The sequence below is a fragment of the Burkholderia sp. BCC1985 genome, assembly GCF_905339915.1.
Classification (GTDB): domain Bacteria; phylum Pseudomonadota; class Gammaproteobacteria; order Burkholderiales; family Burkholderiaceae; genus Burkholderia.
On the sequence record NZ_CAJPGY010000043.1, the window covers coordinates 1 to 57,421 of the forward strand.

The following is a 57,421-nucleotide window of genomic DNA, read 5'->3' on the forward strand; positions in this document are numbered from 1 at the left end:
GGAAAGCAGGAAAGCAGGAAAGCAGGAAAGCAGGAAAGCAGGACAGCAGGACAGCAGGACAGCAGGACAGCAAATGGCGCTTGACGCGCGCCTGCGATGCGGATGCAGCGGCGTCAGGCGTCCGTCACCCACGCGCCGAACCATTCGCTCGGGCGCGCGATTTCGTCCTGCGCGGCGACGAGTTCGAGCTCGTAGCGGCGTGCGTCGTAGGTTGCCTTCACGACCGCGTGCACCGCCGCGAGCGTGTGCTCGAACGCGGCGCGCACCGAGTCGCCGCGCAACCGGCGCGCGACGAAAATGGCGCTGGTGAGGTCGCCGACGCCGACCGGATGGCGCGGAAACGCATACAGCGGGCGCTGGCCGATCCACGCTTCGGTCTCGGTGACGGCGAGCATGTTGAAGCGGTCGGCCGGGCTGCTGCGGTCGTGCAGGTGCTTGACGAGGATGATTTTCGGGCCGCGGCGGATCAGCGCGCGGCACGCGTCGACGGCTTCGGCGACGGTCTCGATGCGCCGCCCGGCGAGCTTCTGCAGCTCGGTGTGGTTCGGCGACATGCCGTCCGCGAGCGCCGGCATCTCCGCGACGATGAATTCCTCGACGCCGGGTTCGGGGCGGATGCCGCCCGTCTGGCCCATCGCCGGATCGCAGAAGTACCACGCGTTCGGGTTCATCGCCTTCACCGAGCGCACGATCTCGACCGTCGCGCGCGCCTGCGCCGGCGAGCCGACGAAGCCGGACAGTACCGCGTCGCAGCGCTTGAGCGCGCCGATCGCGGCGACGCCGTCGACCAGCTGCTCCATCTTCGCGGCGTCGATCGCGCTGCCGGCCCAGTGGCCGTACTGCATGTGATTCGACAGCTGGACGGTGTTGAGCGGCCAGACGTTGACGCCGAGGCGCTGCATCGGGAACACGGCCGCGCTGTTGCCGGCGTGTCCGTAGATGACGTGCGACTGAATGCTGAGGACGTTTTTCATGAGCGTTCGCCTGCAGGCGTTTCAGGGTCTCGTCACACGATACCCGAGTTCGTCGCGTGCGCGGAAGTCGCTCGGCCGACGAGTGTTGCGCGCCGTCGTCAGCCCGACCGCGTAGAATCGCGGGGCGTGAAGCCGCCCGGCTGACCGCGTGCATTTCCCATTACCGTGAGCGCCATGCCTTCGAATTGCAAGATGTTCTCCCTCGCGCGCGCGGCCGTGCTCGGCGCGAGCGTCGCCGCCGCATGCGCGACGTCGGTCGCGGCCAACGTCCCGGCACCGGCCGGCAACGACGGGCCCGCGTACGGCCCTCGCCTGGAAGGCTTCGCCTATCCGGAGCCGGTGCATCGCTACGCGTTCGTGTCGCAGCGCGACACCCTCGAGATGATGTACATGGACGTGCAGCCGGCGCACCCGAACGGCCGCACCGTCGTGCTGCTGCACGGGAAGAACTTCTGCGCGGCGACCTGGGAAGACACGATCGGCGTGCTGAGCCGCGCCGGCTATCGCGTGATCGCGCCGGACCAGATCGGCTTCTGCAAGTCGTCGAAGCCCGAGCGCTACCAGTACAGCTTCCAGCAGCTCGCGCGCAACACGCATGCGCTGCTCGAGTCGGTCGGCGTGAAATCGGCGACGATCGTCGGCCATTCGACGGGCGGGATGCTCGCGATGCGTTACGCGCTGATGTACCCGAAGGCGACCGAGCAGCTCGTGCTGGTGAACCCGATCGGCCTCGAGGACTGGAAGGCGCTCGGCGTGCCGCCGCTGTCGGTCGACTACTGGTACGCACGCGAGCAGAAGACGACGGCGGACGGCATCCGCCGTTACGAGCAGGCGACCTACTACGCGGGCAAGTGGGCGCCGTCCTACGAGCGCTGGGTGCAGATGCTCGCCGGCATGTATCGCGGCTCGGGCCGCGACGCGGTCGCGTGGAACTCGGCGCTGATCTACGACATGATCCTCACGCAGCCGGTGGTCTACGAACTCGGCGCGATACGCGTGCCGACGCTGCTGCTGATCGGCGACAAGGACACGACCGCGATCGGCAAGGACGTGGCGCCGCCGGACGTGCACGCGAAGCTCGGCCGTTACCCGGAACTCGCGAAACGCACGCAGGCGGCGATTCCCGGCGCGCAGCTCGTCGAATTCCCGGCGCTCGGGCACGCGCCGCAGATCCAGGATCCGGACGCGTTCCACAAGGCGCTGCTCGACGGGATGGGGGCGGTGCACCCGCAGTGACGCGCAGGCGGGCGCACCCGCCTGGGTGGGCCGCCCGCCGGGTCAGCGGGTTTCGTTCGCGAGTTCGTCGCGGATCTGCGCGGCCAGCTCGAACGAGCGCACGCGCGCGGCGTGATCGTAGATCTGCGCGGTGATGATCACCTCGTCCGCGCCGGTTTGCGCGATCCGGTCGCGCAGCTTGTCGCGCACCGTGTCGCGCGAGCCGACGGCCGCGAACGACAGCGCATGCGCGACGTTCGCGAGTTCGAATTCGCTCGCCTCGAGCGCGTCGACGGGCGGCGGCAGCTTGCCGGGCGTGCCGCGGCGCAGGTTGATGAACTGCTGCTGCAGCGACGTGAAGAGGCGCCGCGCCTCGTCGTCGGTATCGGCCGCGAACACGTTGACGCCGACCATCGCATGCGGCTTCGGCCACGCGGCCGACGGCCGGTACTGCGCGCGATAGACTTCGAGCGCGCGCATCAGGTAGTCCGGCGCGAAGTGCGACGCGAACGCGAACGGCAGCCCGAGCATCGCGGCGAGTTGCGCGCTGAAGAGGCTCGAACCGAGCAGCCACACGGGCACGTCCAGCCCCGCGCCGGGCACCGCGCGCACGCGCTGGCCGGGCACCGGTTCCGCGAAGTAGCGCTGCAGTTCGGCGACGTCGTCCGGAAACGAGTCGGCGCTGCCGATCAGGTCGCGGCGCAGCGCGCGCGACGTGGTCTGGTCGGTGCCGGGCGCGCGGCCGAGCCCGAGGTCGATGCGCCCCGGATACAGCGACGCGAGCGTGCCGAACTGCTCGGCGATCACGAGCGGCGCATGGTTCGGCAGCATGATCCCGCCCGAGCCGACGCGGATCGTCTTCGTCGCACCCGCCACGTGGCCGATCACGACGGCCGTGGCCGCGCTCGCGATGCCGGGCATGTTGTGATGTTCGGCGAGCCAGTAGCGGCGATAACCGAGGCGCTCCGCGTGCTGCGCGAGATCGACGGTGTTGCGGAACGCCTGCGCGGCGTCGGCGCCGGCGGGAATGGGGGCGAGATCGAGTACGGAAAACGGAATCATCGGGTGGCCTTCGGAAGGGAGGGGCGCGGTGATGCGCATGCGCAACAGATGGCGATGATTTTGCCAAAGGGTTCCGGAACGCGCTGGCGACGCGCGGATACCCATGCGCCTTTCAGGGGCGCAAGGTGGCGCGGACAACTGTTGCAAAAATCAATCTAATCGCCGAATAATTACCGATCTTTACGGCGATTGGGCATGTCTTCGCATCGACATACAAATTTCCACGAAACGTTTGATTTTCAAGACTGCAATCCGCCTGCAAAGTGCTTACGCTAACGTGAACGAGGTGGCACCGGAATGGTTCCCCGGCCGCACAGCTTTGCCGAAATCGCAGTAGTCCGTTTCGCGTGGTGCCAAGCGCGGGGTGGCGCGGGCTGCTAAAATCCGGCGCCTGTCCATGTTGTGCCGACGGTAGCCATTAGAATCTTCCCGCATCCCGTCCGGGCATCGCGCGAGGATGTGCCACGCGATGCCGGGCATGGCCGCTTTCGGGGAAATGGGCCGTGCCTCCCCATTTACACAGACGCTGCTGGAACAAGGAGTCGGGTCGTGCCCGCGTTCGTTGCTGTCGGAATACCCAATCACGTTCAACCCGGTTCGATCGGTCGGCAGGGCGCCCGCGTCGCCGGAGGGCGTCGCGCATGACGCCGACCGTCACGCTGCTCGACTGGCTCCTGACCGTGTTCACGCTGGCTGCGGCCGGCTATGCGTTCGTCGCGGCGTTCGCGCCGCGCCCGCGCACGCCGCGCACCGCCGCGCGCGACGGTTTCGAGCCCGTCAGCGTGCTCAAGCCGCTGTGCGGCGCCGAGCCGCACCTGTACGAGAACCTCGCGACGTTCTGCGAACAGCGCCACCCGCGCCATGAAGTGCTGTTCGGGGTCGCGTCGGCATCCGATCCGGCGGTCGCCGTGGTCGAGCGGCTGCGCGCCGATTATCCGGAATGCGACATCACGCTCGTGATCGACGCGCGCGTGCACGGCAAGAACCTGAAGGTCAGCAACCTGATCAATCTCGCCGAACGCGCGAAGTACGGCCGCATCGTGATCGCGGACAGCGACATCGCGGTGAAGCCGGACTATCTGGAGCGCGTGACGGCGCCGCTCGCCGACGCGTCGGTCGGGGTCGTCACGTGCCTGTATCATGCGCGCAGCGTCGGCGGGTTCTGGACGCGGATCGGCGCGCAGTTCGTCGATGCCTGGTTCGCGCCGTCGGTACGGATTACGCACCTCGGCCGCTCGAGCCGCTTCGGCTTCGGCGCGACGCTGGCGCTCACGCGCGACACGCTCGACCGGATCGGCGGTTTTCTCGCGTTGAAGGACGAGCTGGCCGACGACTTCTGGCTGGCCGAGCTGCCGCGCCGCCTCGGGCGGCGCACTGTGCTGTCCGAGGTCGAGGTCGCGACCGACGTGATCGAGCCGTCGTTCGGGCCGCTCTGGCACCGCGAGACGCGCTGGCTGCGCACGATCCGTTCGCTGAACCCGGCCGGCTTCGCGTTCCTGTTCATCACGTTTACCGCGCCGTGGCTCGCGATCGGCGCGGCGCTCGCGCTGCGTCTCGACGGCACCGTCGCCGGCACGCTGGCGGGTGGCGCGGCCGTCGTGGGCGCGTTCGGGCGGCTGGTGCTGCACGCGCGCGGCGAGGACGGCTGGCGCGCGTTCTGGCGCGACCTGCCGCTCGTCGCGGTGCGCGACACGCTGCTCGCGCTCGAATGGCTCGCGGCCGTGTTCGGCACGCACGTCGTGTGGCGCGGCGCGCGGATGACGGTCGTCGGCGGCGAACGCGCGACGGTGATCGTGGAGGGCGGGGACGGCCGCTGACGTACGTTCCCCGAAGGGAACCGGCGATGCGCCCGGTCCCGATCGAATCCGGCCCGAGGGCCGAGACGCGCCGCGCGGCCACGCCGCGCGACGCGACATGACAGAGAGGCGGGCGCCGGCAGGGCGGCCCGCGGTTGATTGACTGAATCGTTGAAACGAATCGAACTATGCAGGCTACCGGAGCATTCATGAAAACGCTGTTCTTGCAGGCCCCTTCGTATGACGGCTTCGACGGCGGAGCCGGCTCGCGCTATCAGGCGAAGCGCGAAATCCGTTCCTTCTGGTACCCGACGTGGCTCGCGCAGCCGGCCGCGCTCGTGCCGGGCAGCCGCGTCGTCGACGCGCCGGCCGACGGCCTGTCGGTCGAGGAAACGCTGAAGATCGCCAACGACTACGATCTCGTGATCATCCACACGAGCACGCCGTCGTTCCCGACCGACGCGATGTTCGCGCAGGATCTGAAGAAGATGAAGCCGTCGATGCTGGTCGGCATGGTGGGCGCGAAGGTGATGGTCGATCCGCACAACTCGCTCACGGCGAGCGACGCGATCGACTTCGTGTGCCGCGAGGAATTCGACTACACCTGCAAGGAAATCGCCGAAGGCAAGCCGTTCCCCGAGATCAAGGGCTTGAGCTGGCGCGCGAAGGACGGCTCGATCGAGCACAACGAAGCGCGTCCGATCCTCGAGAACATGGACGAACTGCCGTTCGTCGCGCCCGTCTACAAGCGCGACCTGAAGATCGACAACTACTTCATCGGCTACCTGAACTACCCGTACGTGTCGATCTACACGGGCCGCGGCTGCAAGTCGCGCTGCACGTTCTGCCTGTGGCCGCAGACGGTCAGCGGCCATCGCTACCGCACGCGCTCGGTCGAGAACGTGCTCGCGGAAGCGAAGTGGATCCGCGACAACATGCCGGAAGTGAAGGAACTGATGTTCGACGACGACACCTTCACCGACGACCTGCCGCGCGCCGAAGCGATCGCCATCGGTCTGGGCAAGCTCGGCATGACGTGGTCGTGCAACGCGAAGGCGAACGTGCCGTACAAGTCGCTGAAGATCATGAAGGAAAACGGCCTGCGCCTGCTGCTGGTCGGCTTCGAATCCGGCGACGACCAGATCCTCGTGAACATCAAGAAGGGCGTGCGCACCGATTTCGCGCGCCGCTTCAGCGCGGACTGCAAGAAGCTCGGCATCAAGATCCACGGCACCTTCATCCTCGGCCTGCCGGGCGAGACGCAGGACACCATCAAGAAGACGATCGAGTACGCGAAGGAAATCAATCCGCACACGATCCAGGTGTCGCTCGCCGCGCCGTATCCGGGCACGACGCTTTACAAGCAGGCCGTCGAGAACGGCTGGATGGAAGAGAACAAGACCATCAACCTGGTCAGCAAGGAAGGCGTGCAGCTCGCGGCGATCGGCTATCCGCACCTGTCGCGCGACGAGATCTATCACCATCTCGAGCAGTTCTATCGCCAGTTCTACTTCCGTCCGTCGAAGATCTGGGAGATCGTCCGCGAGATGCTGACGAGCTGGGACATGATGAAGCGTCGCTTGCGCGAAGGCGTCGAGTTCTTCCGCTTCCTGCGCGCGCACGAGGCCTGATTCGTGGCGACGCAGCGGGCGGCGCGGGCGCTGATCTTCACCGCGGACGACTTCGGGCTGCATCCGCGCGTCAACGCGGCGGTCGAGCGCGCGCATCGCGACGGCGTGCTGAACGCCGCGAGCCTGATGGTCGGTGCGCCCGCGGCGCAGGATGCGATCGAACGCGCGCGGCGCCTGCCGTCGCTCGCGGTCGGCCTGCATCTCGTCCTCGCGGACGGGCCGGCCACGCTGCCCGCGCATGACATTCCCGCGCTCGTCGGCCGCGACGGGCGCTTCGGCGATGCGATGGCGAAGGACGGCTGCCGCTTCTTCTTCCTGCCGCACGTGCGTGCGCAGCTGCGCCGCGAGATCCGTGCGCAGTTCGACGCGTTCGCGGCGAGCGGCCTGCCGCTCGACCACGTGAACGCGCACAAGCATTTCCACCTGCATCCGACCGTGCTGTCGATGATCATCGAGATCGGCCGCGACTACGGGCTGCGTGCGGTGCGGCTGCCGTACGAAACGCGCGCGCCCGCGCTGCTCAAGCCGTGGATCGCGCTGGTGCGCGCCCGGCTCGATCGTGCGGGGCTCGCGCACAACGACTACGTGGTCGGGATCGAGCATACGGGCGCGATGGACGAGGCCGTGCTGCTCGACGCGCTCGCGGCATTGCCGCCCGGGGTCGGCGAGATCTACTGTCATCCGGCGGAAGCCGGCGACGGCCCGATCACGCCGACGATGGCCGCTTACCGGCCGGTCGACGAACTGGATGCGCTGCTGTCGCCGCGCGTCGCGGCCGCGCTGAAGGCCGCGGGCGTCGCGACCGGCGGTTTTGCCGACGTGTTCGGCCAGCCGGCGGCGCGGCGCGGCACGCGCGCGTCGCGCGAAGCGGGGGCGCAGCCGTCATGACCAAGTGGATCAAATGGCTCGGCTGGCCGATCGGCATCGGGATCCTGCTCGCGCTCGGGCTGCACGAAGGCATCGGCGACGTGACGCGGATGCTCGAGCGCGCCGGCTTCGCGCTGCTGTGGCTCGTGCCGTTCCATGCGCTGCCGCTGCTGCTCGACGCGTATGCGTGGCACCAGTTGCTCGACCGGCGCGCGTCGCTGTCGTTCCTGTGGTGGGTCGCGACCGTGCGTGAAGCGGTGAACCGGCTGCTGCCGGTGGTCGGGATCGGCGGCGAGCTGGTCGGGATCCGGATGGCGCGCTGGCAGGTGCCCGACGCGAGCCGCGTGACCGCGTCGGTGATCGTCGAGGTGCTGGTGACGATCGTCGTCCAGTATGCGTTCGCCGCGCTCGGCCTCGTGCTGCTGCTCGCGACGACGCACGACATGGGCGGCGGCACGATCGGCCTCGCGCTGCTGCTGACCCTGCCGCTGCCGGTGCTCGGCGTCGTGCTGATGCGGCGCGGCGGGATCTTCCATGCGATCGAGCGGTTCGCGGGGCGCCTGCTCGGCGATTCGCACCGGTTGCTGCAGGGCGTCGACGGCCGCCGCCTCGATGGCGACATCGACGCGCTGATGTCGCGCACGCCGCTGCTGTTCAGTGCGTTCTTCTGGCAGCTGTCCGGCTACGTGCTCGGCGCGCTCGAAATCTACTGGGCGCTCGCGCTGCTCGGTCATCCGGTCTCGATCGGCGGCGCGATCGCGATCGAGGCGATGACGCAGGCCGTGCGCCATGCGGCGTTCATGGTGCCGGGCGGTCTCGGCGTGCAGGAGGCGACCGTCGTGCTGCTCGCGCAGATGTTCGGCGTCGATCGCGAGACGGCGCTGTCGCTCGCGCTGGTCAAGCGCGGCCGCGAGGTGCTGTTCGGCTGTCTCGCGCTCGGGTCGTGGCAACTGGCCGAGCTGGTGCGCACGCGCCGCCGGATCAAGGCGGTGCCGGCCGGGCCGCGCGCCCCGCAAGCGGGCCGCGAGGCCCAGGTGCAAACCGAAACGACGCATTGATCACGAGACGGGCCGCGCGGTCCGTCTCGCGCTTTTGGCGTTGCGCGGGTATCCTTGCCGCGTGTTTTCTCGACGCGCATTTCTTCCGATGATCTTCCGTTTCCGGCTGCTTCCCGTCACGATGCTGGCCGCCGCGCTGGCGCTGACCGGCTGCGACGACAAGCAAGGCAATCTCGACGTGCAACGTATCAGGGACTTCTTCAACGCGATCAAGCCGGCGCCGCTGCTGCTCAAGGGGCTGAAGGCCGGCGTCTCGACCGAAGCCGACGTGCGCGCCACGATGGGCAAGCCCGAGACCGAGCGCGCGTTCACCGACGGCTCGAAGCGCCTCGAATACCCGCGTGGCCCGATGGGCAACCAGACCTGGTTCGTCGACCTCGACCCGGGCGGGTATTACACGGGCGCGACGCAGGTGCTGACCGCCGAGAACTTCGCGAAGGTGCGCCCGGGGATGACCGAGGACGAGGTGCGGCGCCTGCTCGGCAAGCCGGGCGACGTCGCGCAGTACCCGCTGAAGCCCGAGACCGTATGGAGCTGGCGCTGGCTCGAGGACGGCGTCAACACCGACGCGTTCTTCAACGTCCATTTCGGCCCGGACGGGCTTGTCTATACGACTTCGCGCTCCGACATCCTGAAAGGGCGCTGAACCCGCGTCCGGCGCTATATCGAAAAAGCGACCGGAAAATTGCAAAAAGTCCGCTTCCCTGCGTGTCATCCGACTGTCAGGAAGCGGCTTTTTTCCTTTTGAAACAGCGCGGTAGGCCGTGCCTGCAAATGGTGGGACGAATTGCTGCGATGCAGCAATCGCACGCACGGTGATTTGAGGCAAACAATTTCGCTTGCGACTATCCGCGTCAGCCCGGCGCCGGACAGTGATGCGCGCCGGTGTTCACATCAACACTGGAGACGCGCGTGTTCCTTTACGGCTTTGGTCCTGTCCTCTGGGCCGGCACCGTGCAGACCATCGAGCTGTCGGTGCTGTCGCTCGCCGCTGCGGTGGCGCTGGGGCTGATCGGCGCGGTGGCGAAGCTGTCGCACAACCGGGTGCTGCGAGCGGTCGCGACCGGTTATACGACGCTGATCCGCTCGGTGCCCGATCTCGTCCTGATGCTGCTGTTGTTCTACAGCATCCAGATCTGGCTGAACCAGTTCACCGACCTCGTCGGCTGGGACCAGATCGACATCGACCCGTTCGTCGCCGGCGTGCTGACGCTCGGCTTCATCTACGGCGCGTACTTCACCGAGACGTTCCGCGGTGCGTTCCTGTCGGTGCCGCGCGGCCAGCTCGAGGCCGGCTCGGCGTACGGGATGAGCGGGCTGCGCGTGTTCGTGCGGATCATGTTTCCGCAGATGATGCGCTTCGCGCTGCCTGGCATCGGCAACAACTGGCAGGTGCTCGTGAAGGCGACCGCGCTGGTGTCGATCATCGGCCTCGCCGACGTCGTGAAGGCGGCGCAGGACGCGGGCAAGAGCACGTTCAACATGTTCTTCTTCATCCTCGTTGCGGCGCTGATCTACCTCGCGATCACGACCGTTTCCAACCTCGTGCTGATCCAGCTCGAGAAACGTTATTCCACGGGCGTGCGCCACGCAGAACTATGATCGAGATCCTCCAGGAATTCGGCCAGGCGTTCCTTTACTGGGACGGCCAGCGCCTCTCCGGCCTTGCGGTGACGCTGTGGCTGCTCGTCGCGTCGATTTCGCTCGGCTTCGTGTGCGCGGTGCCGCTCGCGGTCGCACGCGTGTCGAAGAAGAAGTGGCTGTCGATGCCGGTGCGGTTCTACACGTACGTGTTCCGCGGCACGCCGCTCTACGTGCAGCTGCTGTTGCTGTACACGGGCATGTACAGCCTCGAGTTCGTGCGCTCGCACTCGCTGCTCGACGCGTTCTTCCGCAGCGGCTTCAACTGCGCGATCCTCGCGTTCGCGCTGAACACCTGCGCGTACACGACCGAGATCTTCGCGGGTGCGATTCGTGCGATTCCGCACGGCGAGGTCGAGGCGGCGCGTGCGTACGGGATGTCGCCGTTCACGATGTATCGCCGGGTGATCCTGCCGTCGGCGCTGCGCCGTGCGCTGCCGCTGTACAGCAACGAGGTGATCCTGATGCTGCACGCGACCACCGTTGCATTCACGGCGACCGTGCCCGACATCCTGAAGGTCGCGCGTGACGCCAATTCCGCGACCTACATGGCGTTCCAGTCGTTCGGGATCGCCGCACTGATCTATCTTGCGGTATCGTTCGCACTCGTCGCGGCATTTCGCCGGGCGGAGCGCCACTGGCTCGCGTATCTCGCGGCCGGCCGTCATTGATTTCATTCGAGGAGAGCCAGATGGCCGAGATCACTCAAACGAGCGCGTCCGCTTCCACCAAGCTTGCCGCGGTCGACATTCACAAGCGCTATGGCGACAACGAGGTGCTCAAGGGCGTGTCGCTGAACGCGAAGGCCGGCGACGTCATCAGCATCATCGGCGCCAGCGGTTCGGGCAAGAGCACGTTCTTGCGCTGCATCAATTTTCTCGAGCGGCCGAATGCGGGGCAGATCGTCGTCGACGGCGAGGCCGTGCGCACGAAGACCGACCGCGCCGGTGCGCTCGAGGTGGCCGATCACAAGCAGTTGCAGCGCATCCGCACCAAGCTCGCGATGGTGTTCCAGCACTTCAATCTGTGGGCGCACATGAACGTGCTCGAGAACGTGATGGAAGCGCCGGTGCACGTGCTCGGCATTGCGAAGAAGGAAGCCGAGGAGCGTGCGCGCGAGTACCTGGAGAAGGTGGGTTTGCCGCCGCGCGTCGAGAAGCAGTATCCGTCGCATTTGTCGGGTGGCCAGCAGCAGCGTGTCGCGATCGCGCGGGCGCTGGCGATGCATCCGGACGTGATGCTGTTCGACGAGCCGACGTCGGCGCTCGATCCGGAGCTCGTCGGTGAGGTGCTGAAGGTGATGCAGAAGCTGGCCGAGGAGGGCCGCACGATGATCGTCGTCACGCACGAGATGGGTTTCGCGCGCAACGTGTCGAATCACGTGATGTTCCTGCATCAGGGGCGGACCGAGGAAGAGGGTGATCCGAAGGAGGTGCTGGTGCGTCCGCAGAGCGAGCGTCTGAAGCAGTTCCTGTCGGGTAGCCTCAAGTAACGCGAAGGGCGTTTCATACGTGGTACCGGTGTCTCGTCCCGCAGGCGCCACCCGCACGACGCAGGTGGCGATCGTTGCATTGCCGCCCGTGTCGATGTCGGGTGTGGGTCCGATCGTCGATGCGTTGCATCTCGCGAACGAGATCGACGGGCGCTTGCTGTATCGCTGGCAGGTGTGTTCGTGGGACGGGCGGCCGGTGCCGCTCGCCGGCGGCGCGCAGTGGCATGCCGATGCGGCGTTCAACGATGCGATCGCGTGCGACTGGCTGATCGTCGTGTCGGAGCGGTTTCAGCAGTTTGCCGACTATCGGTTGTTTCTCGCGAGTCTCGCGCGGGTCGGGCAGCGCACGCCGGTCGTCACGGGGATTCACCACGGCGTGTGGTGGCTTGCGATGGCCGGGCAGCTTTCCGGATATCGCGTGAGCGTGAACTGGGAGACGTATCAGCAGTTCGCCGAACAGTTCGAGCGCTCGATCGTCACGCAGCAGATCTTCGAGATCGATCGCGATCGGGCGACCTGTGCGGGCGGGCAGGCGACCGTCGATTTCATGCTGGCCATGATCGGCCGGGAACACGGGGCGGATCTGGGTGAGCGCATTGCCGATGCGCTCGGGGCGGGGACCTTGCGCAGCGGCGAGGAGCGGCAGCGGATTCCTTTTGTGACCGCGCCCGGTGAGCGGCATCCTCGGCTGAACGATGCGTTGCTTTTGATGGAAGCCAATGTCGAGGATCCTTTGACGACCGATGAGATCGCCGGGCTCGTCGGCGTGTCGCGGCGGCAGCTGGAGCGGCTCTTTCGGCAGTATCTCGGGGCGATGCCCTCCAAGTATTACCTCAATCTCCGGTTGCTCAAGGCCCGCACGCAGTTGCAGCGGACCAGCAAGTCGGTCGTTCAGGTGAGCCTCGCCTGTGGGTTTTCTTCTGCTGCGCACTTTTCCAATGCGTACCGCGAAAGGTTTGGGGTCACGCCTCGGGAGGATCGGAGAGCCTGGCTCGAGAAGCAGACCGGCGGTGGGGGGGAGCCTCGCGGGGGCGCGCTTGTTGAGCGGGGTGGCAAGGATTGATTCTGTTTTTTGTGGTGCGCTTGCATTTGTCGTGAAGCACCTGTGATCGTGTCGGTCTATTAGCGTCGCCCCTGCGCGGGGCGGCGGTTACTTTTCTTTGTCTTGCCAAAGAAAAGTAACCAAAAGAAAGGCGCTCGGATAACGCATGACTTCCCGGTGCCATGGCCACCGGAGTGGCCCTCGCCTAAGTGTCCGCGCCAGTCGGGAACCCGGAGTGGTTCGAGCAATGGTTCTGACATCACTCCCTACGCAACAGAGCGGTATACCGCCCGCTAGCTCCATCCTCGCTATGCTCGGCTGCAAGGTTCTTCGGCCGCATTCATGCGCCCGCGCCACACATGGACACCCACTGATCAGTTCCCCAAATCAGTGAGGAGCCGCTGTACCACAACGACGATTTCAATTTATTGAATTCATGCGCCACCCGCCGCAATTGTGGAAGCCAATCAACCGACAGCTTTCAAAGCGGGGCGTGTGGACCTGTCGACCGAGCGAAGCGAGGGCGGAGCTAGCGGGCGGTATACCACTTCGCGGGGTGGTGAGTGGTGTCAGAACCATTGCTCGAACCACTCCGGGTTCCGGACTGGCGCGGACACTTAGGCGAGGGCCACTTGGTGGACTACGGCACCGGGAAGTCATGCGTTATCCGGGCGCCTTTCTTTTGGTTACTTTTCTTTGGCAAGACAAAGAAAAGTAACCGCCGCCCCGCGCAGGGGCGACGCTAATAGACCGACACGATCGCAGGTGCTTCACGTCAAACGCAAGCGCACCGCCAAAAAAACCGCGAAACAGCAACCAAGCACAAAACGCCACCCCCCGCCGGGGAGAGGCAAAATAAAGCGCCCTATCCGCTTCCGATAGAACCCGTCGCAATTCCGCAAGACGCTTGCGTCACCCTTACCTAAACTTGATCCTGTTGAACCCTCTTACGAAACCGAAAGGAACGACCATGACGACCTCGACCGTGACCCGCCAGACATTCGACGAAGTGATGGTGCCGGTATTCTCCCCCGCGCCGTTCGTGCCGGACCGTGCAGAGGGCTCGCGCGTGTGGGACACGGCCGGCCGCGAATACGTGGATTTCGCCTGCGGCATCGCCGTCACGTCGCTCGGCCACGGCCACCCGGAACTGCTGAAGGTCCTGGACGAACAAGGCCGCAAGCTCTGGCACATCGGCAACGGCTACACGAACGAGCCGGTGCTGCGCCTCGCGAAGCGCCTCGAAGCGCTGACCTTCGCCGACCGTGCATTCTTCGCGAACTCGGGCGCGGAAGCGAACGAAGCCGCCCTCAAACTCGCACGCCGCGTCGCATTCGACCGCCACGGCGCCGACAAATACGAAATCGTGTCGTTCGTCCAGTCGTTCCACGGCCGCACGTTCTTCACGGTCAGCGTCGGCGGCCAGCCGAAATACTCGGAAGGCTTCGGTCCGGTGCCGGAAGGCATCAAGCACCTGCCGTTCAACGACATCGAAGCGGCCAAGGCCGCGATCGGCCCGCAAACCTGCGCGGTGATCGTCGAGCCGGTGCAGGGCGAAGGCGGCGTGATCCCGGCCGATCCGGCCTTCCTGAAGGCACTGCGCGAAGCGTGCGACGCCAACGACGCAGTGCTGATCTTCGACGAAGTGCAGACGGGCGTCGGCCGCACGGGCCAGTTCTACGCATACATGGACACGGGCGTCACGCCGGACATCCTCACGACCGCGAAGGCACTCGGCAACGGTTTCCCGATCGGCGCGATGCTGACGACGAACGAACTGGCCGCCCACTTCAAGGTCGGCGTGCACGGCACGACGTACGGCGGCAACCCGCTCGCGTCGGCGATCGCGGACAAGGTCGTCGAGCTGATCGGCGACCCGGCGCTGCTCGAAGGCGTGCGCGAACGCAGCGTGCGCCTGAAGGGCGCGCTGGAACGCATCAACGCACGCTTCGGCATCTTCAAGGACATCCGCGGCAAGGGCCTGCTGGTCGGCGCGGAACTCACCGCCGCATTCGACGGCCGCGCGAAGGACTTCGTCACCGCCGCCGCCGAGAACGGCCTGATCATGCTGATCGCGGGCCCGAACGTGCTGCGCTTCGTGCCGTCGCTCGTGATCCCGTTCGACCTGCTCGACGAAGGCGTGAAGCGCTTCGAGAAGGCAGTCGAGCAGGTGCTCGCGGCCCAGGAAGCCACCGCGCGCTGATCGGCGCGCCCATCGCAGACAGGAACGACGATGCTATTTGTTCGCCCCGGCAAACTCACGGATCTCGATGCGCTCGCGCACATGGCGCGCACCGCGCAGCCGGTCCTGCACTCGCTGCCGCACGATCGCGCGGCGCTCGAAGCGCGCGTGGCGCTCTCCGAGGATTCGTTTCGCGCGGACGTCGACTTCGCCGGCGAGGAGTTCTACCTCTTCGTGCTCGAGGATTCGTCGACGGGCAAGCTGCTCGGCACGGCGAGCATCGTGGCCGCGGCCGGCTACTCGGAACCGTTCTACGCATTCCGCAACGATGCACTGATCCACGCGTCGCGCGAGCTGCACGTGAACCGCAAGATCCACGCGCTCACGATGTCGCACGAGCTGACCGGCAAGAGCCGGCTGGCGGGCTTCTACGTCGATCCGTCGCTGCGCGGCGACGCGGCCGCGCACCTGATCTCGCGTGCGCGGATGATGTACATCGCCGCGAACCGCCGCCGCTTCACGCCGGAAGTGTTCACGCTGCTGCTCGGCGTGAGCGACAGCACGGGCGCATCGCCGTTCTGGGAAGCGGTGGGCCGCAAGTTCTTCGGCCGCAACTTCACCGACGTCGACATCGCGTCGGGCGGCCGCAGCCGCACGTTCATCGCGGAAGTGATGCCGGCGTATCCGCTCTACGTACCGCTGCTGCCGGAAGCCGCGCAGCGCGTGCTCGGCGAGCCGAACGAAACGGCGCTGCTCGCGTACGACATCCATCTCGAGGAAGGCTTCGAGCCGGACCGCTTCGTCGACATCTTCGACGCGGGCCCCGTGCTGACCGCGCAGGTCGACCGCACCGCATGCGTGAAGCACGGCGCGGAGCGCACGGTGCGCGAAGCCGCGCATCAGCAGGGCGACGTCGCGTACATGGTGTCGACCGGCAGCGGCGAATCGTTCCGCTGCGTGCTGGCCGACCTGCCGGGCGATACGGCCGACGCGCCGCTCGCCGGCGACGTGCGCGCGGCGCTCGATGTGAAGGATGGTGATGTCGTGCGCTGCGTGCCGCTGCACCGCCGCGACGATGAAGACATGAAGGGAGACGCAGCATGATCGTCGTTCGGGTCGTACAAACGGGCGACGTCGACGCGCTCGTGTCGCTCGCGAAGGAAACCGGGCCGGGCCTGACCACGTTCAAGCCCGATCGCGACGCGCTCGCCGCGCGCATCGAACGCACGCGCCGCACGCTCGACGGCGAGGCCGCACCGGGCGAGGCCGGCTACTTCTTCGTGATGGAAGAATCGAAGACGGGCGACATCGCGGGCGTGTGCGGGATCGAGACGCAGGTCGGCCTCGAACAGCCGTTCTACAACTATCGCGTGAGCACGGTCGTGCACGCGAGCCAGGAGCTCGGCGTGTGGACGCGGATGTCCGCGCTGAACATCTCGCACGACCTGACGGGCTACGCGGAAGTGTGCTCGCTGTTCCTGAGCCCGCGTTACCGCACGGGCGGCGTCGGCGGCCTGCTGTCGCGCTCGCGCTTCATGTTCATCGCGCAGTTCCGCGAACGCTTCCCGGAACGCATCTGCGCGGAACTGCGCGGCCACTTCGACGAGGACGGCACGTCGCCGTTCTGGCGCGCGGTCGGTTCGCACTTCTACCAGATCGATTTCAACGCGGCGGACTACCTCAGCTCGCACGGCCGCAAGTCGTTCCTCGCGGAACTGATGCCGCGCTATCCGGTGTACGTCGACCTGCTGCCGCAGGACGCGCAGGACGCGGTCGGCCTCACGCACCGCGACACGCTGCCGGCCCGCAAGATGCTCGAGGCCGAAGGGCTGCGCTACCAGAACCACGTCGACATCTTCGACGCGGGCCCGGTGCTCGAATGCCACATCAACGACCTGCGCACGGTGCGCGAGAGCGTCGTCGTGCCGGTCGCGATCGGCGTGCCCGACGTGCGGGAAGATATGCCGAAGTCGCTCGTATCGAACACGTCGCTCGGCGATTTCCGCGTCGGCGTCGCGCCGGGCGTGGTCGTGAACGGGTCGTTCGTGCTGTCGGCCGACGATGCCGCCGCGCTCGACGTGAAGGCCGGCGATCCGGTCCGCGTGCTGCCGCTCAAAGTCAAACAGGGATAAACGAATCATGACGGAACTCTTCATCGACGGCGCCTGGGTCGCAGGCTCGGGCCCCGTCTTCGCTTCGCGCAACCCGGGCACCGACGCGATCGCATGGCAGGGCGAAAGCGCGTCGGCGGCCGACGTCGACCGCGCGGTCGCGAGCGCGCGCCGCGCGTTCGCCGGCTGGTCGGCGCTCGACTTCGAAGCGCGCTGCGAAATCGTCAAGCGCTTCGCCGCGCTGCTCACCGAACGCAAGGAAGCGATCGCGACCGCGATCGGCCGCGAGACCGGCAAGCCGCTGTGGGAAGCCCGCACCGAAGTCGCGGCGATGGCCGCGAAGGTCGGCATCTCGATCCAGGCCTACCAGGAACGCACCGGCGAGAAGCGCCAGGACATGGCCGACGGCGTCGCGGTGCTGCGCCATCGCCCGCACGGCGTCGTCGCGGTGTTCGGTCCGTACAACTTCCCCGGCCACTTGCCGAACGGTCATATCGTGCCGGCGCTGATCGCGGGCAACGCGGTCGTGTTCAAGCCGTCGGAGCTCGCGCCGGGCGTTGCGCGCGCGACGGTCGAGGTGTGGCAGGAAGCCGGTCTGCCGGCCGGCGTGCTGAACCTCGTGCAGGGCGAGAAGGACACCGGCATCGCGCTCGCGAATCACCGGCAGATCGACGGGCTGTTCTTCACCGGCAGCTCGGATACCGGCACGCTGCTGCACAAGCAGTTCGGCGGCCGTCCGGAAATCGTGCTCGCGCTCGAGATGGGCGGCAACAACCCGCTCGTGATCGGCGAAGTCGAGGACGTCGACGCGGCCGTGCATCACACGATCCAGTCGGCGTTCCTGTCGGCCGGCCAGCGCTGCACGTGCGCACGCCGCATCTTCGTGCCGCAGGGCGCGTTCGGCGACCGCTTCCTCGCACGCTTCGCCGACGTCACGTCGAAGATCACGGCCGACGTGTTCGACGCCGATCCGCAGCCGTTCATGGGCGCGGTGATCTCGGCACGCGCGGCCGCCAAGCTCGTCGACGCGCAGTCGCGCCTGATCGAGCAGGGCGCGCAGCCGATCATCGCGATGACGCAGCGCGATCCGCGCCTGGGCTTCGTGAACGCGTCGATCATCGACGTGACCGGCGTGGCGAACCTGCCCGACGAAGAGCACTTCGGCCCGCTCGCGCAGATCGTCCGCTACGCGACGTTCGACGAAGCGATCGAGCGCGCGAACGACACGGCGTTCGGCCTGTCGGCCGGCCTGCTGGCCGACGACGCCAACGCGTGGGACCACTTCCGCCGCACGATTCGTGCAGGGATCGTCAACTGGAACCGCCCGACCAACGGCGCATCGTCCGCCGCGCCGTTCGGCGGCACGGGCCGCTCGGGCAACCATCGGCCGAGCGCGTACTACGCGGCCGACTATTGCGCGTATCCGATGGCGTCGGTGGAAAGCACCCAACTGACCTTGCCCGCGAGCCTGTCGCCGGGCCTGCATTTCTGATCGAGGGAACGACGATGAACGCACAAGAAGCCAATTTCGACGGACTCGTCGGCCCGACCCACAACTACGCCGGGCTGTCGTTCGGCAACGTGGCGTCGCTCAACAACGAGAAGTCGGCCGCGAATCCGAAGGCCGCCGCGAAGCAGGGGCTGCGCAAGATGAAGCAGCTCGCGGATCTCGGCTTCGCGCAAGGCGTGCTGCCGCCGCAGGAGCGCCCGTCGCTGCGCCTGCTGCGCGAGCTCGGCTTCTCCGGCAAGGACGCGGACGTGATCGCGAAGGCCGCGAAGCAGGCGCCCGAGCTGCTCGCCGCGGCGAGCTCGGCGTCGGCGATGTGGACCGCGAACGCGGCGACCGTCAGCCCGTCGGCCGACACGAGCGACGGCCGCGTGCACTTCACGCCGGCCAACCTGTGCAGCAAGCTGCATCGCGCGATCGAGCACGAAGCGACGCGCCGCACGCTGTCGACGCTGTTCGCCGATCCCGCGCACTTCGCGGTGCACGAGGCGCTGACGGGCACGCCGGCACTCGGCGACGAGGGCGCGGCCAACCACACGCGCTTTTGCGCCGAATACGGCCTGCCGGGCGTCGAGTTCTTCGTGTACGGCCGCGCGGAATACCGCCGCGGCGCGGAGCCGAAGCGTTTCCCGGCGCGCCAGACCTTCGAGGCGAGCCGCGCGGTCGCGCATCGCCACGGTCTCGCCGAAACGGCGACGGTCTATGCGCAGCAGGATCCGGACGTGATCGATGCAGGCGTGTTCCACAACGACGTGATCTCGGTCGGCAACCGCGACACGCTGTTCACGCACGAGCGCGCGTTCGTCAACAAGCAGGCGATCTACGACACGCTGACCGCCACGCTCGACGCGCGCGGCGCGCGGCTGAACGTGATCGAGGTGCCCGATGCGGCCGTGAGCGTGAACGATGCGGTCACGTCGTACCTGTTCAACAGCCAGCTGCTGTCGCGCGCGGACGGCTCGCAGGTGCTCGTCGTGCCGCAGGAATGCCGCGAGAACGCGAACGTTGCCGCCTATCTCGACCAGCTCGCGGCCGGCAACGGCCCGATCCGCGACGTGCTCGTGTTCGACCTGCGCGAAAGCATGAAGAACGGCGGCGGCCCGGCTTGCCTGCGCCTGCGCGTCGTGCTGAACGACGCCGAGCGTGCGGCCGTCACGTCGAACGTGTGGATCAACGACACGCTGTTCGCGTCGCTCGACGCGTGGATCGAAAAGCACTACCGCGACCGTCTCGCACCGGAAGACCTCGCCGATCCGACGCTGCTCGACGAATCGCGCACGGCGCTCGACGAGCTCACGCAGATCCTGCGCGTCGGGTCGCTGTATGACTTCCAGCGCTGAGTCCCGCATGCCGGCCGCCGTGCTGCTCGACGACTTCCTAGCGTTCACGCTCGCGGGCGACGCGCCGGCCGTGAAGGTCGGCACGTGCGCGAACGGTGCGGTGCGCTGGCAATGGCTCGGCGACGGGCTGCTCGCGCTCGAGCCGGCAGCGGACGAAGCGGGCGCTGCGGCGCGTGCGAGCGTGCTCGTGTCGGCCGGCGTGCATGGCGACGAGACCGCGCCGATCGAGCTGCTGTCGATGCTCGTGCGCGATCTCGCGGCGGGCACGTTGCCGCTCGCGTGCCGCCTGCTCGTCGTGCTCGGCAACGTGCCGGCGATGCGCGCGGGCGCACGCTATCTCGACGACGACCTGAACCGCCTGTTCAGCGGCCGTCACGCACAAGTGCCCGCGAGCCGCGAAGCGCCGCGCGCGGTGCAGCTCGAAGGGGCGGCCGCCGCGTTCTTCGCGGCCGCGCCGGCAGGCAGCGCGCGTTGGCATGTCGACATGCACACGGCGATCCGCGCATCGGTGTTCGAACAGTTCGCGCTGCTGCCCCACACGGGCACGCCGCCGGCCCGCAAGATGGTCGAATGGCTCGGCGATGCGCGCATCGCGGCCGTGCTGCTGCATACCGCGAAGGGCAACACGTATTCGCATTACACGGCCGAGCACTGCGGCGCGCTCGCGTGCACGCTCGAACTCGGCAAGGTGCGGCCGTTCGGCCAGAACGACCTGTCGCGCTTCGCGCCGGCGGACCGTGCGGTGCGCAAGCTCGTGTCAGGTGCGCCGCGCGACGTCGACGCCAAGTTGCCGCGCGTGTTCACCGTGATCGATCAGATCACGAAGCAGAGCGATGCACTCGAGCTGTTCGTCGCGGCCGACGTCGCGAATTTCACCGCGTTCGCGCGCGGCACCGTGCTCGCGCAGGACGGCGAATACCGCTACACGGTGCAGCACGACGAGGAGCGCATCGTGTTTCCGAATCCGGCTGTCAAGCCGGGCCTGCGCGCGGGGCTGCTCGTGGTCGATACGACGCGCGAGACGCTGGCCGCACTCGTCTGATCCAAGGCCGATGGCGCGTGGCTGCGGGGGCCGCGGCCCGCGCATCGTCCGGCCGCATTTCCTTTTTTGCGATCGACGCCCGCATGCCGCGCGGATGGCCCGTGCGACACGCTTGCGTATTTGCGACATCGTCTTGCAAGTTCGACGGCGCATCCTGCCGTCATCGTGCACGCAGCGCAGCATCGCGGGCCGGCGGGCGCTTTGCCGTGCCGGGCCGCGCGGATTGGTACAATCGCGGCCTTGCGGCTGTTGCGCCGCATCAAGGCGCGGCATCGGCATTGGCGTCGTCATCCGACCCTGCGATGATGCATGCGCCCGTAGTTCCGGAACATTCGAGTATCGAGGAGAACACCTGATGAAGTTGGATTGGCGTAAAGTGGCCGCGCACGCGGTAGTGGCGGCATCGGCCGTGGCGGCAGGCAGCGCGATGGCAGCGGATCTGAAGGAGATCCGGTTCGGCGTCGAGGCCTCGTACGCGCCGTTCGAATACAAGACGCCCGACGGCAAGCTGACCGGCTTCGACATCGACATCGGCAACGCGGTGTGCGCGAAGCTGAAGACGAAGTGCGTGTGGGTCGAGAACGACTTCGACGGCCTGATCCCCGCGCTGCAGGCGCGCAAGTTCGACGCGATCAACTCGGACATGACGATCACCGACCAGCGCAAGCACGCGATCGCGTTCACCGATCCGATCTACACGATCCCGAACCAGCTGATCGCGAAGCAGGGCAGCGGCCTGCAGCCGACCCCGCAAGCACTGAAGGGCAAGCGCGTCGGCGTGCTGCAGGGCACGATCCAGGAAGCGTACGCGAAGAAGAAGTGGGCGCCGGCCGGCGTCGAAGTCGTGCCGTACCAGACGCAGGACCTGGCCTACGCCGACCTGAAGTCGGGCCGTCTCGACGCGGCGTTCCAGGATTCGGAGGCCGGCTCGAAGGGCTTCCTGTCGAAGCCGCAAGGCCAGGGCTTCGGCTTCGCCGGCGGCACGGTCAGCGATGCCGAGATCCTCGGTTCGGGCGTCGGCTTCGGCCTGCGCAAGAACGACGCGGCACTGAAGACCGCGCTCGATCAGGCGCTGAAGGAACTGAAGGCCGACGGCACGATCGACAACCTCGCGAAGAAGTACTTCAGCGTGCCGGTCACGCTCAAGTAAGCATTTCGATCCGTCGTACCTGCAGCCGGCCGCTTTTGCGGCCGGTTTGCTTTTGGGGCGCCGCCCGCATCACGCCGATTACGCGGGAAAGAACCGCCCCAGTTCGCGCGCGAGTTCGTTGAGCACGCTCATCTCCTGCTGCGTGATCTTGCGCGCCGGCTGCGCGCCGGCCCAGTCGCCGTACAGCAGGCCGACCGTTTTCGCGCCGACGCGCACCGGCAGCAGCACGAACGCGCGCGTGTCCGGAAGCGCGTCGAGATACCACGCGGGCAGGCGCTTCACCATCTTCGGGTCCTGCGCCTGCTCGATGAAGATGCCGACCGAGTTCGTGATCGCGAGATGGAACACGTCCGGCTCGAAGCGCTCGTCGAAGCACAGCCGGTCGAGCGCCGCATCGACGCCCGGGCCGAAGCCGAGACGCGCGGCGAACGCGCTGTCTTCCCGGCGCACGAACATCACGGTGCGCGTGAACGCGAGGCCCGCGAGCAGGCTTTCCGACGCGAGCGCGAGCACCGGCGTCAGCACGTGCTCGGACGGCAGCGCGCGCAGGTCCGCGAGACCGGCCTCGAGGCATGCCTCGGGATCGGGCTGCGCCCGCGCGATCGCGTCGGCGTTCGCGCGCAGCTCGACGATCTCGCGCATCACGGTGTCGCTCGCTTCCTCGGATGCGAGCCGGTCGGCGATCGCCACCAGCGCGTCGGCGTCGATGTCCAGCTCCTGGCTGTAGTGCTGCGCGAGCACCGCGATGTGCGCGTCGCGCTGCGGCCCCGCGGGCATCGCGAGCGCACCGGCGACATCGGTCGAGCAGCGGCTCACCGCGCGCAGCCAGCGTACGCGGCCGGGGCTGTCGTCGGCGCACGCGTCGCGGGAGCGCTGGCGGTCGGCGTCGTCATCGTCCTCGTCGAGGCTCGCGGCATGCGCGGTACGGCCATCGTCGTCGGCCATCCCGGCGCGGATCACGTCGGGCAGCCGCCAGCTCGCGGCGGCCTCGAGGCCGATCTCGTCGAAGCCGACGCCGAGCACGTCGATGCACGCGGCCGCATCGTCGCCGTCCAGCTCGGCGGCGCGACGGCGGATCCGGTCCCATTCGCTGTCGAGATAGCAGACCACCAGCAGCTTGCCGACCTGGCGCATCAGCGTGCAGACGACGGCTTCCTCGCCGCCGCGCAGCTCCGCGTGCTCGGTGAGCTTGCGGGCGACGCAGCCGGACAGCAGCGCGCGGTTCAGCTCGAGCTTCGCGTCGATGCGGCGCGGCGTGCTGTGGTGGAAGTGGTCGACGAGCTTCAGCCCGACGACCAGATGGCCGACCGTGTCCATGCCGAGCACCATCAGCGCCCGCGTGACGGTCGTGATGTTGCCGCCGAACGCCATGTACATCGCGGAATTGGCGAGCCGCAGGACTTTCTGCGTGAGCGCGAAATCCGACAGCACGACGCGCACGAGCGCGGTGAAGTCGAGGTCGTCGTTCTTCATCGCGGCCATCGTCGCGCGCAGCGACTCCGACAGCAGCGGGAAGTCGCCCCGTTCGTTCATCCGGGCCCACAGCTTGTCGAGCAGCGCCGTGCGGGGCAGGTGTGCGGTGATTGACATACGGATCTATCCGGTTCGCCGCGCGCGTCAGGCGGCGTGCAGGCGCAGCTGCTGCGCCTCGAAGCGCCGTGCGAGTTCCTCGGACGGCAGCGCCTGGCACACGAGCCAGCCCTGGATGTGGTTGCAGCCCATCTCGGTCAGCAGTTCGCGCTGCGCCTCGGTCTCGACGCCTTCCGCGACAAGCTCGAGATCGAGCGTCTGCGCGAGGCCGACCACCGCCGACACGATCGCGCGGTCGTTGCGCGACGTCAGCAGGTTCTCGACGAAGCTGCGGTCGATCTTCAGCTTCGCGAGCGGGAAGCGCTGCAGGTACGCGAGGCTCGAATAGCCGGTGCCGAAATCGTCGATCGCGAAGCGGATGCCGAGCTCGGTCAGCTCCTCGAGCAGCCCCTTCGCCTGCACGGGGTCGTGCATCAGCAGGCTTTCGGTGATTTCCAGCACGATGCGGCGCGGGTCGATGCCCGTCAGCGCGATCGCCTCGCGCACGCTCTGCGTGAAGCGCGGGTCGCGGAACTGCTGCGGCGACACGTTGACCGCCACGTACTGCAGCGCGAGCCCCTGGCGATCCCAGGCGACGAGCTGCATGCACGCGGCCTTGAGCACCCAGTTGCCGAGATAGTTGATCAGGCCGATCGATTCGGCGAGCGGAATGAAGGTCGCCGGCGGCACGAGGCCGTGCACCGGATGACGCCAGCGGATCAGCGCCTCGACGCCGTCCACCGCCCCCGACTGGCTGCGCGTGATCGGCTGGAAGTGGAGCGAGAACTCGCCGTTGCGCACGCCGTCGTACAGGTCGGCTTCGAGCTTGAGCCGCTCGGCGTCGGCCGGATCGTCGACCGGCGCGTGAAACGCGAGCGCGTTGCCGCCCGATGCCTTCGCCTGCGCGAGTGCGTGGTCGGCGCGGCGCAGCAGCGGGCTGTGATGCTGCGCGCGATGCGGCGCGGCCCGTTCGTCCGGGTACACGGCGATGCCGATGCTCGCGGACAGGTGGACGGTCTGCCCCTGGTACGCGTAAGGTTCGCGCACCGCGGCCTGCAGCCGGCGCGCGAGCGCGTCCGCGGCATTGCTCGCGTGTGCGCGGTCCGGTGCGGTGAGCACGACCGCGAACTTGTCGCTCGCGACACGCGCGAGCTGCTCGCCGGGCGCGACGAGCGCCTGCAGCCGCTGCGCGGTGTCGCGCAACAGCGTGTCGCCGGCGTCGTAGCCGAGCGCACGGTTGATGCGCTGGTAGTCGTCGAGGTCGAGCAGCAGCAGGGCGGCACAGGTGCCGCTTTCGTCGGCGGCCTGCTGCGCGCGCATCAGCGCCGGCACGAGTGCGGACAGGTTGCCGAGCCCCGTCATCGGGTCGTGGTGCATCTCGTACGTCAGGCGTGCCTCGAGCGCACGCCAGGCCGACACGTCGAACGCCGCGATCGCGAAGCCGTCGACGCCGTGGTGGCGGCTCTTGAACGCGCGGACCTCGACGTCGAGCGGGTAGGTGAGCGACTTGACGATGCACATCGTCGCCTTCTCGACCTGGCCGGAGCGCGCGGCGCGTGCAAGCAGGCCTTCGAGCGTCGCGGTATCCTGTTCCGCGATCAGGTCGCGCAGCGTCAGCGTGTGCAGGTAGTCGCGGTGATAGCCGATGAAGCGCAGGCTCGCATCGGACACGTACAGGAAACGCAGCTCGCGGTCGACATGGGCGAGGAAGTCCACCGTGCCGACCGTCTGTTCCAGCCAGTTGCGCACGGTGTCGTCGCGGCGCGGCGCGCCGGCGCGCGCAGGCATCAGCGCGCCGCCCGACCAGGCGAAGCGGCGCAGCGTATGCAAGGCATTGCGCCAGGAGCCCTTGCGTGGCGTCTGTTTCCTGTTGGCTTCCATGTGTCTCGCTGACGTGAAGGGCTGGAACTGGTTGTCCGGAAGAAATAACGGCAGGCTGCGCGAAATCTTTAACCGGCCGGCCGCGGCTGGCACGGCCGCTGGACCGGGTCGCGCACATCGGCGTTCGACAGGCGAACGCCGATGCGGCCTACATCGAGGCTGACTTTATAAGAAATGAGGACGCAGATGAAGCGAAAACTATGGGTGGGCGCCGCGGCAGCGCTGCTGGTGGCCGGCCATGCGCGGGTCGCGCAGGCGGAATTGAAGCCGGGCGCCGCGGCGCCCGACTTCACGACGCAGGCGTCGCTGGGCGGCAAGACTTACACGTACTCGCTGGCCGATGCGCTGAAGCACGGACCGGTTGTGCTGTACTTCTACCCGGCCGCGTTCACGAAGGGCTGCACCATCGAGGCGCATGCGTTCGCGGACGCGGTCGATCGTTACAAGGCTTACGGCGCGACGGTGATCGGCGTATCCGCGGACAACATCGACACGCTGACGAAGTTCTCGGTGAGCGAGTGCCGCAGCAAGTTCCCGGTCGCGGCCGATCCGGACGCGAAGATCATCCGCGAATACGACGCGAAGCTGCCCGCGCTCGATCGCGCGAACCGCGTGTCCTACGTGATTTCGCCGGAAGGGAAGGTGTTGTACGAATATACGAGCCTGTCGCCCGACAAGCATGTCGAGAACACGCTCGGCGCGGTGAAGGCGTGGGCCGACGCGCATCCGAAGCCGTAAGCAGCCATCCGCAGGCGGTCAGCCCGCCGTAAAGCGGCCCGCTTCGCGGGCCGCAGGCGCGATGACACGCGGCCGCCCCGTGGCGGCGCGGGCAGGCCGGGCAAGCGTCAGGCGCGCAACGCCTGTTCGATCGGCACGCTGCCGCCGACGAAGCCGATGACCTTGCGCGAAATGCCCAGCTTGATCGCCTCGATCGCGGCCCACGCGACATCCTGGCGCGACACCGGCGGCGCTGCGTCGAGCGGCTCCTCGGTCAGCGCGATCTTGCCGACGCCCGGGCCGTCCGCGAGCGGGCCGGGGCGCAGGATCACGTAATCGATGCCCGACGCGATCACGCGGTCGTCACCTTCGCGCTTCATCTGCGAGTAGTGGCGCAGCGCGTCGCCGCTGCGCTCCGGCCAGTACGCGGTCAGCGAACTGATCACGACCAGCTTCTGCACGTTGTAGGCGAGCGCATGCTCGGCCGCGCGCGCGACCGCGTCGCGGTCGATCTGCTCCTCTTCGGCGGCGCCTTCCGATTCCGCCGAGCCGGCCGCGTAGATCACGTGCGTGATGCCCTGGAACGCGTGCGAGAAATCGCCCGTCAGATCGGCCTCGACGACCTTCGCGCCCGGCAGCGCATAGCCGTGCCGGCGCACCAGCGCAGTCACCTCGAATTCCGGCTGCTCCAGCAGCAGATCCGCGCAGGCCCGGCCGGTGCGGCCGGTCGCGCCAATCAGCAATACCTTCGTCGTCATGAAACCGCTCCTTGCTCGATGCGTCGTCCTTCCAGATAGGGACGGACGACCGATACTCAAGTGTATGTCGATCGGGGCGGCGGCGCTCGGGTAATTGGGGCTGTACCGCACCGAAACGGCCGGCGCGGCGCCCCGTCTCCGCGCGCTCGCGCGCACGGATCGCGGAATCGCCCCGCCGACCGGCTATCATGTGCGCGATGCATTTTTCGCCGCCAAGAAATACAACGCGGCGGCCAACCGGTTGGAGTACACATGGCATTACCCCTGGACAACGTCAGCATGGCCGTGTTCTGCGACTTCGAGAACGTCGCGCTCGGCGTGCGCGACGCGAAGTACGAGAAATTCGACATCAAGCCCGTGCTGGAGCGGCTGCTGCTGAAGGGCAGCATCGTCGTGAAGAAGGCGTATTGCGACTGGGAGCGCTACAAGGGCTTCAAGGCCTCGATGCACGAGGCGAGCTTCGAGCTGATCGAGATTCCGCACGTGCGCCAGTCGGGCAAGAATTCGGCCGACATCCGGCTCGTCGTGGACGCGCTCGATCTCTGCTACACGAAGTCGCACGTCGATACGTTCGTGATCATCAGCGGCGACTCGGATTTCTCGCCGCTCGTGTCGAAGCTGCGCGAGAACGCGAAGAAGGTGATCGGGGTCGGCGTGAAGAAGTCGACGTCGGACCTGCTGGTCGCGAACTGCGACGAATTCATTTTCTACGACGACCTGGTGCGCGAGCAGCAGCGCGCGCTGGCGAAGCGCGAACAGCAGCGCACCGGTAACGGCGGCGCGAAGCGCGCCGACGAGCCGTCGCGCAAGCCGGAACTGGAAGTGCGCCGCAGCGAGGCGATCGCGCTCGCGGTCGAGACGTTCGATGCGCTGGCGTCGGAGCGCGACGACGTCGGCAAGATCTGGGCTTCGGTACTCAAGAGCGCGATCAAGCGCCGCAAGCCGGACTTCAACGAGTCGTATTACGGTTTCCGCGCATTCGGCAACCTGCTCGACGAAGCGCAGGCGCGCGGCCTGCTCGAGGTGGGTCGCGACGACAAGTCGGGCGCGTTCGTGTCGCGGCCACGCCAGTCCGCGGCGGCGGCCGAGCCGGTGGCGGCGGCGCGCGATACGGGCGGCGCGCAGCACGGTCACGGCGGGCGCCACGGGGAAGCCGCAACGGCCGAGCGCGAGCCGCGGCGCCGCGGGCAGCAGGCGGAAGCGGCGGTCGGCGAAAGCGTGCGGGTCGATGCGGACGAGGCGGACGTCGTCGACGTCGTGAACGAAGCGGCGCTCGTGCCGGCCGCGACGGCCGACGCGAATGAGGCGGCCGACACGCACGGTGACGCGAAGGACGGCCGCAAGCGCGCGCGCAAGACCGCGGCGAAGAAGGCAGGGGCGAAGAAGGCCGGCGTGAAGCAGGCGGGCGATGCGAAGGGGGCCGGCCGTCACACGGCGGCGAATCCGGACGAGGCCGCGCACGGCGGTGCGAAGCACGGTGGCGACAAGCACGCGGAAGGCAAGCACACCGAAGGCAAGCATGCGGAAGGCAAGCAGGCAGTAGCGACGCATCGCGACGCGGACCACGGTGAGGACCGGCACGTCGCGGCGCAGCACGCGGCGCCGACGGCCGGCGAGTACGGTGCCTCGGCGGCTGCCGCGCAGCCGTCGCACGAAGCCGCACCGGCCGCCGAATCGACCGTTGAAGCGGCCGCCGACGCAGCAGCCGGCGCCAAGCCGAAGAAGCCGGCCCGCAAGACGGCGCCCCGCGCGCGCCGTCCGCGCAAGACGGCTGCCGCCGCCGAGTAACGGAGTCAGCGGGCGTCCGGGCGGGGCGGCGTCCGACCGAGGGCGCTGCCCGCGCCGCCGCGTCGGCCGGTGCAACACCGGCCGACGCGCTTCGTTATCCGTTCAGCACGTACGGCCGCGTCATCACCTCGAGGAAGTGACCGTCCGGATCGTCGAAATACACACCACGACCGCCGTCATGGCGGTAGATCTCACCGGGCTGCCGCTTCGCCGGATCGGCCCAGTGCGGCAGGCCGCGCGCGCGAATGCGCGCGAACACGCGGTCGAAGCCGGCCTCGTCGGTCAGGAACGCGTAGTGCTGGGCCGTGATCTCTCCCTCTTTTTCATAAAAATCGAGCGACACGCCGTTGTCGAGCTGGACGACCAGCATCGCGCCGAACGGCGTCGGCGCCGGCAATTCCAGAAGCTCGGTGAGGAAGCGGCTCGATGCGTGCTTGTCGCGGCACCAGACGATCGTATGGTTCAGCTGGACGTTCATGGCGGGTCCCCGGGACGGGGCGCGAGGGTGGGCATGGACACACGATAGCCGATCGCCGCTTGCGTGCAAGCCTGTCAGGCGGCCGCGTGGCGCGGCCGCCTGCTCGTGGTCCGCTTAATCCCCGGCCACCGCCGGTCCGCCCGAATCGCCGCGGCGGTTGCGGCGCTTTTCGCCCCACACGCGGAACCGGTCCATGTACAGATAGACGACCGGCGTCGTATAGAGCGTCAGCACCTGCGACATGATCAGGCCGCCGGCGATCGCGATCCCGAGCGGCGCGCGCAACTCGGCGCCGTCGCCGTGGCCGAACGCGAGCGGCAGTGCGCCGAGGAGTGCCGCCATCGTGGTCATCATGATCGGCCGGAAGCGCAGCAGGCACGCCTCGTGGATCGCATCGAACGACGATTTGTTGGCGTTGCGCGTCTGGTCGATCGCGAAGTCGACCATCATGATCGCGTTCTTCTTCACGATACCGATCAGCAGGATCACGCCGATCAGCGCGATGATGCTGAACTCGGTCTTGAACAGCAGCAGCGCGAGCAGGGCGCCGACGCCGGCCGACGGCAGCGTCGACAGGATCGTGATCGGGTGGATGTAGCTCTCGTACAGGATCCCGAGCACGATGTAGACGGCCAGCAGCGCCGCGAGAATCAGGATCGGCTGGTTGTTCAGCGACTGCTGGAACGCCTGCGCGGTGCCCTGGAAGCTGCCGACGATCGTCGGCGGCACGCCGATCTGCGCCATCGTCTGGTAGATCACCTGGGTCGCCTGCGACAGCGACACGCCCGGCGGCAGGTTGAACGAGATCGTCGTCGCGACGAACAGCCCCTGGTGGTTGACCGACAGCGGCGTCGTGCTCGGGCCGAAGGTCGCGATCGCGGACAGCGGAATCATCGTCGACTTCGACGTCGACACCGCCGCGCCCGACGACGCGCTCGACTTGCCGCTCGACGCGATCGAGTTCAGCGCCTGGTTGCGCGCGGAATCGGACGCGATCGCCGCGGCGCTCGTCGCGGCCGTGCCGGCGCTCGACGTGCCGGCCGAGGTCGCGACGAAGGTGCCGGCCGCCGCGTTGGTGGTCTGCGAGCCGTTCGCGCTGCCGCCCGACGTGCTGATCCACACCTGGTTCAGCATCTCCGGGCTCTGCCAGTATTTCGGCGCGACCTCCATCACGACGTGGTACTGGTTCAGCGGGTTGTAGATCGTCGAGACCTGGCGCTGGCCGAACGCGTCGTACAGCGTGTTGTCGATCTGCGCGGGCTTGATGCCGAGCCGCGCGGCGCTCGCGCGGTCGATCGTCACCATCGCCTCGAGGCCGCCTTGCTGCTGGTCGGAGTTCACGTCGGTCAGCTCGGCGCGCTTTTGCAGCGCCTCGGTCAGGAGCGGTGCCCACTTGTACAGCTCGGCGCTCGAATCGCCGAGCAGCGTGAACTGGTACTGCGCGCTGCTTTGCCGGCCGCCGACGCGGATGTCCTGCGCGGCCTGCAGGAACGTGCGCGCGCCCGCGACGTCCGACAGCGGCCTGCGCAACTGCTGGATCACCTGGTCGGCCGACAGCTTGCGCTCGGTGCGGTCCTTCAGCGTGACGAACATGAAGCCCGAGTTGGTCTGCGTGCCGCCGGTGAAGCCCGCGACGCTCTTCACGTTCGGGTTCGCCTGCACGATCCGCATCATCTCGGCGAACTTCAGCTTCATCGCCTGGAACGAGGTCGACTGGTCGGCCTGGATGCCGCCGATCATCAGCCCGGTGTCCTGCTGCGGGAAGAAGCCCTTCGGCACGATGATGTACAGGTAGACGTTCAGCCCGATCGTCGCGAACAGGATCAGCAGCACCAGCAGCGGGCGGCGCAGCGCCCACGACAGCGAGCGCTCGTAGCCGCGCTGCATCCGCGTGAAGAAGCGCTCGAGGAAGCGGCCGAGGCGGCCTTCCTCCTGCACGTCGTGCGCTTCGCGCAGCAGCCGCGCGCACATCATCGGCGTGACGGTGAGCGACACCGCGAGCGACACGCCGATCGCGAGCGACAGCGTCAGTGCGAACTCGCGGAACAGCCGCCCGACGATGCCGCCCATCAGCAGGATCGGCAGGAACACCGCGACGAGCGAGATGCTCATCGACAGCACGGTGAAGCCGACCTCGCGCGCGCCGTCGAACGCGGCCTGCAACCTCGGCTTGCCGTTCTCGATGTGGCGCGTGATGTTCTCGAGCACGACGATCGCATCGTCGACGACGAAGCCGGTCGCGACGATCAGCGCCATCAGCGACAGGTTGTCGATCGAGAAGCCGAGCAGGTACATCGCGCCGAACGTGCCGACGATCGAGATCGGCACCGCGACGCTCGGGATCAGCGTCGCGCGCCAGTTGCGCAGGAACAGGAACACGACCATCACGACCAGGCTGACCGCGATCAGCAGCGTGTGCTCGGTGTCCTTCAGCGACGCACGGATCGTCGTCGAACGGTCGAGCACCGGCGTGACCGTGATGTCGGCCGGCAGCGACGCGGTGAGCTGCGGCAGCGCCGCGCGCACGCGGTCGATCGTCTCGATGATGTTCGCGCCGGGCGAGCGGTAGAGGATCACGAGCACCGCGCGCTTGCCGTTCGACAAACCGAGGTTGCGCAGGTCCTCGACGCCGTCCACGACCTCGGACAGGTCGGACAGCCGCACGGCCGCGCCTTTGCGGTAAGCGACGACGAGGTCGCTGTACTGCGACGCCTGCGACGCCTGGTCGTTCGTATAGAGCTGGTAGTGCTTCGGGCCGAACTCGATCGCGCCCTTCGGGCTGTTCGCGTTCGCGGACGCGAGCGCCGCGCGCACGTCCTCGAGGCCGATCCCGTAGTGGAACAGCGCATGCGGCTCGAGCTCGACGCGCACGGCCGGGTTCGCGGAGCCGCTCACCGACACCTGGCCGATCCCGTCGATCTGCGACAGCGACTGCTGCAGCACCGTCGACGCGGCGTCGTACAGTTTCGCGGGCGACGACGTTTCCGACGTGAGCGACACGATCATGATCGGCGAGTCGGCCGGGTTGACCTTGCGATACGTCGGGTTGCTCCTGAGCGACGCGGGCAGGTCGGCGCGCGCCGCGTTGATCGCGGCCTGCACGTCGCGCGCGGCGCCGTCGATGTCGCGGTTCAGCCCGAACTGCAGGATGATCCGCGCGTTGCCGACGGTGCTGGTCGACGTCATTTCGCTGACGTCGGCGATTGAGCCGAGGTGCCGCTCGAGCGGGCTCGTCACGCTGGTCGCGACTGTCTCGGGGCTCGCGCCGGGCAGCGACGCCTGCACCGAGATGGTCGGGAAGTCGACCTGCGGCAGCGGCGACACCGGCAGCCTGATGAATGCGAACAGGCCCGCGAGCGCGACGCCGAGCGCGAGCAGCGTCGTCGCGACGGGGCGGGTGATGAAGGGGCGCGACAGGTTCATTGCTTACACGTCCGTGCGCGTGCCGGCGCCGGGGCCGTGCCGCTCGAACCAGCCGCGCACGCGGCGCGCGAGGCTGTCGAAGCCGAGGTAGATCACCGGCGTCGTGAACAGCGTCAGCACCTGCGACACGATCAGGCCGCCCGCGATCGCGATCCCGAGCGGCTGGCGCAGCTCGGAGCCCGCACCCGCGCCGACGATCAGCGGCACCGCGCCGAGCAGCGCGGCGAGCGTCGTCATCAGGATCGGCCGGAAGCGCAGCAGGCACGCCTGGTAGATCGCCTCGCGCGGCGGCTTGCCTTCGACCCGCTCGGCTTCGAGCGCGAAGTCGATCATCATGATCGCGTTCTTCTTCACGATGCCGATCAGCAGCACGATCCCGATGATCCCGATGATGTCGAGGTCGTGCCCGGTGATCATCAGCGCAAGCAGCGCGCCGACGCCGGCCGACGGCAGCGTCGACAGGATCGTGATCGGGTGGATGTAGCTCTCGTACAGCACGCCGAGCACGATGTACATCGTGATGACCGCCGCGAGGATCAGGAACAGCTGGTTCGACAGCGACGCCTGGAACGCGAGCGCGGCGCCCTGGAAGCGCGTCTGGAACGAGCCGGGCAGGCCGATGTCCTGCTCGGCGGCGCCGATTGCCTTCACGGCCTCGCCGAGCGACGCGCCCGGCGCGAGGTTGAACGAGATCGTCGTCGACGGGAACTGCGACAGGTGTGCGACGAGCAGCGGCGACGGCCGCTCGTGGAACGACGCGATCGACGACAGCGGCACCTGGCCGCCGCCCGCGGACGGCAGGTAGATGTCGCTCAGCGATTCGGCGTAATGCTGCTCCTTCGGCTCCGACTCGAGAATCACGCGGTACTGGTTCGACTGCGTGAAGATGGTCGACACGATGCGCTGGCCGAACGCGTCGTACAACGCGTTGTCGACGGTCGCCGGCGTGATGCCGAAGCGCGCGGCGCTCGCGCGGTCGATCTCGATGTAGACCGACTGGCCGTTGCTCTGCAGGTCGGTCGCGACGTCGGCGAGCGACGGCTCCTTCTGCAGCCGCGTGACGAGCTTCGGTACCCAGGTCGCGAACTCGTCCGGGTTCGGGCTCGTCAGCATGAACTGGTACTGCGTCGGGCTCACTGTGGAGTCGATCGTCAGGTCCTGTACCGACTGCATGAACAGCGAGATGCCGGTCACGTTCGCGACGCGCTGCTGCAGGTCGCGGATGATCTGCGCGGACGATTCGGAGCGGGCGTCGCGCGCCTTCAGGTTGATCAGCATCCGGCCGCTGTTCAGCGTGATGTTGCTGCCGTCGACGCCGATGAACGACGTGAGGCTCGCGACGTTCGGATCCTTCAGGATCTCGGCCGCGAGCGCCTGCTGGCGTTCGGCCATCGCGCCGTACGAGATCGACTGCGGCGCCTGCGTGATCGCCTGGATCACGCCGGTGTCTTGCGCGGGGAAGAAGCCCTTCGGTATGAACACGTAGAGCAGGCCGGTCAGCACGAGCGTCAGCACCGCGACGACGAGCGTCGAGCGCTGGCGGTTCAGCACCCATTCGAGCGCGACCCCGTAGCGCGCGATCACCCAGTCGATCGCGCGGTGCACGCGCGCCTCGAAGCGGTGGCTCTCCGGCGGCGGCGAATGGCGCAGCAGCTTCGCGCACATCATCGGCACGAGCGTGAGCGACACGATCGCCGAGATCACGATCGTCACCGCGAGCGTGATCGCGAACTCGTGGAACAGGCGGCCGACCACGTCGCCCATGAACAGCAGCGGGATCAGCACCGCGATCAGCGACACCGTCAGCGAGATGATCGTGAAGCCGATCTGTCTCGAGCCCTTCAGCGCGGCCTCGAGTCCCGTGTCGCCTTCCTCGACGTAGCGCGCGATGTTCTCGATCATCACGATCGCGTCGTCGACGACGAAGCCGGTCGCGATGGTGAGCGCCATCAGCGACAGGTTGTTCAGCGAGAAGCCGGCCATGTACATCACCGCGAGCGTGCCGATCAGCGACAGCGGCACCGACAGGCTCGGGATGATGGTCGCGTAGACGTTCGCGAGGAACAGGTACATCACCAGCACGACCAGCGCGACCGCGAGCAGCAACTCGAACTGCACGTCGCGCACGGCGGCGCGGATCATCGTCGTGCGGTCGGTGACGATCTGCACGTCGAGCGCGGCGGGCAGCGTCTCCTGCAGCTTCGGCAGCTGCGCCTTGATCGCGTCGACGGTCGCGATCACGTTCGCGCCCGGCTGGCGCTGCACGTTCAGGATGATCGCGGGCTCCGCATTGACCCACGCGCCGAGCTTGGTGTTCTCGGAGCCGGCGACGATCTTCGCGACGTCGGTCAGCATCACCGGGCGGCCGCTCTTGTAGGCGACGACCGCGTCGTTGTATTGATCGGCGCTGGTGAGCTGGTCGTTCGCGTTGATCGTGTACGCGCGCGTCGGGCCGTCGAAGTTGCCCTTCGGCGTGTTCACGTTCAGGTTCGAGATCGTCGTGCGCAGGTCGTCGAGGTTCATCCCGTACTGCGCGAGCGCGGTCGGGTTCGCCTGGATCCGCACGGCCGGCCGGTTGCCGCCCGACAGGCTGACGAGGCCGACGCCCGCGATCTGCGAGATCTTCATCGCGAGACGCGTGTCGGTCAGGTCCTGCACCTGCGTGAGCGGCAGGGTCTTCGACGTGATCGCGAGGGTCAGCACCGGCGCGTCGGCCGGGTTGACCTTCGCATAGATCGGCGGGGCCGGGAGGTCGGACGGCAGCAGGTTGCCGGCCGCGTTGATCGCGGCCTGCACTTCCTGTTCGGCGATGTCGAGCGGCAGGTCGAGCGAGAACTGCAGCGTGATCACCGACGCGCCGGCCGAGCTTTGCGACGACATCTGGTTCAGCGACGGCATCTGGCCGAACTGCCGCTCCAGCGGCGCGGTGACCGCCGACGTCATCACCTCCGGGCTCGCGCCCGGATAGAAGGTCTGGACCTGGATCGTCGGGTAGTCGACCTCGGGCAGGGCGGCGAGCGGCAGGAAGCGCAGCGCGACGAGACCGGCCAGCATGATCGCCGCCATCAGGAGGGCGGTGCCGACCGGCCGGAGAATGAAGAGGCGGGATGGATTCATCGAGCGGCCCGCGCGTTACTGGGCCGCGGGGGCCGCTGCCTGCGACGCGCCGTGCTTGTGTCCGCCGCGGCGGGCGGCCGCGCCCGATGCGCCGGACGCCGCGCCGGCGCCGTGCGCGCCCGACGCGCCTTTCGGCTTGTCGGCCGGGATCGTGATCTTCGCGCCTTCGCGCAGCCGGTCGGAGCCGTCGGTGACCACGCGCTCGCCGAGCGCGACGCCGCTGACGATGCTTGTGCGCTCGCCGTCGACCGGGCCGATCGTGACCTTGCGCACCGTCACCGTGTTGTCGGGCTTCACGATGTACACGAACTGGCCGATCGAGCCCGTCAGCACGGCGGCCGTCGGCACGATCGTCGCATCGCGCATCACGTCGACCAGCAGCCGCGCGTTCACGAACTGATTCGGGAACAGCAGCCCTTCCTTGTTATCGAAGGTCGCACGCAGCTTGACCGTGCCGGTGCTGGTGTCGATCTGGTTGTCGAGCGTGGCGAGCGAACCCGTCTCGAGCGGCACCGTGTTGTTGCGGTTGTACGCGGTGACCGACAGTTTCCGGCCCGCGTTCACCTGCTTGACGATCTGCGGCAGGTTGTCTTCCGAAGTCGTGAAGATCACGCTCATCGGCTGCAGCTGCGTGATCACGACGATCCCGTTCGTGTCGCCCGGCGTCACGTAGTTGCCGGGGTCGACCTGGCGCAGGCCGACGCGGCCCGACACCGGCGCCGTGATGCGCGCGTACGCGAGGTTCAGCTTCGCGGAATCGATCGCCGCCTGGTCGGTCTTCACCGTTCCTTCATATTGCTTGACGAGCGATGCCTGGGTGTCGACCGTCTGCGACGCGATCGAATCCTGCGACAGCAGCGTCTGGTAGCGCTTCAGGTCGAGGCGGGCCGTCGCGAGCAGTGCCGAGTCGCGCGCGTGCGTGCCTTCGGCGTTCTCGAGCGCGACCTGGTACGGGCGCGGGTCGATCTGCGCGAGCAGGTCGCCCTTCCTGACGATCTGGCCTTCCTGGAACGCGACCGACTGCAGGTAGCCCGACAGCTGCGTCTTGACCGTCACGCTCGCGAGCGGCGTCACGGTGCCGAGCGCGGACAGCACGATCGGCATCTCGCCCTGCGTCGCGGTCGCGACCGATACGGGTTGCGGAACGTTCGCCATCGCGGCGGGGCCGCCGCGGCCGCGATGGCCGCCGCCTGCGCTCGCGCCGGAGGCCGCGCTGGCCGCCGCCTGCGCGTCGGCCTGCGTGCGGTTCCACGGGTGCCACCACAGCAGGCCGCCGATGACGACGACCGCGAGCGTCCCGATCACCAGCGTGCGGCGCGGGCGGCGCGGGGCGGGGGAGGCGGGATCCTTCGAAGGGGGCGTGGGCTTTTGTTGATTGTCCATCGGGTTCTGTCAGGAAGACGGCTCGGCAGGCCGGGAAACGGGCTCGAAACCGGGCTGGAAAACGGGCCTGGGCGGCGCAGGGGCATGCGGTGCCGGAAGGCCGGCTCGGTCCGGGCCCTTCCGGTCTGCGCGGAAAAAGAAAAGAGCGGTGCGCGCCGCGAATGCGGCGCGACGATGGGCATGATCCTACGTCCCGTCCCCGTTACAGTCCAGTCGTCTATCTTTCAACGGGTTACGGTCGTTACAGAACGCGACGGGGCGATGACGGATCGATTACACGGCGCTGCGCCGGGCCGGCGCGCCGCCGATCTCGCGGGTGATTTTCGCGATGCACTCGTGCAGCGCGGGCACCACGTGTTCCTGCAGCCATTCGGGCGGGCACTGACTCGATGCGCCGCCGCAGTTCACCGAATAGCGCTGGCCCGACGGGCCGACGAACCCGGCCGCGACCGCATTCAGCCCTTCGCGCCATTCGCCGATCGCGATCGCGTGGCCGGCGCGCATCGCGTCCTCGAGGCCGGGGGTCAGGCGCGCCGATACGTGCGGCCAGTCGTCGCCGGCCGTCGCGCGCAGCGCGTCGAGCAGCGTGCGGCGCTCGTCGTCCTCCAGCGCCGCGAGATACGCGCGGCCGACCGCGGTGCGCGCGATGTCCATCCGCGAGCCGATCTCGAGGCGCGTGACGAGCACGGCCGAGCGCGGCCGGATCACGTCGATCGCGACCATGTCGAGCCGGTCGCGCACCGCGAGGTGCACCGACAGCGACGTGCGCTCGGCGAGTTCGATCATGAACGGCCGCGAGCGCGCGCGGATGTCGAAGTTGCGCAGGAAGCCGTGGCTCAGCTCCAGCACCGACGCGGTCAGCACGAAGCGCTCGCTGTCGGGCAGCTGGAACAGGAAGCCGGCGCTGACGAGCGTCGCCGTGATGCGCGACACGGTCGGTTTCGGGATGCCCGTCAATTCGGTCAGCTCGCGGTTGCTGACCGGGGCGTCGGCGGCCGCGATGCGGCGCAGCACGGCGAGGCCGCGCGCGAGCGCGGTGATCTCGTCCGGCGACGATTCGCGGTCTCGGGGCGCGGAAGGCGTTACAGATGTCGACACGAGGGATTCTCTCTATTTCCGAAACTCGATTTCATTTTGTTGGTATTGTAGGATGATTGTCAAAAGATGCATGTTCCATGGGTGAATCGTTCATCGGATGAGATTTTACGGGTTCACCCTTGGTTTATTAGGAAAGTGCTCAAATGAGCGTTGCCGGAAAGTGAACAAACCGGTGCAAATACCGCTTGACTTGTCGGGCGGAAACGGAAAGAATGTCTCACGTTTTCGAAACATCGTTTCAGGAGTTTAACCGGCAACGGTGTTTCGCGCAGTCTCTCAGGTTCTAGCACGGCCCTCGGAATGGCTAGAACTTTTTTAGCGCCACGGTCTCCGTGGCGCTTTTTTTTGCCCATCGTTTTCCTGTCGCAGGCCGGCAAGCCCGCCACCAGGGCCTGAACGCCGCGGTTGCGCCACAGCGAAGTCTACCGCGTCGCCCGCCATCCTCCCCCGAATCGCCGCGTCGTTCGGCGCCGGTCCCTCGTTTCCGTCATTTCGATCATCGGCTGGCCGCGCCGCCGGCATGCCCGCGCGGTGTGCGCCGATCGTGCGGCAAACGATGCCCCCGTTCGCCGGGGACCCCCTATGCAAAAGTAGGAGGGTGACCCATCCCGGCCTTGCGCGCGCGTCCGCAGAATGCCGGTACGGGCCGTGAAAGCTTCGCGGCCCGCGTCTGCAGCAGAGCATGACGTCCAGCGCGTGTCGCTGGCGGACCCCTTGGATGGAGGTCATATGTTCAGTACCCGCGCGTGTTGCAGCAGTGTGGCGGCACTGTTGCTCCTGATGTGCGCCGTTCCCTCGTTTGCCCAAACGTTTCGCGTTCAATGTCCGTTCACCACGCCGTCCCATCCGACGGCGCTGCCGGCCGGCGGTGCGGAACCCGCCTACACCGGACCGTCCTTCACCGGGCTGAACTCCACGCCGACCGGTATCGTCAACGGCGCCATCAAGTGTCAGCAGATCTCGGGCGGTGACGGGTACGCCACCATGGCCGACGGCACGCAGACGTACCTGTTTGCCTTCGGCCCGTTGTCCGGCATTGCCGACATCCAGGCCGGACGCGCCGGTACGGAATTCGCATCGGTGTTCAACACGGTCGGCGATCCGAGAACCGACCCGACCTACAACGGCGCGGTCGGCCTCGTGCCCGACCCGGAATCGTCGCCGCCGGGCCAGTTGACCGGCCATGTGGATCCGCGCCCGATCATGGACATCGGCGTGATGAACGGCAACATGCCGGCGCCCGAGATGGCGATCGACGAGGACGACGAGTTCTTCCTGACGCTCACGAACGTCGGCATGATCATGCGCCCCGACCTGTTCGAGCAGCACACGGTGCACTTCCACGGTTATCCGAATGCGTCGTCGTTCTATGACGGCGTGCCGGATGCGTCGGTGGCGATCAACATCGGCGCCAGCTTCACCTATTACTATCTCGCGCCCGATGCCGGCACCTACTTCTGGCACTGCCACATCACGCCGCCGGAGCACCTCCAGATGGGGATGGTCGGCCAGATCTTCGTGCGGCCGCGCCAGAACCGGGTGCCGTCCGGCCATTCGCTGTACGCCGCGCTGGTGGCGCAGCAAGGCGATCTTCGTACGCGGTGCGGCAACGACATTCTGTGCTCGACGCCGCTGCCGCCTTCGAATGGCGTGCGGCACGTCAACGACAAGAGCGGCAAGCCGACGCTCTACGCGTACAACGACGGCGACGGTTCGACTGCATACGACGTCGAGTATCCGGTGCAGATCCACGGCTTCGATCCGAACTTCCATTTCGTGGGGATGACGTTCAACCCGGAACCGTTCACCGACATGAAGGACAAGTACTTCATGCTGAACGGGCGCAGCTATCCGGACACGGTGACCCAGGGGCCGATGCAGACCCCGGTGGCCGACGGCACGGCCCATGTTTCCCAGCCGCTGCCGACCATCATCAATATCCCGGCCGGCGGCCGCGCGCTGCTCAGGATCTCCGATCTCGACGTCACCGAATTCCAGACGCTCGCGTCGCTCGGCGTGAGGATGCACGTGATCGGCGTCAACGCCCGGTTGCTGCGCGACATGGCCGGCAACGACATGACCTACTACACGAACTCGATCACGCTCGGCGGCGGCGAATCCATCGACGTGATTCTCGATGCGAGCGACACGACGAAGTACGCGCCGGGGTCGGTCTACTACCTCTACACGCCGAATCTCGATCACCTGTCGAACGACGCCGAGAACTTCGGGGGGCTGATGACGGAGGTCCGCATCTGCCCGGCCGCGCTCAACCCGGCTACGAAGTCCTGCATCTAGGAGAAATATCGTGGGCCACTTCACTCATGACATCCGGACCGCTATGTGCACGGGTGCCGGACGGCTCGTACGGCTCGCCGTGGCAATGCTTGCCGCATTGCTCTGCGGGCCGGTTCTGGCCGCCGCGCCGGGCATCACCGGCACGCATTTCGACCTGAGCGCGGAAGCGAGCCGCATCAGCCAGCCGGACGGCACGAGCGTCTATTCGTGGGGCTACGGCTGCCGCACGGCGCCGGCGGGATTCTCGCCGGCGGGCATCACGGGGGCGAACTGCCCGAGCATGCAGATTCCCGGGCCGACGCTGATCGTGCGGCAGGGCGACGTGATCACGGTGACGCTCACGAACAACCTGCCCGCGGCCGCGGGCAACACGTCGATTCTGTTTCAGGGATTCCAGGTGTGCGCGGCGGCGCTCAATCCCGACGGCTCGTGTCCGGCCGCGCTCACCGGCGTGCCCGGGCTGCTCACGCGCGAGGCGTCGCACGGCAACACGGTCACCTACAGTTTCGTCGCGGCGACGCCCGGCACGCATGCCTACTACAGCGGCACACGGGGCGACCTGCAGATCGAGATGGGCCTCTATGGCGCGATCATCGTATTGCCGACCTCGGCGCCGGGCGTGCTGGCCGTGCCGGCGGGATGCCGCGCAGTCGCCGCGACGCTGCCCGACGGCCAGCCGGACTACCGCAACGCGGCGGCGGCATACAACCATGTTTCAGCGTGCTACGACCGTGAGTATCTTTTTCAGTTCTCCGAAATGGATCCGCGCATCCATACGCAGGCCGAGCAGGAGGCCGCGAAGACGTGCACGCTGCCGACGGGCTGCATGACCGTCGAGACCGAGCCTTATCATCCCGCGTATTTCATGATCAATGGCCGTTCGATGCCGGACGACATGGATCCGAACTATGCGATGCAGTATCCGCACCAGCCCTACAACGGCAATCCGCACATGCACCCCGGCGAGCTGGTGCTGTTGCGGATCATCGGCACGGGCCGCTGGCAGCATCCGTTCCACGAGCACGGCAATCACGTCCGCGTGCTCGCGCGCGACGGCAACCTGCTGCTTGCCAAGACGGACGCGACCAAGGTCGCGGGCCCGCTGCTGTTCACCACGACCACGACGCCGGGCGAAACCCTGGACGGCATCTTCTACTGGACCGGCAAGGGGCTCAACTGGGACGTCTACGGGCACAAGCCCGGCGACGGCAGCGTCTGCATTCCCGATGCGAACGGCTACTACACCGCGGACCCGACGGCGCCGAACTACTACGAATGGTGCGCGGACCACAACAAGGCGCTCGAAGCGCATCCGTTCGGCAACGTCGGCAGCGGCGGACCGGTCACGCTGCCCGACTCGCACATCCTGACGAACGGTGCGTGGTATGGCGGCAGTCCCTATCTCGGACCGGATGCGACGATTCGCGCGACCTCGCCGACCGGCACGACGCCGCCGAGCGGCACGATCGCGAATCCGCCGGGAAGCGAAGCGGGCTTTGCATTCATGTGGCATTCGCACAATGAACGCGAGATCACCACGAACAACATCTTCCCGGGCGGAATGATGATGATGATGCTCGTCGATCCACAAGTCTTCGTGATCAACGAAGGCAACTAGAGGCGGGGAGAACGGAAATGCGATTCATCCAGTTCAAGGCGACGTTTCTCCGCCTGGCCAAGGCGAGCCTCGCCGCGTCGATGCTGCTGGCAGCGAGCGAGGCATCGCTCGCCCAGACCGTGAACCTGACGGCGAAGGCCGTGACTGCCACGATGCCCGACGGCGAGATCGTGCCGATGTGGGGCTACACGTGCTCGGCGGCCGCCGTGGCGCCGGCCACCTGTGCGGCGGCCAATCCCGGCGCCGGATCGGGCTGGTCGCCGGTGGTGATCACCGTGCCGTCCGGCGCGTCGCTGACGATCAACCTCACGAACAGTCTGCCGGCCTCCGTGCCGACGTCGCTCGTGATCGTCGGCCAGCTGGGCGGCGGTCTCGGCAAGACGGCGACGTCGACCCCGAGCCCCGTGCATCCGACCCAGACCTCGACGACCTGGCCGATCGCCGGCACCGGCAGCGGTGCGACGTTTACGCCGCCCGCGCAAGGGCCGCGGGTTCAGTCGTTCTCGACCGAGGTGGCGCACGGCGCGACGACGGCGCTGACGTGGAACAACCTGCGGCCCGGCACCTACCTGATCGAATCGGGCTCCCATCCGTCGATCCAGGGGCCGATGGGCCTCTACGGCGTGCTGGTGGTGCGCACGCCGCCGGCGTCCGCAACGTCGCGACCGGTCGCCTATCCGGGCGTGCCATACGACGCCGACATCCCGCTCGTGCTGAGCGAAATCGATCCGGTGCAGAACGCCGCGGTCGCCGCGGCCGTGGTGAAGAGCGGCTTCAGCGAAACCAAGGTATGGTCCGGCCTTTCCGGTGGCTGCGGGGATTCGCACTCCTCATCGTTCGGCACCTGCTATCCGCCGGCCGTGAACTACGATCCGCGTTATTACCTGATCAACGGCGTCGCTTTCGATCGTACGCATCCGGACCGCTCGTCGTTCCCCGCAAGGGCTTCCGTGTCGACCGGCCAGGTGCTGCTGCGCTTCGTCAACGCGGGCCTTCGGATGCACGTGCCGTCGGTGGTCGGCGCGCAAAGCGGGAACCCGTCGGTCTCCGGCTTCACGCTCGTCGCCGAGGACGGCAATCCGCTGCCCGGCAATCCGCGCGTGCAGTCGTCCGTGTTCCTGGCGGCCGGCAAGACTTACGACGTGATGATGACCGCGCCGGGCCTGAATGCGCCCGCGCTGCCGGTGTTCGACCGGCAACTGAGCCTGTCCACCAACAACCAGCGCGACGGCGGCATGCAGGCATATCTCAGCATCAACAACGGCGCGCTTCCGTCCGCAGGCGGAGGCGGCCAGAACGTCGTCGCCAATCCCGACAAGTACTTCCTCGTGGCGGGCAACACGCTGACCGTGGCGGACCCCGGGAAAGGGGTGATCGCCAATGACGTCGGCGTCTATGGCGTGCAGCTCGTGACCAAGCCGGCCAACGGCACGGTGACGCTGAACCCGGACGGCACGTTCAACTACGTGCCTAATGCCGGTGCAACGTCGGACAGCTTCGTGTACCAGGCGAACGGCAATCCCGCGGTCACCGCGACGGTGACGCTGGCTCCCTGCACGCAAGCCGCCGGCTGCCTGTCCGGGCCGCCGGTCGCTCACGACGACAGCTACACGAGCAACATCGCGTCGCGGCTGCAGATCGGCGCGCCGGGCGTGCTCGTCAACGACACGGACCCGAGCGGCCTGCCGCTCACCGCGGCAGTGGTGCCGGGCAGCGTCAGCGGCGGCACCGTCACGCTGAATGCGGACGGTTCGTTCTCCGTGACGCCGAGCGCGCCGCCCGTCGGCGCCGCGACCGCGGGCGTGACCTTCAAGTATACGGCGGTCAACTCGCAGAACACGGCGAGCGCCCCGGCGAACGTTGCCGTCACGTTCAAGGGCGGCAGCGGGCTCGCCGTGAAGGTGCTGGACGGGCCGAGCACGGCACCGGGCAAGACGCCCGTGCAGCTCACCGACTACCGCTGGATCATCGAGGAAGACCGCACGTTCCAGATCGACCCGGCCTGCCAGGTGAACACGACACCGCGCCCCGCGAACTGTCCGCCGCTGCCGGTGCCGAGTCTCGGCACCAGCTTCCATACGAGCTACATGCCGGTGGTCGCGGCGGGTTGCGTCGGCACGGTTGCGTGCGAGTCGGGGCAGACGGTGTTCGATCCTGCCACCAACACGCACGTGCCCGCGGTATGCGATATCGGCAACGGCGCGTGCCGCGCGAGTGCATCGCAACAGGTGCCGGTCGATCCGAGCCAGGTGTCGCTCGATCCAACCAAGCACTACTACATCTCGATCCTGCCGGGCGATGCCGGTAACAGTTTCTCGAATGGCGGCGGCGCCCCGAAACCCGTCGATCCGAACAACCCCACCGGCGCGATGCGACAGTTCGACATTTCAAAGGATTGCCCGTCGGGCCCCGGCGGCGCGGATTTCGCGCCGGGCACGGGCACCTGCGGTCATACGATGGGCGGCGCGCCGATCGCACCGGCCCAGAAGAACGTCAACGTGCTCGTGCAGGAGACGCCGTTGCAGACCGCGAAGATCTCGGTATTCGTGTTCGAGGACGACGCGCCCGTCAACGGCGAAGTGGACGTGAGCGGCGGCAACGACGGCTTCGGCAGCGCGCATGAGCCGGGTCTCGGCGGGTTCGAGATCAAGCTGTTCGACGACGCCGGCGGCACCGGCGACGCCACCGGGCAGATGACCTACGACATGTTCAACATGCCGCTGTCGAACTCGCTGCAGGGCACCGTCGATCCTTCCACCGGCCTGAACGCGTGCCCGATTTCGACGACGTCGACCGACGGCCTCGTCGGCATGATCCCGACCTGCCCGAAGTACGAGTCCGACGGCAAGACGCTGTCGCCGCTGGTCGGCCAGGCGGTCATCGCGAACCTGATGCCGGGACGTTATGGCGTCGTTGCGACGCCGGGCGCCGACCGGACCGGCCGCGGCGAGGAATGGCTGCAGACCAACACGCTGGACGGACAGAAGGCTCACGATGCGTTCATCAAGGTCGGCGGCCCGTCGTACTTCCAGGAGTTCGGGCCCGCGGGCTTCCACGTGTCGATCGGCTTCGCGAATCCGAAGATCATCAACGACCGGCTGCCGGTGGTATGCGCCGGCACGACCTGCAACAACTCGCTTGCCGGCCGGATCACGAATCTGCACTACAGCCGTCCGCCGAACGAGAACCTGTACGGCTCGGGCTCGCGCGATTCGCTCGGCTTCACGCAGTGCTACGTGAGCGTCGGCGACACCGACGGGGAGGACATCGCCTTTACCAAGTGCAATCCCGACGGCACGTTCAAGATCAGCGGCCTGCCCGACGGCACGTTCCGCATCACGGTCTTCGACCAATGGAACGACCAGATCGTCGACGGGCTGGCGACGGCGACGCAATTGAAGGGCGGACAGTCCAAGGACCTCGGCGATATCCCCGTGCTGCAGTGGCATACGAATCTGTATACGCGGACCTTCTTCGACCAGAACGGCGACGGCGTGTCGCAGGACAGCGAGCCCGGGCTCACGCTCGTGCCGACCAACATCCGTTTCCGCGACGGGAGCTATTCGAACTTCAACAACACGGACCTGAACGGCTTCGCCGGATTCAACGAAGTGTTCCCGCTGTTCAACTGGTACGTGGCCGAAGCCGACACGACGCGCTACAAACAGACGGGCGTGCACGTGGTGTATGACGCGGGCGGCCCGGTCGACGGCACGCCTGGCGGCGGCAACTCGAACATCGCGGCGAATTTCGCCAACACGATCGAATCCTCGACCGCGCATCTGCCGACGAACCTGCGCGTGCCGGGCGCCAAGTATTGCAACGACGCGGACTGCACCGACCAGTCCGGCACGAACCCGTCGACCGCGCGGATCGACCCGCCGTGGGTGACGACCGAAGGCTGGCAGGGCTTCTCCGGCCAGAATTCGTTCATCGAGTTCGGCAAGAAGCCGTTCGGCCCGACCGAGAACGGCGGCATCAAGGGCGAGGTGATCTACGCGTCGACGCGGCCGTTCGACGACCCGGCGCTGCTGATTCACACGAGCTGGACGCCGGACATTCCGAACGTGACGGTCAACCTGTACCGGGAGGATACGGCGACGGACGGCACGACGACGCTCGCGCTCGTCGATACGACCAAGACGAGCAGCTGGGACGACTGGGCGCAGGGCTTCCGCTCCGACGGCATTCCGAACATGAACTGCCCGGGGCAGGAGGCGAGCGACCCGTTCTTCTATACGTTGAAGAACAGCCCTCAGTGGCTCGACCCGACGCATCGCGCGTTGCCTGCGAATTCGCAGTTCAAGTGCTATGACGGCATGCATGCGTTCAACCAGGTGCAGCCGGCGCCCTACGACGGGATGTACCAGTTCCCGAGCGTGACGACGCGCGATCCGTCGACGGGCCTGCCGACGGGCACGAACTGCTCGATCTGCGTGGCGAATCCGTCGGGCGACGGCACCAAGATGCTGCCGACCGGGAAATACGTCGTCGAGGTGGTGGTGCCGCCGGGCTACGAGCTCGTGAAGGAGGAGGACAAGAACATCCTGATCGGCGACAACTACATCGCCCCGGTGACGCAGCAGTTCGGCGGCCTCGGCAACATCTTCATCCTGCCCGACCAGGCGGCGATGAATTCGACCTTCAACCCGAACAATGCGCAGAACCCGACGTCCGATCTCGGTTCGACACCGCGGCACGAAGGCGACACGGGCAGTGTCGAGACCTTCTGGCCGTGCGTCGGCGCGCTGCGTATCGTGCCGGACTACATCAGCCTGTTCCCGGGCTCGAAGGAGGTCGCGCCGTTCGCGGGTGCGTCGCGGCACCTGTGCGACCGCAAGGAAGTCACGCTCACGAACGAGATGTCGGTGCTCGCCAAGTTCTGGCTGTTCAGCTCGACGCATGTCGCCGCGCACTACACCGGCTTCATGCTCGACGACTTCTCGTCCGAGTTCGATCCGTACTCGCCGCAGTTCGGCGAGAAGTTCGCGGTGCCGAACGTGCCGATCTCGATGAAGGACTTCGCCGGCAATGAAGTGGCGCGTACGTATTCGGATTCGTGGGGCATCTTCAACGGGCTGAACTATTCGACGTGGCAGGTCAACCCGCCGAACCCGACCGGCTACGCGCCGACGATGATGGTCGCGTGCATGAACGATCCGGACATGCCCGACCCGGCGCATCCGGGGAAGACGATCCGCGATCCGATGTTCAACCCGGCGTACAGCCAGTTCTGCTACGAGATCCCGTTCATGCCCGGACAGACCCAGTACATGGACACGCCGGTGGTGCCGGTGCAGGCGTTTGCGTCCGGCTACAACCCGCCCGACTGTGCGTACCCGGACGGCACGCCCGCGATCGCCAGCGTGACCGGCGACGCGAGCGGCGGAGGGGCGGGCCCGTGGGTCAGCACGGTCGGTCACCAGCTGACGATCAAGGCGCTCGGCGACCAGGTCGTGCCGAACAACGCGTACAACGGGCCAGCCGCGACCGCCGCGCCGTTCAACCAGAAATTCGTCACGCGCCACTATGGCTTCGGCGCGACGCAAGGGAAGGTCACGATCGGCGGCCACGTAGCTTCGGTGCAGTCGTGGACCGACTCGGAGATCCATGTCGTCGTCACGCCGCTGATCGGCTCGAGCTGCACCGTTGCCCAGCGCGGCGTGTTGACGCCGGCGTCGTGCGGCGAACTGGTCGTCACGACCGCCAGCGGCAAGAACACGATCGATACGGTCACCGTGACGGTGGGCGGCAAGGCGCCGACCTACGTGAACGGCGAGAACGCGACCAACGACGCGATCCAGACCGCGATCGACAACGCGACCCCGGGCGACATGATCATCGTCGGTCCGGGCACCTACAACGAAATGGTCGTGATGTGGAAGCCGGTGCGGCTGCAGGGCGTCGGCGCCCCGTCGGTCGTGATCAACGCGAACACGCATCCGTCGGGCAAGATGGACGCGTGGCGCAGGAAGGTCGACTGCCTGTTCGGTGTCGCAATGAACGGCGCGATGATCTCGGCATCGAACCCGTTCGATCCGACCGGTACGTACACGTGCCCGACGGCGATGCAGCGCAAGGTGGACCCGATCCCGTTCGAGCCGACCGTGGGGTGGGACTCGAACCTGAACGGCAACCTCGGCGAAATGCTGCTCGAGCCGACGCTGATGGGCGCCTACGAAGGCGCAGGCATCACGGTGCTCGGCAAGGGCGTGCGGGACGTGCTGGTGGGCGGCGTGCCGCAACCCGACCCGAACTGCACCGCGAACGGCATTTGCGTGCCGCTCACGGGCCCGACGCGGTTCCAGCCGAACCCGCCGGATTGCCGGAATAACCCGAGCAACTTCCTGTGCAATCCGTCGCGCATCGACGGCATCACGGTCACGAACAGTTCGCAAGGCGGCGGCGGGATTTTCCTGCACGGCTGGAACCATCTGATGGAGGTGTCGAACAACCGGGTGTTCGCGAACGCGGGCACGCTTTCCGGCGGTATCTCGGTCGGCCAGGTCGAGGTACCGGACGGCACGATCGCGGCCGACGGCATCACCCAGCTTCCGTTCGGCTTCAACAAGGCCGTGAACGTGCATCACAACTCGGTGACGTCGAACGCGGCTTACGGCGACGAAATCAATTCGAGCACGCCGTCGTCGGCCGGCGGCGTGGTGTTCTGCTCGGGCGCCGACAACTATCACTTCAACTACAACTGGGTGTGCGGCAACATGAGCAGCGGCGACGGCGGAGGCGTCGCGCACTTCGGCTTCAGCTACGCCGGCGACATCTCGCACAACTGGGTGCTGTTCAACCAGAGCAACAACCCGACACTGCCCACCTACGGCGGCGGCATCATCGCCCAGGGCGTGCCGCCGGACGGCACCTTCTGCGAAAACTCGACGGTCGACGTGGACTGCGCACCGCAACTGTCCGACGGTATCGGGCCGCGGCTCGTGATCGACGGCAACCTGATCATGGGCAACACGGCGGAGAGCGGCAAGGGCGGCGGGTTGCGGCTGCAGCAGGTGAACGGCACGGACGTGGAGCGCAGCCCCAACAATGCGGCGAATTGGTACACGGTTCGCGTGATCAACAACATCATTGCGAACAACGTGGCGGGCTGGGGCGGCGGCGGCGTGTCGTTGCAGGACGCGGTGCGCGTGAGCTTCGTCAACAACACCGTGATGTCGAACGACGCGACGGCGTCCGCCGGCGTGCTGTTCAACACGGATGCGGCCACCCAGGCGAACGTCGGGCCGCCGAACTGCACCACGGTCGGCGCGCAAACGACGTGCAACCCGATCACGACGTCGACGTACCAGCCGGCCGGACTCGAGACCGCGCGGCATACGGCGAACTTCATCGCCGCGTTCACCGCGCCCGGCGTCGCGTGTCCGGCGGGTCTGCCGAACTGCACGACGTTCTCGAACCCGATCCTGACCAACAACGTGTTCTGGCAGAACCGCACGTTCTTCATCACGGTGTCCGGAGTGAATCCGAACATCCCCGGGCTGCAGAACACGGTTGCGCTGAACCCGACGTTGAACCAGGCCGGGCATGCGACGGGTTATTGCGATCCGCACGCGGTCTATTGGGACATCGGTGCATATGGCGACACGGGCCCGGGCAACCATCAGTCGGGTCTCACGCTGAGCCCTCAGTACTCGATCCTGACCGATGCGGGCGACTACCCGGGCGCGAACAACAGCGGGGCCAACCCGTCGGTCGTGAGCCAGTACTGCAATGGCGCGCGCGTGCCGCCGGAAGGTGGCGGAAACGGCTTCGCGGTGCCGCCCGGCATCTCGGACACGGTGCTGCCGAACCCGCTGTTCAGCCTGTTGCCGTCGGCGGTGCCAGACGAGGGCAATCAGTGGATCAACATGTCGTACGGCCCGCTGTCGCTGTTCAACATGTCGATCGTGTCAGGCGGCTCCGGGTATGGCGTGCTGCTCGGCAACTACTCGCCGCGCGCAGGTTCGCCTGCGATCAACGCGGGAACGCAGGCGGGCGCGCCGAATCATGATTTCTTCGGCACGACGCGTCCGCAACAGGGGAAGTACGACATCGGTGCGGTCGAGTTCCTGCCGTCCGGGCTCGTGGGCGGTCTGCCGATCGATCCGCTGGCGCTCGGCACGGTGCTGACCGACGTGGTGGGCGGCCTGCCGATCCCTCCGCTCGCGGTGCCGAACGTGCCGGCCGGCGCCGTGGGCGGTCTGCCGATCGCTCCGCTGGCGGTGCCGACCGCGCCGGCCGGTGTCGTGGGCGGCTTGCCGAACAAGCCGCTTGGGTTCGGCGCGGCGCTGAATCGACCTTGAAGGGGGGGGCCATGAACCGTTCACGTTTGCCGTGCAGGCGAGCGGCGTTTTACGCCGTCGCCGCCTGTCTCGCCGCCGCGGCCGTCGCAGAGCCGGCCGCGGCGCAGCAGGGCGCGCCCGCTGCGCCCGGCGCCGGTGCGAAGCATTCGCCATACCGGCCGGACCTCCCGCGGCGCGCGAGAACCTACTACATGATGACGAGGGGAATCGACAACCTGAAGGTGCACCGCATCACATCGGACAACCTGATCCGTTTCAGCTACCGCGTGACCGATCCGGCCGCCGCGAAGCGGCTAGCCGACAGGAGCGCGACTCCGTATCTGTACGGGCAGACGAGTCACGCGCTGCTCGAGGTGCCGGTGATGGACAAGGTCGGCCAGTTGCGGCAAAGCGGCCGGCTCGAAGCCGGCCGGGAATACTGGATGGTGTTTTCGAACAAGGGCAACGTCGTCAAGGTCGGCGAACGCGTGAACGTGATCATCGGATCGTTGCATATCGACGGGCTGCTGGTCGAATAACGATACGGCCGCGATGCGCGGCACGGGAACAGGAGAAGACTCATGACCCGGTTTCTTTCGGTAGCAATGGGGGCGGTCTCATTGGCGGGTTTGCTCGCGCTGGCGCCCGACTCGATCGCGGCCTCGGCGGCAGGCACCGCCCAGGCCAAGGCGGCATCGGCGGGGCAAGCGAGCGCCGCGCAGATCGTCGAGCGCAACGTGGCGGCGCGCGGCGGGCTGCAAGCGTGGCGCACGGTCAGCACGCTGACGATGTCGGGGCTGATGGAGGCCGGTGGCAAGAAGAACACCGCGCTGCCGTTCGTGATGACGATGAAGCGTCCGCACAAGAGTCGCTTCGAAGTCCGCTTCAACGGGCAGACGGCGTTCCAGGTCTATGACGGTGCGCAGGGCTGGAAAGTCCGGCCGTTCCTCGGCCGTGACGAAGTCGAGCCCTATACGCCGGCCGAGGCGAAGTCGGCGGCGCAGTCCGCGGAACTGGACGGGCCGCTCGTCGATTACGCGAGCAAGGGCAGCACGGTTCAGCTGATCGGCTCGGAAACGGTGGAAGGGCATCGCGCCTACGTGTTGAAAGTGACGACGAAAGAGCGCGCGGAGCGTCGCGTGTGGATCGATGCGGCCACGTTCCTCGAGCTGAAGATCGACGGCGAGCCGCGCGTGCTCGACGGCAGGACGCACGGCGTCTCCGTGTTCTTCCGCGACTTCCGCAAGGAGGGGGGAGTCGTCGTGCCGCACACGCTCGAGACGGCCGTTGCCGGCGTGAAGGGCACGCACAAGTTGACGATCGATCACGTGGCGGTGAATCAGCCGGTGGACGATGCGTCGTTCGGCAAGCCGCAGCTCGGGGCGGCCAGGGTGTCGAGCCGCTAGCCGGACGACCGGGCGAGGACCGAGGCCATGAAGCGAATCGAATCGTGGGTGCTCGCCGCCTGCATGGCGGCAGCCTTGTGCGCGTGCAAGCAAGTACCGGGGCAGGGTCTCACCGCGGACCAGATCGTCGAGAAGAATGTCGCCGCGCGGGGCGGGCTCGACGCATGGCGCAAGGTCCGGACGATGGTCTGGTTCGGCCATGTCGACAGCGCGAACGCCCCCGTGCGGGACATGCCGTTCGTCCTCGCGATGAAGCGGCCGAACAAGACGCGCTTCGAGCTGACGGTATTGAACGAGAAGAGTGTGCGTGTCTTCGACGGCAGGGAAGGCTGGAAGCTGGGCGCGAGTCCGCGGCCGTATTCGAGCGACGAGATCAGGTCGGCGCGTGACGAGCAGGTGATCGACGGGCCGCTGATCGATCACGACGCGAAGGGCGTCGGCGTGGCGCTGGAAGGGGTCGACCAGATCGGCGGCCACGATGCATACCGCCTCGCGGTGACGCTGCCTTCCGGCGCGGTTCGCCATGTGTGGATCGATGGCCGCACGTTCCTGGACGTGAAGTTCGACCGTCAGTTGCGCGGCCCGCGCGGCCTGGTCACCGTCGAAGTGAGCTACAGCGATTTCAAGGGCGTCGACGGCCTGCAGATCCCGTTCAGGATCGAAAGCCATACGGCGGCTTCCCCGAACAGGGACACGCTGGTCATCGACAAGGTGTCGCTGAATCCGCCGCTCGACGATGCGATCTTCACGCGGCCCGCGTCGCCGGGCGGACGCCGTTCGGTCGCGATCGATGCGAGCGTGTCGCCGGCGCCGCCGCGTGCCGGCCTGCCGACGGCACGGCCATGAACGGCATCCGGCGGCGGCTGCGCGTCCTCGTGGCGGCGCGTCCGCTTGCCGTAAGCCGCCGGCTGGCGCGCTGGATGTTGCTGGCCGCGCTGTGCGCGCCCGCCGGTTACGCGCGCTGCGACGAGGTGGCGCCCGCCGAGCCCGTCGCGCCGGTCGCGCCCGTGCCCGTCGCGCCGGCGGACGCGGGCGAGGCGATCTACCAGCGCGGCATCCTCGGTTCGGGCGCGCCGCTCGAAGCCGTGCATCCGGACGGCGTGCGCCTGCGCGGCGCGGCGGCCGCCTGCATCAATTGCCACCGGCGCAGCGGCCTCGGTTCGAAGGAAGGCAACAATACGGTCCCGCCGATCACGTGGCGCTATCTGGCGCATCCGCGCGCGCAAACCGCCGAGGATCTCGACATCCCGTACGTTGCCGGCATGCGCACCGATCGCGAACCGTACACGGAGGAACGGCTCGCGCGGGCCGTGCGCGACGGGACCGCCCCGGATGGCCAGCCGCTCGGCAGGCTGATGCCGCAGTACGCGCTCGGCGATGCCGACATGGCTGCGCTGACGGCCTATCTGAAGCGCCTCGATCGCCGCCGGCCGTCGGGCGTGACCGACACGGTGCTGCATTTCGCGACGATCGTCACGCCCGATGCGGACCCGGTGAAGCGGGCGGGCATGCTCGACGTCCTGCAGCACTACTTCGCGGACAAGAACGCGTTTCCGTTCGGCGCGACGCCGCCGCTGCGCTCGACGCGAAAAATGATGTTCATGGTCAATCGGCGCTGGGAGCTGCACGTCTGGTCGCTCACGGGCCCGCCCGACACATGGCATGAACAGCTCAGGCAGTATTTCGCGCGACAGCCGGTGCTGGCCGTCGTGTCGGGGCTCGGCGGCAGGAACTGGGCGCCCGTTCACGACTTCTGCGAACAGCAGGCCGTGCCGTGCCTGTTTCCGAACATCGAGGTGCCGATCGAGACCGATCACGATTTCTACTCCGTGTACTTCTCGCGCGGCGTGCTGCTCGAGTCGGACCTGATCGCGAAGCGCATCCTGGACGAAGCCGGTGCGCGGCCGGTGAAGACGGTCAGGCAGGTCTATCGCGCGGGCGACAACGGCGAGCGGGGCGCACAGGCGCTGGCCGCCGCGCTGAAGGCGCACGGCATCGCGGTGTCGAATCGCGCGCTTGCGCCTCACGAGGATGTCGCACATGCGTTGCACGGGATGCCGCGCGACGATGCGCTCGTCCTGTGGCTGCGGCCGCCCGACCTCGCGGCGCTCGAGCATGTGCCGCCCGCGTCGGACACGGTGTTCATGTCGGGGCTGCTCGGCGGGCTCGACAGCACGCCACTGCCGACGCGCTGGCGCGGCGTGACGCGCGTCGCCTATCCGTTCGACCTGCCCGAAGGGCGGCGCGTGCGCGTCGACTACGCATTCGGCTGGTTCACGATCCGGCACATCCCGATGGTTGCGCCGCAGGTGCAGGCCGACACGTATCTCGCATGCGGCCTGCTCGCCGAGACGCTGAAGCATCTGGTCGATGCATTCGTGGGCGAGTATCTCGTCGAGCGCATCGAGGACATGCTCGAACGTCGCATCCTGACCGGCTACTACCCGCGCCTGACGCTCGCGCCGGGGCAGCGCTTCGCGTCGAAGGGCGGCTATATCGCGCGGTTCGCCGGGCCGGATCGCGCGACGCTTGCCGCCGATGGAGGCTGGATCGTTCCCTGAGCGGAGCGCGCACGTCGAGATGGATGGAGTAGGAATCAGACCGCGTATGGAGGAAGTCTCCCCATGCCGGTTTTCGCGGACGCTTCGCACAATGGAGACATCGCGCGACGTTCCGGCGCAGCGCGGGCCACACGGCGTGAGGAGGGAAACCGCCATGACAACGTTTCTTGTCGGGCATGACACGCGTCATCGCTGGGCGCATCGCGGCGGGATGATCGTGATCGCGGCGCTCGCGCTGCTGCAGGCGTCCGTCGGGCACGCGCTGCCGATCTTCGCGCGCCAGACCGGGCAAAGTTGCGTCGCGTGCCATGCCGGCGGCCAGTTTCCCGAACTGACGCCGTACGGGCGCATGTTCAAGCTGAACGGTTATACGTTGGGCGAGCGCACGATTCCGCTCGCGGCGATGGCCGTCGCCGACATGAGCAAGACGAGAGCCAACAGCGACGCCAGCGGCAATCCGGTCACGCCGAAGAACGGCCTGCCGATCTTCGACTTCGCGAGCGTGTTCCTCGCCGGGAAGATCACCGACCATCTCGGCGGCTTCGCACAGTTCACCTATGCGAACTACGATCATCAGGATGCCAACGGAAAATGGAAAGGCTGGTGGGCATCGGACAACACCGACTTTCGCTTCGTCGACCGGATCATGTCTCCGGCCAACGATCTGATCCTCGGCCTGACGCTGCACAACAACCCGACCGTGCAGGATGTATTCAATACCGCGCCGGCCTGGAGCTATCCGTATATCGGCTCCGCGATCAGCCCGGTGGCCGGCGTTCCGGTCACGCCGATCATCGAGGGCGGTCTCGCGATGCAGGTCGTCGGCATGGGCGGGTACCTGTACTGGAACAAGACGGTCTATGCGGAGCTGACCGCCTACAGCACGGCCGACGGCATCTGGTCGTTCCTGAGCAAGGGCAACCACGCGGGCAACCCGGATCACCCGCAGGTCTATCTGCGCGGCTACAACCCGTATGCGCGCATCGCGCTGACGCGCGAATGGGGGCCGCACAGCCTGATGGTCGGCGCGTTCGGGCTGAGCGTGAACGTCTATCCGAACGACCCGAACAGTTTCCCGATCTTCGGCACGGGCGTGACGCGCTATCGCGACTACGGTTTCGACACGCAGTACCAGTACCTGCTGGAGCCGCACACGATCACCGCGCAAGCGCGCTACGTGCGCGAGAACATTCACGATCCCAACAATTTCGTCGTGAGCGACAACACGGCCGCGAACCTGAATTCGTTGCGGCTCAAGGCGTCGTACATCTACCAGGCCAAGTACGGCGTCAGCCTGTCGTTCTTCAATACGACGGGGACCGCGGACAGCACCGCCTATGCGGCGAGCGCGAACTTCCATCCGAATACGCAGGGGTGGACGCCGGAAATATTCTGGATACCTGACCAGCACGTGAGAATCGGTATCCAGTACACGCACTTCACCAAGTTCCTCGGCGCGACGACCAACTACGACGGCAACGGACGCAATGCAAGGGACAACGACACGCTGTTCATCTATCTATGGCTGGCTTCATTCTGAGACCCGGCGGGGCGACGGACATTGCGGCAGGGAGAGCGCTGACATGAACAAGGTGACCCATTTCGCTTGGCTTGCGCTGGTGCTGGCGGCATCGGGTTGTCACGACCTGGAGCGGTCGCGGGAAGTCGACAATCCGGCCGTGTCGGGCAAGACCATTGCATTGCAGGTGTGCTCGAACTGCCATGGGGCGAACGGCGTGTCGGTATCGCCGATGTTTCCGAAGCTCGCCGGGCAACGCAAGGAATACCTCATCGATCAGTTGACCGACTTCAAGCATCACGCGCGCGCCGATCCGAATGCGAAGCGCTACATGTGGGGTTTCACGCATCTGACCGATGCGCAGATCGAGCAGCTCGCCGATTATTTCTCGAGCCAGCCGGCGGTGCTCGGCGAGGTCGGCGATCGCTTGCTGCTCGACGCGGGCAAGGCGATCTTCGTGTCGGGACTGCCGGACAAGGGCGTGTCGGCCTGTGTCGGGTGTCATGGCCAGCATGGCGAGGGCATGACCGGGTTCCCACGGCTCGCCGGCCAGCACGCGGACTACGTGATGAAGCAGCTGAGGGTTTTCCGGGAAACCGATACGCGGCCACGCGGCGCGATCATGAAGTCCGTGTGCGCGAACATGACCGAACAGGACATGCGCGCGGTCGCGGCCTATGTCGAGGCCTTTCCGCCGGAAGCCGACGCACCGGCGAGCCCGGCGAGCCCGTCGGTCGAGCAATGAGCCGCCGGCGCCGAACCGGCGTCACATGCGGCAGGTGCCGCGGGGCGGGCAGACGAGCGGCGCCGGCGGCGATCGTTTAGGTGTCTCGTCTCCCCCGGGGCGGGGCGCCTCTTTTTATTTGCATCCGATGGTTCCATCCTGGTGACGCTCATGAAAGCCATTCAATCGTCCCGCGGCGGCATGATGTCCGTTGCCGCGTCGCTGTATCGGCTGCCTCGACGACTTCGCGCGCCGGCCGCGGTTCGCGCGTGGGGGCCGGGCGACGACCGTCCGTTCCTCGCACGCCTGTCGGTCATCGACTGGCTGTTCGCGCTGGCACTCGTGGCGGGCGCGGGCCATGCGTTCGTGCATTACAACGAACACATGAATGACTACGACAAGGCGGTGATGATCGGCACCGTGCCGGCGCTCGTCGTGCTCGGCTGGCGGTGGAAGCCCGCGCGGCTGATGATGGCGTCGATCGCCGTGCTGTCGCTGCTGTCGATCCAGATCTACCAGGGCGATCTCGCGCGCGCCGATGCGGCGTTCTTCCTCAAGTACTTCCTGTCGAGCCAGTCCGCGATCCTGTGGATGAGCGCGCTGTTCGTGCTCGCGACGATCTTCTACTGGATCGGTCTGCTCGCGCGCTCGGCGTCGGGCGCCGCGATCGGCCAGAAGCTCACGTGGG

At 67.3% G+C, this 57,421-nt stretch carries 38 protein-coding genes and 1 pseudogene; 29 read left to right on the plus strand and 10 right to left on the minus strand.

The features are described from left to right. Nucleotides 1-113: 113 nt before the first annotated feature. On the minus strand, nt 114-974 hold the full coding sequence (gene pdxY, locus U4Z31_RS30150) for a pyridoxal kinase PdxY (RefSeq protein WP_044849114.1): 861 nt from the start codon (nt 972-974) through the stop codon (nt 114-116). Between the two features lie 174 nt (nt 975-1,148). Here pdxY and U4Z31_RS30155 point away from each other — a divergent pair, with 174 nt between their 5' ends. Continuing rightward, the gene (locus U4Z31_RS30155) at nt 1,149-2,210 is read left to right on the plus strand and encodes an alpha/beta hydrolase (RefSeq protein ID WP_321812225.1); all 1,062 of its coding nucleotides are present in this window, start codon (nt 1,149-1,151) and stop codon (nt 2,208-2,210) included. 42 nt (nt 2,211-2,252) lie between these two features. On the opposite strand, the gene U4Z31_RS30160 is transcribed toward U4Z31_RS30155, so the two are convergent. Then, entirely contained in the window at nt 2,253-3,251 is a 999-nt protein-coding gene (locus tag U4Z31_RS30160) for an LLM class flavin-dependent oxidoreductase (RefSeq protein WP_044849136.1), read from the minus strand. 641 nt (nt 3,252-3,892) lie between these two features. Here U4Z31_RS30160 and hpnI point away from each other — a divergent pair. The 16 genes from hpnI to U4Z31_RS30240 all read left to right on the plus strand — a co-directional run bounded on the left by hpnI (nt 3,893) and on the right by U4Z31_RS30240 (nt 22,110). Further along, a complete protein-coding gene (gene hpnI / locus U4Z31_RS30165; RefSeq protein WP_321812226.1) occupies nt 3,893-5,068 on the plus strand; it encodes a bacteriohopanetetrol glucosamine biosynthesis glycosyltransferase HpnI in 1,176 nt (391 codons plus the stop codon). Nucleotides 5,069-5,235: 167 nt separating this feature from the next. Continuing rightward, entirely contained in the window at nt 5,236-6,678 is a 1,443-nt protein-coding gene (gene hpnJ, locus U4Z31_RS30170) for a hopanoid biosynthesis associated radical SAM protein HpnJ (RefSeq protein ID WP_308234889.1), read from the plus strand. Between the two features lie 3 nt (nt 6,679-6,681). Continuing rightward, complete coding sequence (hpnK, locus tag U4Z31_RS30175; RefSeq protein ID WP_321812227.1) at nt 6,682-7,566, plus strand: hopanoid biosynthesis-associated protein HpnK; 885 nt, start codon at nt 6,682-6,684, stop codon at nt 7,564-7,566. Beyond that, the gene (locus tag U4Z31_RS30180; RefSeq protein ID WP_044849119.1) at nt 7,563-8,603 is read left to right on the plus strand and encodes a lysylphosphatidylglycerol synthase domain-containing protein; all 1,041 of its coding nucleotides are present in this window, start codon (nt 7,563-7,565) and stop codon (nt 8,601-8,603) included. The genes hpnK and U4Z31_RS30180 overlap by 4 nt, the downstream gene beginning before the upstream one ends. Before the next feature lie 88 nt (nt 8,604-8,691). Next, entirely contained in the window at nt 8,692-9,249 is a 558-nt protein-coding gene (locus U4Z31_RS30185; RefSeq protein ID WP_044849120.1) for a lipoprotein, read from the plus strand. A gap of 266 nt (nt 9,250-9,515) precedes the next feature. After that, nucleotides 9,516-10,205, plus strand: a complete 690-nt coding sequence (locus U4Z31_RS30190; protein ID WP_044849121.1) for an ABC transporter permease — start codon at nt 9,516-9,518, stop codon at nt 10,203-10,205. Then, on the plus strand, nt 10,202-10,915 hold the full coding sequence (locus tag U4Z31_RS30195; RefSeq protein WP_044849122.1) for an ABC transporter permease: 714 nt from the start codon (nt 10,202-10,204) through the stop codon (nt 10,913-10,915). Before U4Z31_RS30190 ends, U4Z31_RS30195 begins: the two co-directional genes overlap by 4 nt. A gap of 20 nt (nt 10,916-10,935) precedes the next feature. Next, entirely contained in the window at nt 10,936-11,736 is an 801-nt protein-coding gene (locus U4Z31_RS30200; protein WP_044849123.1) for an ABC transporter ATP-binding protein, read from the plus strand. Between the two features lie 19 nt (nt 11,737-11,755). After that, nucleotides 11,756-12,799, plus strand: a complete 1,044-nt coding sequence (locus U4Z31_RS30205) for a GlxA family transcriptional regulator (protein ID WP_044849124.1) — start codon at nt 11,756-11,758, stop codon at nt 12,797-12,799. Between the two features lie 949 nt (nt 12,800-13,748). After that, nucleotides 13,749-14,981 carry an aspartate aminotransferase family protein gene (locus U4Z31_RS30210; protein WP_044849125.1) on the plus strand — a complete coding sequence of 411 codons (1,233 nt, stop codon included), beginning with the start codon at nt 13,749-13,751 and terminating at the stop codon, nt 14,979-14,981. A gap of 30 nt (nt 14,982-15,011) precedes the next feature. Beyond that, nucleotides 15,012-16,064 (plus strand): arginine/ornithine succinyltransferase subunit alpha, encoded by a 1,053-nt coding sequence (gene aruF / locus U4Z31_RS30215; protein ID WP_044849126.1) that lies wholly within the window; start codon nt 15,012-15,014, stop codon nt 16,062-16,064. Then, nucleotides 16,061-17,092, plus strand: a complete 1,032-nt coding sequence (gene astA, locus U4Z31_RS30220; RefSeq protein ID WP_124521337.1) for an arginine N-succinyltransferase — start codon at nt 16,061-16,063, stop codon at nt 17,090-17,092. Before aruF ends, astA begins: the two co-directional genes overlap by 4 nt. A 7-nt stretch (nt 17,093-17,099) precedes the next feature. After that, nucleotides 17,100-18,563: a succinylglutamate-semialdehyde dehydrogenase gene (gene astD, locus U4Z31_RS30225; RefSeq protein ID WP_321812228.1), complete on the plus strand. Its 1,464-nt coding sequence runs from the start codon at nt 17,100-17,102 to the stop codon at nt 18,561-18,563. Nucleotides 18,564-18,577: 14 nt separating this feature from the next. After that, complete coding sequence (astB, locus tag U4Z31_RS30230) at nt 18,578-19,918, plus strand: N-succinylarginine dihydrolase (RefSeq protein ID WP_321812229.1); 1,341 nt, start codon at nt 18,578-18,580, stop codon at nt 19,916-19,918. A 7-nt stretch (nt 19,919-19,925) separates the two neighbouring features. Continuing rightward, nucleotides 19,926-20,960 carry a succinylglutamate desuccinylase gene (gene astE / locus U4Z31_RS30235; protein ID WP_321812230.1) on the plus strand — a complete coding sequence of 345 codons (1,035 nt, stop codon included), beginning with the start codon at nt 19,926-19,928 and terminating at the stop codon, nt 20,958-20,960. 355 nt (nt 20,961-21,315) lie between these two features. Then, nucleotides 21,316-22,110 carry an ABC transporter substrate-binding protein gene (locus U4Z31_RS30240; protein ID WP_044849131.1) on the plus strand — a complete coding sequence of 265 codons (795 nt, stop codon included), beginning with the start codon at nt 21,316-21,318 and terminating at the stop codon, nt 22,108-22,110. A 78-nt stretch (nt 22,111-22,188) separates the two neighbouring features. Here U4Z31_RS30240 and U4Z31_RS30245 read toward each other — a convergent pair whose 3' ends face one another. Beyond that, nucleotides 22,189-23,700, minus strand: coding sequence for an HDOD domain-containing protein (locus U4Z31_RS30245; RefSeq protein ID WP_321812231.1), 1,512 nt, complete (start codon nt 23,698-23,700; stop codon nt 22,189-22,191). Between the two features lie 27 nt (nt 23,701-23,727). Continuing rightward, nucleotides 23,728-25,467, minus strand: a complete 1,740-nt coding sequence (gene cdpA, locus U4Z31_RS30250) for a cyclic di-GMP phosphodiesterase CdpA (RefSeq protein ID WP_193759872.1) — start codon at nt 25,465-25,467, stop codon at nt 23,728-23,730. 279 nt (nt 25,468-25,746) lie between these two features. Here cdpA and U4Z31_RS30255 point away from each other — a divergent pair, with 279 nt between their 5' ends. Continuing rightward, entirely contained in the window at nt 25,747-26,298 is a 552-nt protein-coding gene (locus U4Z31_RS30255; protein WP_321798511.1) for a peroxiredoxin, read from the plus strand. 107 nt (nt 26,299-26,405) lie between these two features. On the opposite strand, the gene U4Z31_RS30260 is transcribed toward U4Z31_RS30255, so the two are convergent. After that, nucleotides 26,406-27,035: an SDR family oxidoreductase gene (locus U4Z31_RS30260; protein ID WP_124487395.1), complete on the minus strand. Its 630-nt coding sequence runs from the start codon at nt 27,033-27,035 to the stop codon at nt 26,406-26,408. Nucleotides 27,036-27,287: 252 nt separating this feature from the next. Between U4Z31_RS30260 and U4Z31_RS30265 the strand changes: the two genes are divergently transcribed. After that, nucleotides 27,288-28,823: an NYN domain-containing protein gene (locus U4Z31_RS30265; protein ID WP_321812232.1), complete on the plus strand. Its 1,536-nt coding sequence runs from the start codon at nt 27,288-27,290 to the stop codon at nt 28,821-28,823. 94 nt (nt 28,824-28,917) lie between these two features. Here the strand turns inward: U4Z31_RS30265 and U4Z31_RS30270 are convergent, their stop codons facing one another. From U4Z31_RS30270 to U4Z31_RS30290, 5 genes are all read right to left on the minus strand, one after another. Beyond that, nucleotides 28,918-29,301, minus strand: a complete 384-nt coding sequence (locus U4Z31_RS30270; protein WP_374692660.1) for a VOC family protein — start codon at nt 29,299-29,301, stop codon at nt 28,918-28,920. A gap of 114 nt (nt 29,302-29,415) precedes the next feature. Further along, complete coding sequence (locus U4Z31_RS30275; protein WP_321812233.1) at nt 29,416-32,724, minus strand: efflux RND transporter permease subunit; 3,309 nt, start codon at nt 32,722-32,724, stop codon at nt 29,416-29,418. A 3-nt stretch (nt 32,725-32,727) separates the two neighbouring features. Further along, nucleotides 32,728-35,841: an MdtB/MuxB family multidrug efflux RND transporter permease subunit gene (locus U4Z31_RS30280; protein WP_321798529.1), complete on the minus strand. Its 3,114-nt coding sequence runs from the start codon at nt 35,839-35,841 to the stop codon at nt 32,728-32,730. Nucleotides 35,842-35,856: 15 nt separating this feature from the next. After that, a complete protein-coding gene (locus U4Z31_RS30285; RefSeq protein WP_321812234.1) occupies nt 35,857-37,224 on the minus strand; it encodes an MdtA/MuxA family multidrug efflux RND transporter periplasmic adaptor subunit in 1,368 nt (455 codons plus the stop codon). A 273-nt stretch (nt 37,225-37,497) separates the two neighbouring features. Further along, entirely contained in the window at nt 37,498-38,322 is an 825-nt protein-coding gene (locus U4Z31_RS30290; protein WP_124571054.1) for an IclR family transcriptional regulator, read from the minus strand. A 729-nt stretch (nt 38,323-39,051) separates the two neighbouring features. Between U4Z31_RS30290 and U4Z31_RS30295 the strand changes: the two genes are divergently transcribed. The 10 genes and pseudogenes from U4Z31_RS30295 to U4Z31_RS30340 all read left to right on the plus strand — a co-directional run. Next, on the plus strand, nt 39,052-40,620 hold the full coding sequence (locus tag U4Z31_RS30295) for a multicopper oxidase family protein (RefSeq protein ID WP_321812235.1): 1,569 nt from the start codon (nt 39,052-39,054) through the stop codon (nt 40,618-40,620). 85 nt (nt 40,621-40,705) lie between these two features. Further along, complete coding sequence (locus tag U4Z31_RS30300) at nt 40,706-42,238, plus strand: multicopper oxidase family protein (RefSeq protein WP_260426259.1); 1,533 nt, start codon at nt 40,706-40,708, stop codon at nt 42,236-42,238. Between the two features lie 17 nt (nt 42,239-42,255). Next, nucleotides 42,256-50,544: an Ig-like domain-containing protein gene (locus tag U4Z31_RS30305; RefSeq protein WP_321812236.1), complete on the plus strand. Its 8,289-nt coding sequence runs from the start codon at nt 42,256-42,258 to the stop codon at nt 50,542-50,544. Between the two features lie 11 nt (nt 50,545-50,555). Continuing rightward, nucleotides 50,556-51,062, plus strand: a complete 507-nt coding sequence (locus U4Z31_RS30310) for a hypothetical protein (protein ID WP_321812237.1) — start codon at nt 50,556-50,558, stop codon at nt 51,060-51,062. Between the two features lie 42 nt (nt 51,063-51,104). Beyond that, nucleotides 51,105-51,929, plus strand: coding sequence for an outer membrane lipoprotein-sorting protein (locus U4Z31_RS30315; RefSeq protein ID WP_415750311.1), 825 nt, complete (start codon nt 51,105-51,107; stop codon nt 51,927-51,929). A 27-nt stretch (nt 51,930-51,956) separates the two neighbouring features. Next, on the plus strand, nt 51,957-52,775 hold the full coding sequence (locus tag U4Z31_RS30320; RefSeq protein ID WP_321812238.1) for a hypothetical protein: 819 nt from the start codon (nt 51,957-51,959) through the stop codon (nt 52,773-52,775). Beyond that, nucleotides 52,772-54,490 carry a c-type cytochrome gene (locus tag U4Z31_RS30325; protein WP_321812239.1) on the plus strand — a complete coding sequence of 573 codons (1,719 nt, stop codon included), beginning with the start codon at nt 52,772-52,774 and terminating at the stop codon, nt 54,488-54,490. Before U4Z31_RS30320 ends, U4Z31_RS30325 begins: the two co-directional genes overlap by 4 nt. A 154-nt stretch (nt 54,491-54,644) precedes the next feature. Next, nucleotides 54,645-56,030, plus strand: a complete 1,386-nt coding sequence (locus U4Z31_RS30330) for a cytochrome C (RefSeq protein WP_321812240.1) — start codon at nt 54,645-54,647, stop codon at nt 56,028-56,030. A 43-nt stretch (nt 56,031-56,073) separates the two neighbouring features. Further along, entirely contained in the window at nt 56,074-56,754 is a 681-nt protein-coding gene (locus tag U4Z31_RS30335) for a c-type cytochrome (RefSeq protein ID WP_321812241.1), read from the plus strand. 183 nt (nt 56,755-56,937) lie between these two features. Beyond that, nucleotides 56,938-57,421: pseudogene (locus U4Z31_RS30340) on the plus strand (c-type cytochrome biogenesis protein CcsB); the annotation flags it as partial.

Excerpts from the sequence above, each read along its gene's own strand:
- U4Z31_RS30180 (WP_044849119.1), top strand. The coding sequence starts at position 7,563 with ATGACCAAGTGGATCAAATGGCTCGGCTGGCCGATCGGCATCGGGATC.
- U4Z31_RS30245 (WP_321812231.1), bottom strand. The coding sequence starts at position 23,700 with ATGTCAATCACCGCACACCTGCCCCGCACGGCGCTGCTCGACAAGCTG.
- U4Z31_RS30270 (WP_374692660.1), bottom strand. The coding sequence starts at position 29,301 with ATGAACGTCCAGCTGAACCATACGATCGTCTGGTGCCGCGACAAGCAC.
- aruF (WP_044849126.1), top strand. The coding sequence starts at position 15,012 with ATGCTATTTGTTCGCCCCGGCAAACTCACGGATCTCGATGCGCTCGCG.
- U4Z31_RS30320 (WP_321812238.1), top strand. The coding sequence starts at position 51,957 with ATGAAGCGAATCGAATCGTGGGTGCTCGCCGCCTGCATGGCGGCAGCC.
- astE (WP_321812230.1), top strand. The coding sequence starts at position 19,926 with ATGCCGGCCGCCGTGCTGCTCGACGACTTCCTAGCGTTCACGCTCGCG.
- pdxY (WP_044849114.1), bottom strand. The coding sequence starts at position 974 with ATGAAAAACGTCCTCAGCATTCAGTCGCACGTCATCTACGGACACGCC.
- hpnI (WP_321812226.1), top strand. The coding sequence starts at position 3,893 with ATGACGCCGACCGTCACGCTGCTCGACTGGCTCCTGACCGTGTTCACG.
- U4Z31_RS30335 (WP_321812241.1), top strand. The coding sequence starts at position 56,074 with ATGAACAAGGTGACCCATTTCGCTTGGCTTGCGCTGGTGCTGGCGGCA.
- U4Z31_RS30315 (WP_415750311.1), top strand. The coding sequence starts at position 51,105 with ATGACCCGGTTTCTTTCGGTAGCAATGGGGGCGGTCTCATTGGCGGGT.
- U4Z31_RS30185 (WP_044849120.1), top strand. The coding sequence starts at position 8,692 with ATGATCTTCCGTTTCCGGCTGCTTCCCGTCACGATGCTGGCCGCCGCG.
- astD (WP_321812228.1), top strand. The coding sequence starts at position 17,100 with ATGACGGAACTCTTCATCGACGGCGCCTGGGTCGCAGGCTCGGGCCCC.
- U4Z31_RS30155 (WP_321812225.1), top strand. The coding sequence starts at position 1,149 with ATGCCTTCGAATTGCAAGATGTTCTCCCTCGCGCGCGCGGCCGTGCTC.
- astB (WP_321812229.1), top strand. The coding sequence starts at position 18,578 with ATGAACGCACAAGAAGCCAATTTCGACGGACTCGTCGGCCCGACCCAC.
- U4Z31_RS30330 (WP_321812240.1), top strand. The coding sequence starts at position 54,645 with ATGACAACGTTTCTTGTCGGGCATGACACGCGTCATCGCTGGGCGCAT.
- U4Z31_RS30200 (WP_044849123.1), top strand. The coding sequence starts at position 10,936 with ATGGCCGAGATCACTCAAACGAGCGCGTCCGCTTCCACCAAGCTTGCC.
- U4Z31_RS30280 (WP_321798529.1), bottom strand. The coding sequence starts at position 35,841 with ATGAATCCATCCCGCCTCTTCATTCTCCGGCCGGTCGGCACCGCCCTC.
- astA (WP_124521337.1), top strand. The coding sequence starts at position 16,061 with ATGATCGTCGTTCGGGTCGTACAAACGGGCGACGTCGACGCGCTCGTG.
- U4Z31_RS30255 (WP_321798511.1), top strand. The coding sequence starts at position 25,747 with ATGAAGCGAAAACTATGGGTGGGCGCCGCGGCAGCGCTGCTGGTGGCC.
- U4Z31_RS30275 (WP_321812233.1), bottom strand. The coding sequence starts at position 32,724 with ATGAACCTGTCGCGCCCCTTCATCACCCGCCCCGTCGCGACGACGCTG.
- U4Z31_RS30310 (WP_321812237.1), top strand. The coding sequence starts at position 50,556 with ATGAACCGTTCACGTTTGCCGTGCAGGCGAGCGGCGTTTTACGCCGTC.
- U4Z31_RS30195 (WP_044849122.1), top strand. The coding sequence starts at position 10,202 with ATGATCGAGATCCTCCAGGAATTCGGCCAGGCGTTCCTTTACTGGGAC.
- cdpA (WP_193759872.1), bottom strand. The coding sequence starts at position 25,467 with ATGCCTGCGCGCGCCGGCGCGCCGCGCCGCGACGACACCGTGCGCAAC.
- U4Z31_RS30305 (WP_321812236.1), top strand. The coding sequence starts at position 42,256 with ATGCGATTCATCCAGTTCAAGGCGACGTTTCTCCGCCTGGCCAAGGCG.
- U4Z31_RS30285 (WP_321812234.1), bottom strand. The coding sequence starts at position 37,224 with ATGGACAATCAACAAAAGCCCACGCCCCCTTCGAAGGATCCCGCCTCC.
- U4Z31_RS30160 (WP_044849136.1), bottom strand. The coding sequence starts at position 3,251 with ATGATTCCGTTTTCCGTACTCGATCTCGCCCCCATTCCCGCCGGCGCC.
- U4Z31_RS30260 (WP_124487395.1), bottom strand. The coding sequence starts at position 27,035 with ATGACGACGAAGGTATTGCTGATTGGCGCGACCGGCCGCACCGGCCGG.
- U4Z31_RS30295 (WP_321812235.1), top strand. The coding sequence starts at position 39,052 with ATGTTCAGTACCCGCGCGTGTTGCAGCAGTGTGGCGGCACTGTTGCTC.
- U4Z31_RS30325 (WP_321812239.1), top strand. The coding sequence starts at position 52,772 with ATGAACGGCATCCGGCGGCGGCTGCGCGTCCTCGTGGCGGCGCGTCCG.
- hpnJ (WP_308234889.1), top strand. The coding sequence starts at position 5,236 with ATGCAGGCTACCGGAGCATTCATGAAAACGCTGTTCTTGCAGGCCCCT.
- U4Z31_RS30240 (WP_044849131.1), top strand. The coding sequence starts at position 21,316 with ATGAAGTTGGATTGGCGTAAAGTGGCCGCGCACGCGGTAGTGGCGGCA.
- U4Z31_RS30300 (WP_260426259.1), top strand. The coding sequence starts at position 40,706 with ATGCTTGCCGCATTGCTCTGCGGGCCGGTTCTGGCCGCCGCGCCGGGC.
- U4Z31_RS30210 (WP_044849125.1), top strand. The coding sequence starts at position 13,749 with ATGACGACCTCGACCGTGACCCGCCAGACATTCGACGAAGTGATGGTG.
- U4Z31_RS30265 (WP_321812232.1), top strand. The coding sequence starts at position 27,288 with ATGGCATTACCCCTGGACAACGTCAGCATGGCCGTGTTCTGCGACTTC.